This is a genomic window from Deltaproteobacteria bacterium, assembly GCA_016875395.1.
GTDB lineage: Bacteria > Myxococcota_A > UBA9160 > UBA9160 > UBA6930 > VGRF01.
In genome coordinates, this window is record VGRF01000004.1 from 166,856 (window position 1) to 222,750 (window position 55,895).

At 69.9% G+C, this 55,895-nt stretch carries 56 protein-coding genes, 1 tRNA gene and 1 pseudogene (2 of these 58 running past the window's edge); 29 read left to right on the forward strand and 29 right to left on the reverse strand.

All coding sequences use genetic code 11. The annotated features are described in order from the left end of the window. Positions 1-183: the end of a M48 family metalloprotease gene (locus tag FJ091_05385; GenBank protein ID MBM4382785.1), read on the forward strand. Its footprint begins 1,389 nt before the window's first position; only the last 183 of its 1,572 coding nucleotides appear in the window; the start codon falls outside the window, past its left edge; the stop codon is at positions 181-183. A 219-nt stretch (positions 184-402) separates the two neighbouring features. Here the strand turns inward: FJ091_05385 and FJ091_05390 are convergent, their stop codons facing one another. The 5 genes from FJ091_05390 to FJ091_05410 form a co-directional block, all read right to left on the reverse strand. Further along, complete coding sequence (locus FJ091_05390; protein MBM4382786.1) at positions 403-1,269, reverse strand: tetratricopeptide repeat protein; 867 nt, start codon at positions 1,267-1,269, stop codon at positions 403-405. A 75-nt stretch (positions 1,270-1,344) separates the two neighbouring features. After that, on the reverse strand, positions 1,345-2,058 hold the full coding sequence (locus FJ091_05395) for an SDR family NAD(P)-dependent oxidoreductase (GenBank protein MBM4382787.1): 714 nt from the start codon (positions 2,056-2,058) through the stop codon (positions 1,345-1,347). After that, positions 2,055-3,227: an amidohydrolase family protein gene (locus tag FJ091_05400; GenBank protein ID MBM4382788.1), complete on the reverse strand. Its 1,173-nt coding sequence runs from the start codon at positions 3,225-3,227 to the stop codon at positions 2,055-2,057. Before FJ091_05400 ends, FJ091_05395 begins: the two co-directional genes overlap by 4 nt. Before the next feature lie 77 nt (positions 3,228-3,304). Continuing rightward, positions 3,305-3,742, reverse strand: a complete 438-nt coding sequence (locus FJ091_05405; GenBank protein ID MBM4382789.1) for an OB-fold domain-containing protein — start codon at positions 3,740-3,742, stop codon at positions 3,305-3,307. Further along, positions 3,739-4,914 (reverse strand): acetyl-CoA acetyltransferase, encoded by a 1,176-nt coding sequence (locus FJ091_05410; GenBank protein ID MBM4382790.1) that lies wholly within the window; start codon positions 4,912-4,914, stop codon positions 3,739-3,741. The genes FJ091_05405 and FJ091_05410 overlap by 4 nt, the downstream gene beginning before the upstream one ends. Before the next feature lie 129 nt (positions 4,915-5,043). Here FJ091_05410 and FJ091_05415 point away from each other — a divergent pair, with 129 nt between their 5' ends. Next, positions 5,044-6,843 (forward strand): NAD(P)/FAD-dependent oxidoreductase, encoded by a 1,800-nt coding sequence (locus FJ091_05415; protein MBM4382791.1) that lies wholly within the window; start codon positions 5,044-5,046, stop codon positions 6,841-6,843. A 24-nt stretch (positions 6,844-6,867) separates the two neighbouring features. On the opposite strand, the gene FJ091_05420 is transcribed toward FJ091_05415, so the two are convergent. Both FJ091_05420 and FJ091_05425 read right to left on the reverse strand, forming a co-directional pair. After that, the gene (locus FJ091_05420) at positions 6,868-7,275 is read right to left on the reverse strand and encodes an OB-fold domain-containing protein (protein ID MBM4382792.1); all 408 of its coding nucleotides are present in this window, start codon (positions 7,273-7,275) and stop codon (positions 6,868-6,870) included. A gap of 18 nt (positions 7,276-7,293) precedes the next feature. Beyond that, positions 7,294-8,445: a thiolase family protein gene (locus tag FJ091_05425; protein MBM4382793.1), complete on the reverse strand. Its 1,152-nt coding sequence runs from the start codon at positions 8,443-8,445 to the stop codon at positions 7,294-7,296. 99 nt (positions 8,446-8,544) lie between these two features. Between FJ091_05425 and FJ091_05430 the strand changes: the two genes are divergently transcribed. Together FJ091_05430 and FJ091_05435 are read left to right on the forward strand one after the other, a co-directional pair. After that, a complete protein-coding gene (locus FJ091_05430; GenBank protein MBM4382794.1) occupies positions 8,545-9,843 on the forward strand; it encodes a cytochrome P450 in 1,299 nt (432 codons plus the stop codon). A gap of 7 nt (positions 9,844-9,850) precedes the next feature. Continuing rightward, on the forward strand, positions 9,851-11,071 hold the full coding sequence (locus FJ091_05435; GenBank protein MBM4382795.1) for a cytochrome P450: 1,221 nt from the start codon (positions 9,851-9,853) through the stop codon (positions 11,069-11,071). A gap of 754 nt (positions 11,072-11,825) precedes the next feature. On the opposite strand, the gene FJ091_05440 is transcribed toward FJ091_05435, so the two are convergent. Further along, positions 11,826-11,924 (reverse strand) — tRNA-Sec (locus FJ091_05440). 307 nt (positions 11,925-12,231) lie between these two features. Between FJ091_05440 and FJ091_05445 the strand changes: the two genes are divergently transcribed. Both FJ091_05445 and FJ091_05450 read left to right on the forward strand, forming a co-directional pair. Beyond that, complete coding sequence (locus tag FJ091_05445; protein ID MBM4382796.1) at positions 12,232-12,561, forward strand: HPF/RaiA family ribosome-associated protein; 330 nt, start codon at positions 12,232-12,234, stop codon at positions 12,559-12,561. 221 nt (positions 12,562-12,782) lie between these two features. After that, complete coding sequence (locus FJ091_05450; GenBank protein MBM4382797.1) at positions 12,783-13,124, forward strand: zinc ribbon domain-containing protein; 342 nt, start codon at positions 12,783-12,785, stop codon at positions 13,122-13,124. Between the two features lie 91 nt (positions 13,125-13,215). On the opposite strand, the gene FJ091_05455 is transcribed toward FJ091_05450, so the two are convergent. After that, positions 13,216-13,503, reverse strand: a complete 288-nt coding sequence (locus tag FJ091_05455; protein ID MBM4382798.1) for a DUF1971 domain-containing protein — start codon at positions 13,501-13,503, stop codon at positions 13,216-13,218. On the opposite strand from FJ091_05455, the gene FJ091_05460 reads away from it, so the two are divergent. Then, positions 13,458-13,760, forward strand: coding sequence for a hypothetical protein (locus FJ091_05460; GenBank protein MBM4382799.1), 303 nt, complete (start codon positions 13,458-13,460; stop codon positions 13,758-13,760). The two genes, FJ091_05455 and FJ091_05460, sit on opposite strands and share 46 nt — an antisense overlap. A gap of 7 nt (positions 13,761-13,767) precedes the next feature. On the opposite strand, the gene FJ091_05465 is transcribed toward FJ091_05460, so the two are convergent. Next, positions 13,768-13,974, reverse strand: a complete 207-nt coding sequence (locus FJ091_05465; protein MBM4382800.1) for a hypothetical protein — start codon at positions 13,972-13,974, stop codon at positions 13,768-13,770. 148 nt (positions 13,975-14,122) lie between these two features. Between FJ091_05465 and FJ091_05470 the strand changes: the two genes are divergently transcribed. Next, complete coding sequence (locus FJ091_05470; protein MBM4382801.1) at positions 14,123-15,274, forward strand: serine hydrolase; 1,152 nt, start codon at positions 14,123-14,125, stop codon at positions 15,272-15,274. After that, positions 15,271-15,576: a hypothetical protein gene (locus tag FJ091_05475; protein ID MBM4382802.1), complete on the forward strand. Its 306-nt coding sequence runs from the start codon at positions 15,271-15,273 to the stop codon at positions 15,574-15,576. Before FJ091_05470 ends, FJ091_05475 begins: the two co-directional genes overlap by 4 nt. Before the next feature lie 10 nt (positions 15,577-15,586). Here FJ091_05475 and FJ091_05480 read toward each other — a convergent pair whose 3' ends face one another. From FJ091_05480 to FJ091_05495, 4 genes are read right to left on the reverse strand one after another with little or no spacing between them, the layout of a single operon-like run. Then, entirely contained in the window at positions 15,587-16,786 is a 1,200-nt protein-coding gene (locus FJ091_05480; GenBank protein MBM4382803.1) for an efflux RND transporter periplasmic adaptor subunit, read from the reverse strand. A gap of 3 nt (positions 16,787-16,789) precedes the next feature. Beyond that, a complete protein-coding gene (locus FJ091_05485) occupies positions 16,790-17,968 on the reverse strand; it encodes an ABC transporter permease (protein ID MBM4382804.1) in 1,179 nt (392 codons plus the stop codon). A gap of 16 nt (positions 17,969-17,984) precedes the next feature. Continuing rightward, a complete protein-coding gene (locus FJ091_05490; protein ID MBM4382805.1) occupies positions 17,985-19,145 on the reverse strand; it encodes an ABC transporter permease in 1,161 nt (386 codons plus the stop codon). Position 19,146: 1 nt separating this feature from the next. Further along, entirely contained in the window at positions 19,147-19,851 is a 705-nt protein-coding gene (locus FJ091_05495; GenBank protein MBM4382806.1) for an ABC transporter ATP-binding protein, read from the reverse strand. Positions 19,852-19,986: 135 nt separating this feature from the next. Between FJ091_05495 and FJ091_05500 the strand changes: the two genes are divergently transcribed. Next, positions 19,987-20,649: a DedA family protein gene (locus tag FJ091_05500; GenBank protein ID MBM4382807.1), complete on the forward strand. Its 663-nt coding sequence runs from the start codon at positions 19,987-19,989 to the stop codon at positions 20,647-20,649. Between the two features lie 3 nt (positions 20,650-20,652). On the opposite strand, the gene FJ091_05505 is transcribed toward FJ091_05500, so the two are convergent. Continuing rightward, positions 20,653-21,465, reverse strand: coding sequence for a substrate-binding domain-containing protein (locus FJ091_05505; protein ID MBM4382808.1), 813 nt, complete (start codon positions 21,463-21,465; stop codon positions 20,653-20,655). A 137-nt stretch (positions 21,466-21,602) separates the two neighbouring features. Between FJ091_05505 and FJ091_05510 the strand changes: the two genes are divergently transcribed. Further along, positions 21,603-22,583: a DUF2889 domain-containing protein gene (locus tag FJ091_05510; protein ID MBM4382809.1), complete on the forward strand. Its 981-nt coding sequence runs from the start codon at positions 21,603-21,605 to the stop codon at positions 22,581-22,583. Positions 22,584-22,595: 12 nt separating this feature from the next. Then, positions 22,596-23,885, forward strand: coding sequence for an amidohydrolase family protein (locus tag FJ091_05515; protein MBM4382810.1), 1,290 nt, complete (start codon positions 22,596-22,598; stop codon positions 23,883-23,885). Here FJ091_05515 and FJ091_05520 read toward each other — a convergent pair. Together FJ091_05520 and FJ091_05525 are read right to left on the reverse strand one after the other, a co-directional pair. After that, a complete protein-coding gene (locus FJ091_05520) occupies positions 23,882-25,096 on the reverse strand; it encodes an MFS transporter (GenBank protein MBM4382811.1) in 1,215 nt (404 codons plus the stop codon). The genes FJ091_05515 and FJ091_05520 overlap by 4 nt on opposite strands. A gap of 57 nt (positions 25,097-25,153) precedes the next feature. After that, a complete protein-coding gene (locus FJ091_05525; protein MBM4382812.1) occupies positions 25,154-26,095 on the reverse strand; it encodes an alpha/beta hydrolase fold domain-containing protein in 942 nt (313 codons plus the stop codon). 77 nt (positions 26,096-26,172) lie between these two features. Here FJ091_05525 and FJ091_05530 point away from each other — a divergent pair, with 77 nt between their 5' ends. The 3 genes from FJ091_05530 to FJ091_05540 all read left to right on the forward strand — a co-directional run bounded on the left by FJ091_05530 (position 26,173) and on the right by FJ091_05540 (position 29,865). After that, a complete protein-coding gene (locus FJ091_05530; GenBank protein MBM4382813.1) occupies positions 26,173-26,607 on the forward strand; it encodes a hypothetical protein in 435 nt (144 codons plus the stop codon). 379 nt (positions 26,608-26,986) lie between these two features. Continuing rightward, positions 26,987-28,624, forward strand: coding sequence for a thiamine pyrophosphate-binding protein (locus tag FJ091_05535; GenBank protein MBM4382814.1), 1,638 nt, complete (start codon positions 26,987-26,989; stop codon positions 28,622-28,624). A gap of 26 nt (positions 28,625-28,650) precedes the next feature. Continuing rightward, entirely contained in the window at positions 28,651-29,865 is a 1,215-nt protein-coding gene (locus FJ091_05540) for a CoA transferase (GenBank protein MBM4382815.1), read from the forward strand. A gap of 10 nt (positions 29,866-29,875) precedes the next feature. On the opposite strand, the gene FJ091_05545 is transcribed toward FJ091_05540, so the two are convergent. Further along, on the reverse strand, positions 29,876-30,715 hold the full coding sequence (locus FJ091_05545) for a hypothetical protein (protein ID MBM4382816.1): 840 nt from the start codon (positions 30,713-30,715) through the stop codon (positions 29,876-29,878). 23 nt (positions 30,716-30,738) lie between these two features. Here FJ091_05545 and FJ091_05550 point away from each other — a divergent pair, with 23 nt between their 5' ends. Next, on the forward strand, positions 30,739-32,625 hold the full coding sequence (locus FJ091_05550) for a gamma-glutamyltransferase (protein ID MBM4382817.1): 1,887 nt from the start codon (positions 30,739-30,741) through the stop codon (positions 32,623-32,625). 93 nt (positions 32,626-32,718) lie between these two features. Here FJ091_05550 and FJ091_05555 read toward each other — a convergent pair whose 3' ends face one another. From FJ091_05555 to FJ091_05585, 7 genes and pseudogenes are all read right to left on the reverse strand, one after another. Continuing rightward, positions 32,719-33,399, reverse strand: coding sequence for a response regulator (locus tag FJ091_05555; GenBank protein MBM4382818.1), 681 nt, complete (start codon positions 33,397-33,399; stop codon positions 32,719-32,721). Positions 33,400-33,646: 247 nt separating this feature from the next. Then, positions 33,647-34,429, reverse strand: a pseudogene (locus FJ091_05560) (hypothetical protein). Positions 34,430-34,450: 21 nt separating this feature from the next. Continuing rightward, positions 34,451-35,314 (reverse strand): hypothetical protein, encoded by an 864-nt coding sequence (locus FJ091_05565; protein MBM4382819.1) that lies wholly within the window; start codon positions 35,312-35,314, stop codon positions 34,451-34,453. A gap of 54 nt (positions 35,315-35,368) precedes the next feature. After that, positions 35,369-36,700, reverse strand: a complete 1,332-nt coding sequence (locus tag FJ091_05570; GenBank protein MBM4382820.1) for an amidohydrolase family protein — start codon at positions 36,698-36,700, stop codon at positions 35,369-35,371. Positions 36,701-36,850: 150 nt separating this feature from the next. Beyond that, positions 36,851-37,411 (reverse strand): response regulator, encoded by a 561-nt coding sequence (locus FJ091_05575; GenBank protein MBM4382821.1) that lies wholly within the window; start codon positions 37,409-37,411, stop codon positions 36,851-36,853. A 135-nt stretch (positions 37,412-37,546) separates the two neighbouring features. Beyond that, on the reverse strand, positions 37,547-38,569 hold the full coding sequence (locus tag FJ091_05580; GenBank protein ID MBM4382822.1) for a phosphotransferase family protein: 1,023 nt from the start codon (positions 38,567-38,569) through the stop codon (positions 37,547-37,549). 72 nt (positions 38,570-38,641) lie between these two features. Beyond that, on the reverse strand, positions 38,642-39,601 hold the full coding sequence (locus FJ091_05585; protein MBM4382823.1) for an LLM class F420-dependent oxidoreductase: 960 nt from the start codon (positions 39,599-39,601) through the stop codon (positions 38,642-38,644). A gap of 439 nt (positions 39,602-40,040) precedes the next feature. Here FJ091_05585 and FJ091_05590 point away from each other — a divergent pair, with 439 nt between their 5' ends. From FJ091_05590 to FJ091_05620, 7 genes are all read left to right on the forward strand, one after another. Then, complete coding sequence (locus FJ091_05590) at positions 40,041-41,114, forward strand: MBL fold metallo-hydrolase (protein ID MBM4382824.1); 1,074 nt, start codon at positions 40,041-40,043, stop codon at positions 41,112-41,114. 10 nt (positions 41,115-41,124) lie between these two features. Continuing rightward, positions 41,125-42,255 carry a hypothetical protein gene (locus tag FJ091_05595; GenBank protein MBM4382825.1) on the forward strand — a complete coding sequence of 377 codons (1,131 nt, stop codon included), beginning with the start codon at positions 41,125-41,127 and terminating at the stop codon, positions 42,253-42,255. A 67-nt stretch (positions 42,256-42,322) separates the two neighbouring features. After that, positions 42,323-43,990, forward strand: coding sequence for an OB-fold domain-containing protein (locus FJ091_05600; protein ID MBM4382826.1), 1,668 nt, complete (start codon positions 42,323-42,325; stop codon positions 43,988-43,990). Positions 43,991-44,028: 38 nt separating this feature from the next. Beyond that, positions 44,029-44,790, forward strand: a complete 762-nt coding sequence (locus tag FJ091_05605) for an SDR family oxidoreductase (protein ID MBM4382827.1) — start codon at positions 44,029-44,031, stop codon at positions 44,788-44,790. A gap of 76 nt (positions 44,791-44,866) precedes the next feature. Then, on the forward strand, positions 44,867-45,925 hold the full coding sequence (locus FJ091_05610; GenBank protein MBM4382828.1) for a phosphotransferase family protein: 1,059 nt from the start codon (positions 44,867-44,869) through the stop codon (positions 45,923-45,925). After that, positions 45,925-46,401, forward strand: coding sequence for a nuclear transport factor 2 family protein (locus FJ091_05615; protein ID MBM4382829.1), 477 nt, complete (start codon positions 45,925-45,927; stop codon positions 46,399-46,401). Before FJ091_05610 ends, FJ091_05615 begins: the two co-directional genes overlap by 1 nt. 9 nt (positions 46,402-46,410) lie before the next feature. Further along, positions 46,411-46,851 carry a hypothetical protein gene (locus FJ091_05620; GenBank protein MBM4382830.1) on the forward strand — a complete coding sequence of 147 codons (441 nt, stop codon included), beginning with the start codon at positions 46,411-46,413 and terminating at the stop codon, positions 46,849-46,851. 25 nt (positions 46,852-46,876) lie between these two features. Here FJ091_05620 and FJ091_05625 read toward each other — a convergent pair whose 3' ends face one another. Further along, on the reverse strand, positions 46,877-48,190 hold the full coding sequence (locus FJ091_05625; GenBank protein ID MBM4382831.1) for an MFS transporter: 1,314 nt from the start codon (positions 48,188-48,190) through the stop codon (positions 46,877-46,879). 99 nt (positions 48,191-48,289) lie between these two features. Here FJ091_05625 and FJ091_05630 point away from each other — a divergent pair, with 99 nt between their 5' ends. Further along, positions 48,290-49,036 carry a hypothetical protein gene (locus tag FJ091_05630; GenBank protein ID MBM4382832.1) on the forward strand — a complete coding sequence of 249 codons (747 nt, stop codon included), beginning with the start codon at positions 48,290-48,292 and terminating at the stop codon, positions 49,034-49,036. An 18-nt stretch (positions 49,037-49,054) separates the two neighbouring features. Then, positions 49,055-49,489: a hypothetical protein gene (locus FJ091_05635; GenBank protein MBM4382833.1), complete on the forward strand. Its 435-nt coding sequence runs from the start codon at positions 49,055-49,057 to the stop codon at positions 49,487-49,489. Between the two features lies 1 nt (position 49,490). On the opposite strand, the gene FJ091_05640 is transcribed toward FJ091_05635, so the two are convergent. The 3 genes from FJ091_05640 to FJ091_05650 form a co-directional block, all read right to left on the reverse strand. After that, on the reverse strand, positions 49,491-50,486 hold the full coding sequence (locus FJ091_05640; protein MBM4382834.1) for an aldo/keto reductase: 996 nt from the start codon (positions 50,484-50,486) through the stop codon (positions 49,491-49,493). Continuing rightward, positions 50,483-51,916: an acetyl-CoA carboxylase carboxyltransferase subunit gene (locus FJ091_05645; protein MBM4382835.1), complete on the reverse strand. Its 1,434-nt coding sequence runs from the start codon at positions 51,914-51,916 to the stop codon at positions 50,483-50,485. The genes FJ091_05640 and FJ091_05645 overlap by 4 nt, the downstream gene beginning before the upstream one ends. Before the next feature lie 116 nt (positions 51,917-52,032). Then, complete coding sequence (locus tag FJ091_05650; protein ID MBM4382836.1) at positions 52,033-53,667, reverse strand: PilZ domain-containing protein; 1,635 nt, start codon at positions 53,665-53,667, stop codon at positions 52,033-52,035. A gap of 92 nt (positions 53,668-53,759) precedes the next feature. On the opposite strand from FJ091_05650, the gene FJ091_05655 reads away from it, so the two are divergent. The 4 genes from FJ091_05655 to FJ091_05670 form a co-directional block, all read left to right on the forward strand. Then, positions 53,760-54,338, forward strand: coding sequence for a hypothetical protein (locus tag FJ091_05655; protein ID MBM4382837.1), 579 nt, complete (start codon positions 53,760-53,762; stop codon positions 54,336-54,338). After that, positions 54,326-55,351 carry a hypothetical protein gene (locus FJ091_05660; protein ID MBM4382838.1) on the forward strand — a complete coding sequence of 342 codons (1,026 nt, stop codon included), beginning with the start codon at positions 54,326-54,328 and terminating at the stop codon, positions 55,349-55,351. Before FJ091_05655 ends, FJ091_05660 begins: the two co-directional genes overlap by 13 nt. A gap of 80 nt (positions 55,352-55,431) precedes the next feature. Continuing rightward, a complete protein-coding gene (locus FJ091_05665; GenBank protein ID MBM4382839.1) occupies positions 55,432-55,722 on the forward strand; it encodes a hypothetical protein in 291 nt (96 codons plus the stop codon). Between the two features lie 146 nt (positions 55,723-55,868). Then, positions 55,869-55,895 carry the 5' end (the start) of a UrcA family protein gene (locus tag FJ091_05670; GenBank protein MBM4382840.1) on the forward strand. It continues 300 nt past the right edge of the window, so the window shows 27 of its 327 coding nt (coding positions 1-27); the start codon lies at positions 55,869-55,871; its stop codon lies beyond the right edge, outside the window.

A 55,895-nucleotide genomic window follows, 5' to 3' on the forward strand; every position in this document is an offset into this window, starting at 1 on the left:
CGCTGGATCGACCCGAGCGGCGCCGAGGTCGCGCGCAACGCCGAGCTGAAGCGACGCGGCCGCAAGCTCGTGCGCGCGGACTTCGCGCCGGCCGGCGGCCTGACGAAGCCGGGGATCTGGCAGGTCGAGATCTGGTTTGCGGGAGAGCGCGGCGAACGCACGACGTTCCGCGTCGTGCCGTAGCGGTCTCACGTCCAAGTGCGGATCGATGCACACCCAGGTCGCTGACGCGCCGAGGTCACGCCGGATCGACCTCGCAGACGAACGCTCCTCCCAGGCAGGTCGGCCGAGGCCGCAAGCGAAGCGCGCAGCTTTCGCCGGAGTCCCCGGAGGCGAAAGCGAAGTGAACGAGGAGGAGAGCTGGCGTACTCGGTGCCGCGACACACCTCGCACGCTGCACAGCTAGCCGTCCACCTCGCCTACCCGCTCCCGCGCCAGATCGGCCCAGCTTCCGGTCGGCACGAGCTGCAGGTACGCGCGCCACTGTTCGCGGCCGAGGCGACGCAGGCCGAGGCGGTCGTAGAGCAGCGCGAGGTTGAGGCGCGCATCGGGGAAGCTCGCGTCGACGCGCACGGCGGCCTTGTAGTGATGCAGCGCGGTCTCGCGGCGGCCCTCGTCGTCGAGCAGGTTCGCGAGGTTGAAGTTCGCTTCGAGGTGATCTGCGTCGGCTGCGAGCGCGCCCTCGTAGCAGCGCTTCGCCTCGGCGCGCTCGCTGCGCTGGAAGTGCACCGTGCCGAGGTTGCACCACGCGTCGGCGAAGTCCGGCGAGAGATCGAGCGCGTGGCGATACGCGGTGAGCGCCTCCGCACTCTTGCCCGCCTGCGCATCGAGCATGCAGCCGCGCTCGAACCACTCGAAGGCGGTGAGCGGCCGCGGCTCCTCGCCGGCAGGCGTGATCGCTGCGACTTCGGGCGCGACGTGCTGCGCGTCGAAGTCGAGCAGCAGCTGGCCGTCGGCCTCGACGAGCGCATCGCCGTCGCGCGCGACGACGCGGCGCGCGTTGTCGCCCCACATGCGCAGCGCTGCGACGGGCTCGCGCAGCTCGGGCATGCGCTCCTGGAGCCGCGCAAGCGTCGTGCGAATGCGCCGCACCGACACGCCGCGCGCGACGAGGCCGGCGATCGCGCGCAGCCGCACGAGATCCTCGAACGCGAACGACTGCGCCTGCGCCGCGCGCGCAGACACGAGCTCCGTGCGGCTCCAAGCGCGGAGCCGCGACGGCGAGACGCGCAGAATGCGCGACGCGTCGCTCAGCGAATACAAGCTCACCCCCGCGCGCATGATCGGCGACGACGGAGAGCAGCGTCAAGCGAGGAAGCACCCCGGTCGGAGAAAAATCCCCGCCTACCAGCTCTCGCCGAACGGCCGCACCACCACATCGAACGCCCACGCAGAGCGCTCTTGGTGCGCGAGGCTCCACGCGACGTCGGCGAGCGCGCTCGGCTTCGCGAAGAAGTCGTCGGGCTTGCCGGCGAAGCGCTCGCGCGTCCACGGCAAGTCGATCACCGCGTCGATCGCGAGATACGCGACGTGCACGCCGCGCGGCCCGAGGCTGCGCGCGAGCGACTCGGCGAGGATGCGCTGCGCGGCCTTCGTCGGCGCGAAGCCCGCGAAGTGCGCCTTGCCGCGATACGCCGCGGTGTTGCCCGTCGCGATGATCGCGCCCTCGCCCGCTTCGATCATCGCGGGAGCGAGCGCGCGCGCGAGGTGCATCAACGCCATCACGTTCACTTCGAAGTTGCGGCGCAGGTGCGCGGGATCGACTTGGAGGAAGTCGCCGAAGGCGCCGCCGACGGCGTTGTGGATGAGCACGTTCACCACGCCGAGCTCACTGCGAACGCGCTCGAGCGTTTCGGCGAGCGCGGCCTCGTCCGTGACGTCGCACGCGTACGCGCGCGCGCCCTGCACGTCGCGCTCGAGCTCGCGCAGGCGCGCCTCGCTCCGCGCGAGCATCGCGACGCGATAGCCGCCCGCGGCGAAGCGGCGCACGAGCGCGCTGCCGGTGCCGGGGCCGACGCCGGTGACGAGGCAGACGCGTTCGGACGTGGCGGCGCTCACAGCAGCGCCTCGCCCATGCGCGCGAAGGCGGCGTCGATCGTGCCGCCCAGGAAGCGCGCCTGCTTGTTGGGGGCGAGCTCGGCGAGCGCGTCGCGATAGTGCGCGACCGGGTCCGCGATCCCCTCGAAGTGCGGGAAATCGCTCGAGAAGACGAGCATCTCGTCCGGCAGCTCGCTCATGATCTTCAGCAGCGGCGAGTCGTTGCCTCCGGTGAGCGGCGTCGCCTTCACGTTGCGCGCGAGGTACTCGCTCGGTTTGAGGGGCAGCTTCCACGGCCCGACGAACAGCTGCGCCACGGGCGAGATGCGGTCGTCGATCTCGCGGTGCAGGAACGGGAGCCAGCCCGTGCCGACCTCGGCGAGCAGCAGCGTGAGCTTCGGGAAGCGCTCGAACACGCCCGAGTAGATCAGCGCGTCGAGCAGCGTGGTGGGCGCGACGTGGCGGTGCGCGCCGCCGAGCATCCGTAACAAGGTGAGATCGCCGTTCTGGTTGGCCCAGCCGGGATCGAAGCTCATGCGCTCGAAGCCGGTGTGCAGCATCGGCGCCATCGCGAGATCGCTCGCCGCGGCCCACACGCGATACCAGCTCGGGTGGCTCGGCGGGACGCCGTTCACCGGATACGCGGGCACGAGAAAGATGCGGCTCCCGCGCGCGCGCATGCGCGTCAGCTCCGCGACGACGAAGTCGAGATCGTGGTACTCGAGCGCGGTGACGGGCTTGAGTCGCCCCGCGCCCTCAGCGCACGTGTCCGCGAGCCAGGTGTTGCACGTGCGAATCACTTCTTGGCGCAGCGGGACGTGATCGATCTGCAGGTTGTAGGAGATGCCCGCGAGGCAGATCACGTGCTGCTGCGCGATGCCATGCCCGTCGAGCCATTTCACGCGCGCGGCGGCGTTCGCGACCTGGAACTGGCTCTTGCCCGCGAACTCCGCGCGGCGCTCGGCCTCGGCCTTCTCGTCGCCGAACAGCGTGAGCAGCCCCGGCGGCAGCAACTCGCGCACGGGCGGACGCTTCCCATCGGGCACGCCCAGTAACAAGTCGCCGACGATCGCGTCGATCGCGAGCAGCCCGGGGTTCAGCTTCGGCAGCTTCTTCGCAAGCTCGGGGTACGGCGCGAGCCAGTCGTCGCCCGGCTCGAAGTGCGAATCGACGTCGATGATCGCGGTCATGCGGGGCTCCCTCGACGCGCGAGCTTCCGCCGGCGCGCGCAGCGACGCCATGGGGCTCCGCTCCGCGCCGGCCCGGGTCAGCGCCGCCAGTGAATCAGCGCGAACGGCCTCTCCACGTCCTCGTGCTGCTCGAACACGGCGCGCACCTTCGCGCCGATCGCGACCGGCGCGGTCGCGTCACCGAGCAGGTTCCCGACGAGGCGCACATGGTTCGCATGCGGCAGCTCGACGAGCGCGACGACGTAAGGCCCCTGCTCTTTCAGCGCGGGATGCACGGGATGCCACACGCGCTCGTAGCTGTAGATCACCCCTTCGGGCGCAACCTCCTTCCAGCCCACGTCGAACGAGCGGCAGTGGTGGCAGATCCACTCCGGGCCCCACTGGAACTTCGCGCACGCGTTGCAGCACTGAAGCACGAGCTTGCCCGCGCGCGCTCCCTCGTAGAACGGCTTGTCCAGTCCATCCGGCTGCGGCGCGGGCTGCGGGAGACCGGGCGCGAGGTAGTACGCGCTCATCGCGTCGCCTCCGAACCGAAGATCACGCTGCTCACGGGCGTGACCATCGGCCCCGCCGTCATCAGGCTCACGTCGACGCGCGGCACTTGATTGCGCGACTGCCCGCGCACCTGGCGGATCGCCTCGATGGTCAGGCCGAGTCCGTGCATGTAGCACTCGGCGAGATTCCCTCCCGACGTGTTGAGCGGGAGCTTGCCGCCGGGCGCGCTGAAGTTTTCGAGCGTGAAGAACTCGTTCACTTCCTCCGGTGCGCAGAAGCCGTGCTCGACGATGCTCATCAGCACGCCGCCCGTGAAGTTCTCGTAGCTCTGGAGCACGTCGACGTCCGCCGGCTTCACCTGCGCCATCTCGTAGAGCCGCGGCGCGAGCGTCTTGAAGCCGCTGCTCGCGTAGTCGGGCGTGTTGTGCGCCGCGGCGTCGGCGCGGAACTGCGAGCCTTCCGCCGCGCCGAGCACGTACACCTGCTTGTGCGGAAAGTCCTTCGCGCGCTCCGCGGGCACGAGCAGGATCGCGGCCGCGCCGTCGTTCTCGAGGCAGCAGTCGTAGAGGTGGAATGGCTCGACGATCCAGCGCGAGGCGTCGTACTTCTCGGCCGTGAGCGGCTTGCCGTACATCACCGCGCGCGGGTTGTTCTGCGCGTGCTGATACGCCGCGAGTGAGATCGCGCGCAGCGCCTCCTGCCGCACGCCGTGCTCGTGCATGAAGCGCACGGCCTTCATCGCGAACATCTGTGCGGGGGACATCAGGCCGTACGGGATCGTGTGCGCGTACGGCCCCGAGATCGCGGGCATGCGCGCGCCTTGGCCGAAGCGCCCGAACTGTCCTTGCGCGAGTCCGCGGAACGCGACCACGCAGTCCGCGAGGCCCGTCGCGATCGCCGCTGCGCCGTTTGCGACCGCCGCCGCCGCGCCGCCGCCGCCGCCGCCCCACTGCATGTTCGAGAACGTGAGCGACTTGCAGCCGAGCGCGGCCGCGAGCCGGGAAGGATCGTTGCGATCGTTCGAGTACGAGGCGAAGCCGTCGATGCTCGTGGGATCGACTCCCGCATCCGCGCACGCGGCGAGGATCGCCTTCAGCGTGAGCACGAACTCGGAGTCGGGCGATTCGCCCCGCTTGTAGTACTGGCTCTCGCCGATGCCGACGACCGCGACCTTGCCGCGCAGGCTGCGCATGTTGCGTCCTTGCTCGAATCCGTGAGGTGTTACGCCAACTCGCGCGCGGATGCCGCGACGACTCGCCCACGCCGCTCAGCCGCGCGACAATCCGGTATCAAGAACTCCTCAGATCAGAGGCCTGACGCGATGACGATCCCGACCGCCGCCGAGCTCGGCTTCGACCCCGACGCGCTCCGCGAGAAGTACCGCGTCGAGCGCGACAAGCGCCTCCAGCCCCAGGGCAACGCGCAGTACCTCGAGGTCACCGGCGAGTTCTCGCACTACATCGACGATCCCTACGTCGCCGAGCCCATCGCGCGTGCGCCGCTCGCGGACGACGTGGACGTCGTCATCGTCGGCGCCGGCTTCGGCGGCCTGCTGTGCGGCGCGCGACTCCGCGAAGCCGGCGTGAAGCGCATCCGCCTGATCGAGAAGGCGGGAGACGTCGGCGGCACTTGGTATTGGAACCGCTACCCGGGCGCCGCCTGCGACACCGAGGCGTACGTCTATCTCCCGCTCTGCGAGGAGCTCGGCGTCGTCCCCACGCACAAGTACGCCTTCGCCGACGAGATTCAGGAGCACGCGCGCAAGATCGCGCGCCACTACGACCTGTACGACGCGACGTGCTTCCAGACGGGCGTCACCGGCATGCGCTGGGACGCGGAGGCGCGGCGCTGGCACGTCACGACCGATCGCGGCGACGACGTGCGCGCGCGCTTCGTGATCATGTCGAACGGACCCATCAATCGTCCGAAGCTGCCCGGCATCCCGGGCATCGCGAGTTATCAGGGTCACACGTTCCACACGAGCCGCTGGGACTACGCGTACACCGGCGGTTCGCCCGCGGGCGGTCTACACAAGCTCGCGGACAAGCGCGTCGGGATCATCGGCACCGGCGCGACCGCGGTGCAGTGCATCCCGCATCTCGGCGCTTCCGCGAAGGCGCTCTACGTGTTCCAGCGCACGCCCTCTTCGATCGACGTGCGCGGCAACCGCCCCACGGATCCAACGTGGGCGGCGAGCCTCCAGCCCGGTTGGCAGCGCGAGCGCATGGAGAACTTCAACACGCTCACGTCCGGCGGCGTGATCGAGAAGGATCTCGTGAACGACGGCTGGACCGAGATCATCCGCAACCTCATCTCGATGGCGAAGTTCCGGGGCACGAAAGTCGACTGGAACGAAGTGCCGCAGCTGATGGAGATCGCCGACTTCCAGAAGATGAATCAGATCCGCGCGCGCGTGGACGCGGTGGTGAAGGATCCGAAGACCGCCGCAGCGCTGAAGCCCTGGTACCGGCAGTTCTGCAAGCGCCCGTGCTTTCACGACGAGTACTTGCCCACGTTCAACCGGCCGAACGTGCACCTCGTGGACACCGACGGCTGCGGCGTCGAGCGCATCACCGCGACGGGCGTCGTCGCGAACGGCAGCGAGTACGAGGTGGACTGCATCGTCTTCGCGACCGGCTTCGAAGTGGGCACCGACTACACGCGCCGCTCCGGCTACGACGTGATCGGGCGCGATGGGCAGCTGCTCAGCGCGAAGTGGCAAGGCGGCTTCCGCTCGCTGCACGGATACATGGCGCACGGCTTCCCGAACATGTTCCTCGTCGCGAATTCGCAGTCGGCCGCGACGACGAACTTCCCGCACGCGATGGACGAGGGCGCGCGGCACTTCCGCTACGTGATACAGAAGTGCATCGACGAACGCATCGCGTGCGTCGAGCCGAGCCGCGAGGCCGAGGACGCGTGGGTAGAGCACATCCTCTCGGTCTCGCGATACAACGAGGACTTCCTCGTTTCGTGCACGCCCGGCTACTACAACAACGAGGGCCAGCCGAGCCGCCGCAGCATGCAGAACGGCGCGTACGGCAAGGGCCCGAACCCGTACTTCAAGATCACCAAGGCTTGGCGCGACGCCGGCGACATGGCGGGCATGCTGCGCAGCTGACGCGAGCGAGAGGTCGCGCCGCGATCACGCCGGCTCGAAGACCGGGATCGCTTCGCCCGCGGGCGAGGTCTCGAACGCGACGCGCACGCGCATGCCCGCGCGAACTTGCTCGGGTGTGATGCCGACGAGGTTCGTGTTCATGCGCACGCCTTCCTCGAGATCGACCTGCGCAAGGATCACGGGCAGGCGGCCGCGGTGGCGCGCGTGGTACTCGCGTTGCAGCTGGCCGTGGCTGTAGAGCACGCCGCGGCCCGAGGCGTCGGCCCATGCCAGCCGCGTGCTGCCGCAGTGCTGGCAGCGCTGGCGCACGGGGAACATCCAGCCACCGCACGCATCGCAGCGCTGCAGGCGCAGCTTGCCCGCGCGCGCGCCGTCGAAGAACGGGCGGTTCGTGTCGTCGGCTGCAGGAAGCCAAGCGGGCGCGTCGGACATGTCGCGTTCCCTAATGACTCAGGCCGCGTGCGGCGAGAGCACGAGCGTGGCGTGGTAGTTGAGGACGCCGCCGTTGCCGGAGACGAGGATCAAGTCGTTCGGTGCTTGGCGGTCGCCGCCTTGTCCGCGGCCTTGGATCACAGCCTCGGCGACCGGCGTCATGCCCCACATGTAATACGCGGAGAGCTCACCGCCGCCGGTGTTGGTGGGGAGCTTGCCGCCCGGAGCGAGCTTGCCGTCGGCGACGAACGCGCCGCCCTCCCCCTTCTTGCAGAAGCCGTAGTCCTCGAGCGAGACGAGCACGGTGTACGTGTAACAGTCGTAGATCTGGCACTGCGTGACGTCGCTCAGCTGCGCGCCCGCCATCGCGAGCGCGCGCGGGCCCGACTTCGCAGCGGGCGTCTGGATCATGGCGTCGTTGCCGGTGAGCCCGGCGTCGTTGTTATGGGCCTGCGCGAAGCCGTGCACGTGCACGGGCGGCTGCTTGAGATCGCGCGCGCGCTCGGGCGTCGTGACGATCACCGCGACGCCGCCGTTCGAGACGAGGCAGCAGTCGAGCACGTGAAACGGCTTCACGACCCACGGCGAGGCCTCGTAGCCCGCGAGGTCGAGCGGCTCGCGCTTGCTGGCGCGCGGGTTCATGGCGGCCCACTTGCGCTGGCCGATCGCGACCGCGGCGAGCTGTTCCTGCGTCGTGCCGTAGAGGTCCATGTGCCGGCGCGCCGCGAGCGCGTAGAGCGGCAGCGCGCCGCCGAAGCCATAGAGCGGGAAGAGCGCGCCCATCGCGCTGCGGCGGCCGCCGCCCGCGTAGGCGGCGCCGGTGCGCACGCCCTCCTTCAGCGGGTCGTCGGCGAACACGCAGCACACGTAGTTCGCGAGCCCGTTCGCCACGGCCATCGCGGCGTACTGGATCATCTGTCCCGCGCTCGAGCCGTAGCCCTGCACGAACGTGAGCAGGTTCAGCTCGCGCAGCCCAAGTGTCAGGTGCAGCGGAATGCTCACGCCGTTGGTGACGCCCGCGTTGATCATCAGCCCGTCGAGCTCGGACTTCGGCAGCCCGGCGTCTTCGAGCGCGAGGTAGACCGCCTCTGCCGCGAGATCCTCGGCGTCGCGATAGACGCGGCCCATCTCGGTGATGCCGAGGCCGCAGATGGCGCTCGCGCCCTTCATCGCGTGTTTCATCGAGATCTCCTCGCGTGCCGCTCGCGCAGGGTTCCACAGCGGCAAGGGTCCGCGCGAGGGCGATGGCGCGCGTGATAGCGTCGCTGCATGGCGCAGCTCCATCTCGCGACGCTCGACATCCACACGCGTCAGCTCTACGCGACGCGCGGCTACGCGTGGGAAGAGTGGGAGCACCTGCGCGAGCACGCGCCCGTGTTTTGGTACGAGCGGCCGGAGATCGAGCCGTTCTGGTCGATCGTGCGACATCGCGACGTGCTCGAGATCTCACGCCGCTCCGACATCTTCATCAACGGCCGCCGGCCGCGGCTGAACTCGCGGCACGACGACGAGAACGAGGCGCGCTTCCGCGAGGTTGATCTCGCACGCCGCGGCTGGGACGCGAACGAGGTGCCGGACTTCGTCTTCATGGACGACCCGCGCCACAAGCACTTCCGCTCGGTCGCCGCGCGCAGGTTCACGCCCGCCGCGCTCGCGAAGCTCGAGCCGCACTTCGCGGAGCTGTCGCACCAGTTCGCGCGCGAGCTCGCGGCCGATCTCGCCGAGACGGCGCGCAGCGGCGGGAGCATCGACTTCGTGCGCGGCTTCGCGCAGAAGCTGCCGCTCGCGGCGATCGGCGAGATGCTCGGCCTCCCGCCCGGCGAGTGGCGGCGCATGAAGCAGCTCACGAACGTGATGGTCGGCAGCGCGGAGCCGAGTTACGACCGGCCAGGCGAGACGCGCACCGAGCGCGTCTCGCGCGCCGCGACCGAGATGACCGACGCGATGCTCGAAGTCGTCGCGGACCGGCAGCAGTGCGGACGCGGCGCCGACCTCGCCTCGCAGATCGTGCACGCGCGCGTCGAAGGCGAGCCGATGAACGAGCAGCAGCTGCAGGGCTACCTGTTCCTGATCCTCGCCGCGGGCAACGAGACGACGCAGAATGCGATCAGCGGCGGCGCCTACGCGCTGCTGCAGAACCCCGCGCAGCGCGAGCTGCTGGAGCGAAACCCCGCGCTGCTCGACGGCGCGGTGGAGGAGATCCTGCGCTGGACCTCGCCCGTGCTTCAGTTCGCGCGCACCGCGACGCAGGACTACGCGCTGGACGGGCACGAGATCCGCGCGGGCCAGCGCGTCGGCCTCTGGTACCCGGCCGCGAATCGCGATCCCGCGGTGTTCCCGAACCCGTATCGCTTCGACATCACGCGCGCGCCGAATCGTCACCTCGCGTTCGGCGGCTACGGCGCGCACTTCTGCCTCGGCGCGAACCTCGCGCGCGCTGAGCTGCGCGCGGCACTGCGTGCGCTGTTGCCGCTCCTGCCGCGCATGGAGGCCGCGGGGCCACCCGAGCACGCCGCGAACCTGCACGTACCCGCGATTCACCGCCTGCCGGTGCGCGCGGCGGCCTGAGGAGCCGATGGACGCTGCCGGCATCTTCACGGTTCCCGAGGCATACGCCGACGCCGAGCGATGGCACGCTGTCGCCGCGCGCCTGCGCCGCGACGTACCGGTATGCCGCGTCGAGGCGCCGGACTTCCCGCCGTTCTACGCGCTCACGAAGCACGCCGACATCCTCGAGATCGAGCGTCAACCCGAGCGCTTTCTGAACACCTCGCGCTCGATCCTCGCGCCGCTCTCGCGCCCCGGTCCCGACTCGATGGTGAAAACGCTCGTGAACATCGACGGCGACGAGCACCGCGCGTACCGCGGCATGACCAACGAGTGGTTCAAGCCCGGCAACCTCCGCCGCTCGTTCGAGCCGCGCATCGCCGCGCTTGCGAAGCAGTTCGTGGGCCGCATGGCCGAGCTCGGCGGCACGTGCGACTTCGCGCTCGACATCGCGCGCTACTACCCGCTGCGCGTGATCATGAGCATCCTCGGCGTGCCCGAGGCGGACGAGCCGCTGATGCTCGACCTGACGCAGCGCATCTTCGGCGCCGACGACCCGGACTTCGGCAGCGGGCGATCGAGCGAGGCGTTGGCCGCGACGTTCAACGAGCTCTTCACGTACTTCAACCGCATCACCGCCGAGCGCCGCGCGCGTCCGACAGACGATCTCGCCAGCGCGATCGCCAATGGCAAGCTCCCTGGCGGGAAACCGCTCGGCGACGCCGGCACCGTCGGCTACTACGCCATCGTCGCGACCGCCGGGCACGACACCACAGCGAGCACGCTCGCGGCAGGCTTCGAGGCACTGATCCGCAACCCCGAGCAGCTCGCGCTGCTGCAGCGCGAGCCCGAGCGCATCCCGAACGCCGTCGAGGAGATGATTCGCTGGGTCACGCCGGTGCGGCACTTCCTGCGCCACGCGCAGGAGGACTACACGTTGCGCGGCGTGCGCATCCACAAGGGCGACGTGCTGCTGCTGTCGTACCTGTCCGCGAACCGCGACGAGGAGGTGTTCGCCGACGGCCGGCGTTTCGACGTGACGCGCGCCAACGCGTCCGACCACATCGCCTTCGGCACGGGCGTGCACTTCTGCCTGGGCGCGCTGCTCGCGCGCATGGAGCTCAATCACTTCTTCCGCGAGCTGCTGCCGCGACTCGAGTCGATCGAGCTCACCGGGCCGACTGAGTACACCGCCGCGATCTTCGTGGGCGCGCCGAAGAAGATCCCGATCCGCTACCGGATGCGCTGAGCCCCGGGTGTGCGTGTGGCAGCGGTCGCGCGCGTCCCGTCGCTGTCGCGCGTCGCTAGGCGACCCGGCGGCGGAGCGCGGCCCCCAGCGCGACCACGCAACTGACCTGAGCTGGGTCTCTCGGCCTAGCTGATTCGTATGAGAGTGGCTTCCGACGAAAGGAAGCCCCGCGTGAAGAAGAGCCGGTTTTCGGAAGAGCAAGTGGTGAAGATCCAGCGCGAGGCGGATCGCGCACCGGTGACCCCTCTTTCCCGAAGAGACGATCAGTCTCGAGAGGGCAGCACATAGCTCCTCTCGAAGTCGTTGGGCGGCTGGTCGCCCAGCGCTGAGTACCGTCGGCGCGGGTTGTACCGGGACTCGGTGAAGTCGAGGACGGCCATGCGAGCCTCGGCCTGAGTGCGGAACCTCGAGCGCGCGATCAGCGCGTGCGGGACCACTGCGAACCCTCGCCTCCTTGCAGCGCAGGCCGAACGCGATCGACGTGTACTGCGTGCCCTGGTCCGAGTGACGACTTACGTCTGGGGCGACCGCGCGCAATACGACGTTTTCGAGCTGCTGTGAACCTTGTGAGAGCTGAAGCGCCCTCGAAGACCCGGGTCTTCTGATCTCGCTTCTCCCGTCGAGCGCCGAGCCAGCACGTCCCCTGCATGGCTCATTGCTCGGGACGCACGCGAACGCCCGACGGGCAGGTCACCGTCACCTCGCGGTCAGAGCCCGACATCGCCCGAAGGTTCCCTAGCGAAATCGCACTCTTTGGCGGAAGCGGACGGGAATCGAACCCGCCGAGACCGCGTCGCCGCGGTCTCCACCGGTTTTGAAGACCGGGCGAGGCACCAGCGCTCGAAACGCTTCCAGAAGAGGCACGGTACAGAGAACTCGCTGGATCGCGCCGCGGAGTGCGCGCCGAGTTGCCGCTCGCTTGCCGCGCGATGCGAGCAATTTCTTGCCCGTCGCGCTTGACGATCCTCGCGCGCGGGGCGTAAATCGTTCGTGGGCGCGAACGCTTCGTGCCGATCAAGAATCCAACGCGTACCGCACTCGAGAGCAGGAGGAATCACCCGCCACAAACGAAGCCAATGTCCGCAGATGCGATGGAACTCGGTTCATTCCAAGAATTTCGAGAGGGCTCGCGGCGCAGCCGCGGCCGACGGAGGATCTGGATGAGCGATGCAGTCGTTGCAGTGCACCTCAAGGACATGACGGTGATCGATGCGGTGCGCGAGCTCGTCGAGAGACGCTGTACCGATCTGGCGGATGAGTTCCCCGAGCTGACGCACGTACACGTCACGCTCTCGCCCGACGGCCGCGGGCATCACGCGAGCTTGCACGCGACGGGCAAGCGCACCGAGATCGCGAGCCACGCGCATGCGCCGGAGCCCGGGCACGCCGCGGACCAAGTGCTCGACAAGGTTCGGCACCAGCTGCGGCGCACGCACGACAAGCACATCTACACGCAGCGCCGCCGCGCCCGTCACATCCGCGTGGCGTAGCGCCGCCGCGCGAGGACGCGGAGGCACAAGCAGCGAGGCCGGACGCGAGAGCGCCCGGCCTCGTTCGTTTGGGGGGCGGTGCCAGCACGATTCCTCGGCCCCAATTCGAGCGAGCCGCGATCGCACGCGATCCCGTAGCTCTCGCCGCACAACTGCCCGCGCTGGCAGGCGAATCCCGTTTCCACTACTCACCGCGCCTGCTTCGGGAGCGGAGAAGCGAGATGCCCGTCTACGAGTACCAATGCACGGCCTGCCAGCACGAGTTCGAGCGCGAGCAGCGCATCAGCGAGGCCGCGATCAAGAAGTGCCCGAAGTGCGGCAAGGCGAAGGCGAAGCGTCTGATCTCGCGTACTTCGTTCGTGCTGAAGGGCGGCGGTTGGTACGGCGACCTCTACGCGAGCCAGAAGCCGAGCAGCGAGAGCAAGGACAAGACGGAGACCGCGCCGGCCGCGAAGAGCGACAGCGCCGCGGCGGGCGAAGCGAAGAGCGAGCCGGCGAAGGCGGAGACGAAGAGCGAGGCCAAGCCAGAGAAGAAGAGCAAGGGCAAGAAGGCAGCGGCCTGAGCCGAGGCGTCAAATCTCGACGACCTCGGTCGCGAAGCACGACCGAGGACAAGCTCGCGGCGTTTCCATTCAGCCGCAGGCATGCGCTTGATCAGGTCGTGTCGTCGCGCAGGAACTCCACGAAGAAGCGCACCGGCCCGCGCAGTGCAACCTCGTGCGGATGCTCGGGCGGAATCACGACGCCGCGATCGGGGGTGAGCACGCGCTCGAGGATCGGCTCCGCGAGCGAGCGGAATGACAACTCGCCTTCGAGCACCACCACGCGACCCCACACGCCCGCCCTCGTCGTGTGGTTTCGCAGCAGACCCGCGGGCGTGGTCGCCGCATCCAACTCTGGCGTGCGCTTGTAGACGCGCACGTTCGCGGGGAGCTCTCGCATGCGCGCAGCTTCGCGCGGCGGAGCCAGCTGCGCAGCGCCGCGTCGGCTGGGGCGAAGCGCACTGCTCACTGCCGCGCCGAACGCACAGCGATGCCACGGCGCGCGTCGCAATCGAAGCCGGCGTCCTACCGGGGACGGCGTTTCTCTCGTTCCACTTCCCGAGCACGCACGCGAACCGCGTCGTCGGCCCAGCCGGCGATCCCGAGTCGAAGTGCCCGGAGCACAAGCTGACTGCGGTGCGCATCGCGCCGGCATGAGCGCGACTCACTCGTCGGGCTCGCTGAGACCCGACAGGTCCGGCGCGTGAGTCCACAGGTCGCGGCGCTCGTCGAAGCAGCCGCCTCGCTGAACCGCACACGCGAAGCAAAGGCTGCGCTCCGCGTCGACCGCGTACGTGCGATCGCGCGATGAGTGCACTTCGGCGCCGCATTCGGCGCAGTACCCGAGCTCGCGCGCTTCCGATCGGTGCATCGCCCGCACTCCCGCCCGTGCGCGGATGCATCGCTCGTGCCCGCTGCGCGAGCGTGCGGCGCTCGCTGGGGCGGCGCGCTCCGCGCTGCCCCGCGCTGCAGCAGCCGCGCTGTGCAATCGGCGCATCGCTGTCACACTGCGCAGCCTCATGCGCAGACTCGCCGCGTTTCTCCTCGCACTCGCGCTGGCCGCCGCCGCGCTCGCGCAGCCCCCGCAGCGCTTCCCGCTACCCGCGCAGCGACTCGACGTGCCGTACCCGACGCGCGGCTGGGCGAGGGGCGACCCGAAGAACGCCGACCACATCGCGATCGAAGTCGCGCTCGGCAAGCTGTTCGCGCCAAAGAGCACGAAGGGAATTCCGGACACGCGCGCGGTGCTCGTCGTGCAGGGCGGGCGGCTCGTGGCGGAGCAATACGCGAAGGGGTTCGACGCGCGCACGCGATTCCGCTCGTGGTCGGCGGCCAAGAGCGTCGTCAACGCGTGGGTGGGCATTCTTGTGCGCGACGGTCTCGCCTCGCTCGACGAGCCACTCGACGCGCGCGAGTGGCGCTCGCGCGCGGACGATCCGCGCCGCGCAGTCACGGTGCGCCACGCGCTGCAGATGACGACGGGCCTCGAGAATGCGGACGGCGACGGCGGGCCGACCAGCTTCGGCGCCGACTTGTTGTTCGGGAACGCCTCGGGCGACACCGCCCTCGCCGCCTCTCAGCCCGCGCTCGGCGTGCCGCCGGGCACGCGCTGGGCATACAGCACGGGCACGACGCAGCTGCTCTCGCGCTTCGTCGTCGACCGCGCGGGCGAAGACGTGCGCGCGTTCGTGAAGCGCGAGCTGTACGACCCGCTCGGCATGCACTCCTTCGTAGTCGAGCACGACCGTGCGGGCACGCCGCTCGTCGGCGCGTTCGCGTGGGGCACGGCGCAGGACTGGGCGCGCCTGGGTCTCCTGTATCTGCGCGACGGCGTGTGGGAGACGGGGCGCATCCTGCCGCAGGGCTGGGTCGACTTCACGCGCACGCCGGCGGATGTCCATAACAACGGCACGTACGGCGCGCACTTCTGGATCAATGCGCCGCCGGGGCCAGAGCAGCACGCGCACTTCGGTGCGGGCCTGGACTCGTTCGAGATGAACGGCAACGCCGGCCAGTTCGTGATCCTCGTGCCCTCGCGCGACCTCGTGGTCGTGCGCTTCGGCGAGATGAACGCGACTTCGTGGGACGCGCTGCGCAGTGGGCTGCGCGAGCTGATCGAGGCCTTCGCGCCGCTCGGCGCGCCCGCGCGCAGCGGAGGGCACGGCCATTGAAGTGGGTAATCGGCTTCGTCGTGTGGCTCGTGCTCGTGGCGGTGCTCGCCGTGGGCGTCCCCTACCTGAACAACGTCACCGCCGTGGGCGCGGGCTACGTCGCGAAAGAAGTGTGCTCGTGCATGACCCTCGGCGGGCGCGACTACGCCGCCTGCCGCGCCGACCTGCCCGAGTCCCTCGACTTCGAGCGCGTGCAGTCCGAGCCGCTGCCGGACGGCAAGGGCGTGCGCGCCTGGGTGCCTCTGTTCGCCGAGCGAGTGGCGCTCGCGACGCCCGAGAGCGGGTGCGTGCTGCAGCCCTAAGCCCCGGCTGTTAGTTCGCGACCTCGACCTTCCGCCCCGCTTCGAGCGTTCCCTCAGCGCTCACGACCACCGCCTCGCCGCCGAGCAGGCCCTCGCGCACGACGACCGAGTCGGCGCGCTCACCCCCGAGCGCGACGCGCTGCTGGCGCAGCTTGCTTTCGCTCACGACCCACACGGCGCCGTCCTGTACCGACGCGCGCGGCACCGTGATCACCGCCGCCGGCGGGGCGCCGGGCGCTTCTGGCGCCGCCTCGGGCGCGAGGAACGCGACGCGAACGCTCGAGTCGGGGCGCAGCTTGTCGTCGCGCTCGAGCAGGCGCACCTCCACCTTCAGCGTGCCCTTCTGCCGATTCACCTGGGGATAGAGCTTCACGACCTCGGCGTCGTAGTGGCTGTCGGGGAACGAGTCGGGCGTCACTTCCGCGCGCTGGCCGAGCTTCACGCGCGCGAGGTCGACCTCGTTGACGTCGACCTCGGCCCGCAGGTCCGTGAGATCTGCGATGCGGATCAAGTCGCCCGCGCCGGCGAACCCGCCTGGCACCGCGATCTCTCCCACCTCTTTGAACTTCGCGAGCACCACGCCGTCCCGCGGCGCGCGCAGCGTGGTGTAGTCGAGCGCGATCTCCGCCTCGCGCAGCGCGGCTTCGGCTTGCTGCACTTGCGCCTTCGCGACGCGCAGCTGGCTCTCCTTCACGTCGAGCTGCGACTGCGCCGCGACGTTCTGCTGCGCCAGCGCGCGAATGCGCTTCGCCTCGATCTCAGCGAGCTGCGCGTTCGCGCTCGCGAGCTCGCGCGCCGCGCGGGCGCGCGAGAGCGCCGCCTCGTAGTCGCGCTTGTCGAGCTGCACGAGCGCTTGGCCCTTCGTGACGGCCTGCGACTCCTCGACGAGATACGCGTCGATGCGGCCCGGCACGCGCACGCCGATCGAGATGTACTTCTCGCCCGTGACGACGTAACCCGAGCCGGTGAGCACCACGCCCGCGGCCGGCGCGCTCGCCTCGCCGCCTTCGCTGCGCTCTGCGTACGCGACACTCACGACGGTCGGCGCGCCGAGCGTGAGGCGCCATAGCACCGCTCCGCCGAGCGCGAGCAGCGAGAGCGCGATCGCCCACACGAAGCGCGGAACGCGCCGCTTCTTCGGCGGCGGCGCGCGCCGATCGAGCTTCAGCGAGCTCAGCTCTTCCCGTACGGACCGCGCCTGCTCTGCCATCCCTTATGCCTTTCGGAGCGCTTCGATCGGGCGCAGCTTCGCGGCGCGGCGCGCGGGGAAGTACCCGCCGAGCACGCCGATCGCGAGCGAGAGCGCGAACGCGGCGACGAGGTCGCTCGGGCCGACGCGCAGCTGGATCACGTTGGTCGAGAAGGTCTCTGCCTGCCAGCTGATCCCGCCGAGCGCAGCCGAGATTGCGGCGGCCAGTGCGATCGCGATCGCGCCGCCGAGCGCGAAGCCGAGCGCCGCCGTGATCAGCGACTCAACCAGGAAAGACGTGAGGATCGCGCCGCGCGAAAAGCCGAGCGCGCGCAGCGTGCCGATCTCCGACACGCGCGCCTGCACCGCGGCATACAGCGTGTTCGTCGCGCCGAGCATGGCGCCGAGACCGGCGAATAGCGCGACGAACACGACCAGCACGTAGATCTGCGTCGTGGCCTCCGCTTGCTCCGCGTAGTAGTCGGTCTCGAGCTTGGCCTCGAGCGCATGGCGAGGGTCGTCGCCGATGCGCCGCGCGAGCGCCTCCATGTCGGCGCCGTCCGCGACGCGCAGGCGAAAGCTCGAGAACGGCATCACGCGCTTCGCGTCGTTCGCGAGCTCGCGCGCGTCCACCCACACTTCGCTCTCGAAGGACGATCCGCCGGACTCGAGGATGCCCACGACCTTCCAGCGCTGGCGGCCGAACTCGAGCGCGTCGCCGAGCTGCGCGCCGACGTATCGCCCAGCGACGCCGCGGCCCACCACCGCCTCGCCGCTCGACGGCACGAACATGCGGCCCTCGGCGATCTTCACGCCGTCGTGAACCGAGAGCGCGACGGGCTCGACGCCGCGCACGAGGACGTTCTCGCGACCGCCGCTCTTGGGCGTGAAGAACGGCTGGATCACGAGCTCCGGTGAGAGCCGCGGATCGCCTGCGGGCGTGCGCGCGATGCCGTCGAAGAAGCGGATGTCTTGCAGCGACTGGAGCGTGAGCTGCGAGTTCCCGTCGTTGTCCGAGCCCTTGCGCATCACGATCAGGTTGCGCGGGTCGCCCGAGCTGACGAGGGTGCGCCGGAGACTGCTCGCGAGGCTGAGAATCAGCGACACCGCGATCACGACGAGCGCGATCACGCTCACGGTCAGGCTCGTGCGCAGGCGGCGCGCGAACAGGCTGCGCAGGCTGTACGAGAGGGGCAGCGCCATGGCGGGTCAGGCCTCTTCAGAACACTTCGCGCAGCGTTTGCGCCACGGGCTTGCGCGATGCGCCGAACGCCGGGAACGCGCCGCTGACGATGCCGATGAAGAACGCGATGAACAGCGTCTGCACGAGCACGGCGTTGCTCACGAAGAACGCGTTCATCGGGCCTGCGCCGCCCGCACCAGCGGTGATCGAGCGCAGCGCGTTCGTTGCGCCGATCGAGAGCAACACGCCGGCCGCGCCCGCGAGCGTCGAGAGCAGCGCGGCTTCCACCACGAGCGTCGCGAACAACGTGCGCCAGCGGAAGCCGAGCGCCTTCATGATCGCGAACTCGCCCATGCGCTCGCGCACCGACATGCTCGCGGTGTTCGCGGCGATGAACACGATGCAGAGCGTCACCACGCCCGCGACGATGAGCAGAATCGTCACGTAGCCCTGCGCGCTGCTCATCATGTTCGAGAAGAACGCCTTCTCCGTTTCGGACGCAGTCTCGGCTTCGCTGTTGCGGAACGTCTCGTCGATGCGTGCGATCAGTGGTGTCACGAGGCTCGCGTCGTCGATGCGCGCCCAGATCGTGCCCGTCGTGTCGAACGAGAAGCCCTGCGCGAGCATCGCTTGCTCGAGGTACTCGCGAGAGAGCCACACGAACGGGCCGCGCTCGATCGTGCCCACGATGCGCAGCTGCGCCTCCACGGGTAAGATCGTGCTCTTGAGCGTGATCAGATCGCCGACCTTCCAGCCTTGCTGCTGCATCGTCATCGTGCCGACCAGCGCCGCGTCTCGGTATTTCTCGAAGTCGTCGAGAGCCTGAGGCTCGATCTTCCAGTCTTCGAACACGACCCGCACATGGTCGGCGTCGACGGCGAAGTTCGGGAACTGGACGCCCTTGTCCTCGTCCACCACGCCGCCGAACCATTGGTAGGACGCGACGTCCACCACGCCCGGCATCGCGCGCACCTTGTTCACGTACGAGTACGGCAGCGAGTAGGTGAGGCCCGCCTGGTTGTGCACGGAGATGCGCGTGCCCGTCGACATGCGGTCGAGCATCGAGTCGAGCGCTGCGGGCAGCATGCGCAGCACGCAAACCATGGCGACCGCGAAGGCGATGGCGACGCCAGTGATCGCGCTGCGCAGCTTGTTGCGGCCGAGGTTCTTCCAGACGAGCGGTGCGTACTTCAGCATGTCAGTGCGCGCCTCCTGCGCTTCCGCCCGGTCGCGACTCGAGCAGCACGCCCTTGTCGAGGTGGTGCACCACGTCGACGTACTTCTCCGCGCGCGGGTCGTGGGTGACCATCACGATAGTCTTGCCGAAGTCGCGGCGCAGCGTCCGTAACAACTCGAGCGTGGCCTCGGCGTTCCTCGCGTCGAGGTCGCCGGTCGGCTCGTCGGCCACGATCAGATCCGGATCGGAGACGAACGCGCGCGCGATCGCGACGCGCTGCTGCTCGCCGCCCGAGAGCTGGCGCGGCAGATGGTCCGCGCGATCGGCGAGGCCGACCACGCGTAGTGCGGTCAGCGCACGCTCGCGCCGCTCCGACTTCGAGAGGTGCGTGAGGAGCAGCGGCAGCTCGACGTTCTCGACCGCGCTCAGCACGGGGATCAGGTTGAAGAACTGGAACACGAAGCCGACGTGCGCGGCACGGAATCTCGCGAGCTCGTCCTCGTCGAGCGCGTCGAGGCTCTGGCCCGCGACGCTGATGCTGCCGCTACTCGGCCGATCGAGGCCGGCGACGAGATTGAGCAGCGTCGACTTGCCCGATCCCGACGGCCCCATCAGGGCGATGAACTGCCCGCGCGGGATCTCGAGGCTCACCTTCTCGAGCGCATGCACTTCGTCCGCGGCGCGCTTGTAGAGGCGTGAAACGTTCGACACTTCGATCACGAGCAACTCCTGCGGTGCGCCGCGAGCCCCACTCTAGGCGCGCTCGCGGGCGCGCGCTTGATCGCCGTTGCCGCACGCTAGCTCGCCCGTCAGGCTGTGCCGCTCACTTCGCGCGCCGGCGCGGCCGATACGAGGCCCCTCATGCTCGAGCTTATCCGAAGCCTCGTCGACTTCATCCTGCACATCGACAAGCACCTCGTGAAGCTCGCCGCCGAACTCGGCGCGTGGCTCTACGTGGTGCTCTTCGGAATCGTCTTCTGCGAGACGGGCCTCGTGATCCTGCCGCTCTTGCCCGGCGACTCACTGCTCTTCGCGACCGGCGCCCTGATCGCCGCGCCCGGCTCGCCGCTCGATCTCGGCTTCACGCTCGCCCTCCTGATCGCGGCGGCGATCCTCGGCGACGCCGTGAACTACGCGATCGGCGCGTACGTGGGCCCGCAGGTCTTCACCGAGCGCTCGCGGCTGCTCAACCCGAAGTACGTGCTGCGCACCGAAGCCTTCTACGCGAAGTACGGCAAGAAGACGATCTTCCTCGCGCGCTTCGTGCCGATCGTGCGCACGTTTGCGCCGTTCCTGGCCGGCATCGGCCGCATGCCCTACCGCGAGTTCGCCGTCTACAACGTGACCGGCGCCATCGCGTGGGTCTCGCTCTGCACGCTTGCGGGCTACTTCTTCGGCCGCATCCCGTTCGTGCAGCGCTACTTCAGCAGCGTGATTCTCGCGATCGTCGTCGTCTCGGTGCTGCCGATCGTGTTCGAGTTGGTGAAGGCGAAACTGGAAGAGCGGCGCAGCGCGGCGGCGTAACCCTCAGCGCACCATGTACGGGAACTTCTCCGCGATCTTGAACTTCGGGATCAGCGTTCTGCCCTGCGTCCCGGTGAGCCAGTCCGCCAGCTTCTTGGCGGGCGCGTAGCGCGCGGTCTTGTGCTTGAGGTCGTTCACCACGAGCACGCCGAAACCGTTCTGCAGCTGCACGCCGCCGTCCACGAGCTCGATCAGGCCGTAGTGGTTCTTCTCGCGCAGCCAGGTGGGCTTGTCGACGAGCACGTACGCGCGCTTCTCGCCGGCGAGCGCGAGCGTCTTCGCCATCGACGCGTTCGCGCTGAAGTACCACGTCCCGGCGCCCACGTCCGGCACGCGCCCGGCTTGGTTCCAGAGCCGTTTCTCGAGCGCGACCGTTCCAGAGCCATCGCCGCGCGAGACGAACGCTTGCTGCCGTTCCGAGAACGCCTTGAACGCACCGGGTGCGCTGGCGCCGTCGCCGAGCTCGGCGGGATCGTTCCGCGGGCCGGCCACCAGGTACTCGACGTACATCACCTCGCGGCGCTCGGTCGCGTGCCGCTGCGACAGGAAGAAGTCCTCGCCCGCGCGGTCGTCGACGAGCAGCGCATCGGCCTCGCCGCGCTTGCCGAGCTCGAACGCGCGGGTCGCATCGACCGCGAGCACCTGGACCTCGATGCCGGTATCGGCGGTGAACTTCGGCAGCAGGTATGCGAGCAGCCCGGTGTCGACGAGCGCGCTCGTCGTCGCGAGCCGCACGCTCTGTTTCGGCGCGGCATGCGCGGCTCCCGCAAGCGCGAGCGCCAGACCGGCCCCGAGCATCACCCTGAGAAGTCGCATCTCTCCTCCTCTGCGAAAGCGTGGAGCATTAGCAGCCGCGCCTTCGTATTCTGCGCCGCCTCATGCTGCCTTCAGCTGCGCGCGATTCTTTCCAGCCGTCCGGTCATCCCCTGCACACGCGCTCGATTTCGCTCGACGTGTTCCAGCAGACCCCGGACCGCATCCGCGCGACTGGGACGATCCTCGACCTGCGGAAATGCGGTTTCGTGCCGAGCGGGCTCGAGGTCCAGAGCGCGGGCTTCATCCACCTGATGCACTGGCGCTGCACGCTCGACGAGCGCGGCGTGATCGAGGCGCTCGAGATCGAGCAGCCGCACGTGGCGATGGAGCGCAGCGCGGCGACGGGCGGCGAGTGCTGCCGCGATCCTGCACCGCGGCTGCAGGCGCTCGTGGGCGGCGCGATCGACGCGGGCTTCACGAAGCGGCTCGCGGGCGTGTTCGGCGGGCCGCTCGGCTGCTCGCATCTGCTCACCCTCGGCCAGGCGCTCGGCGCGTTCGTGCCGCGCGTGCTCGCGAGCCCGCAGCGGCGCGCGGGTGAGCGCGAGCCCGGCGAGCGCGTCGCAAAACAGAACCTGATGCTCGACGGCTTCGAGCGCGCGGGCACGCTCGAGCTCGCGATTCAGGCGAGCGAGTTCTGGCTCGCGCCGCAGCGCAGCGTGCGCGACTTCATCGACCGCGCGGCGCGAGCGCTCGAAGCGCGCGTGATCGGCGAGATCGCGGTCGGCGGCATGCAGCTGAACGCGCTCAGCGCCGCCGCGCGCGAACGCACGCCGGCGACCGGAGTGAGCGCGCAGTGGGAGTGCCGCGATGCGGTGGCGAGCAAGCTCGCGGGCGACTCCGCGCTGCGCGGGATGGCGGGGCGCGTGCGCGCGCTTGCCGGCGAGCTCGGCCCCGGTGACGACGGCGCGCTCATGACGCAGGCGCTGCTCAACTTCGCGCCCGCGCTGATCCAGTGCATGGCCGCGCTCACGCATCGCATGCCGCTGATGTACGAGCGCGCGAGGACCGGCGCGGGCCTCACGGCCGAAGAGAGCTCGTTCACGAGCAGCGGGGGCCAGCTCGACAGCTGTTACATGTGGCGAAGCGGCGGCGCCGCGAGTCGCCTCCGCCGCCTCTGAGGAGGACACCGCATGCGCGCGCTCGCCCTCGCGCTCTGCTTCGTTGCCGCTGCGGCCCTCGCACAGGAGACGAAGCCTGCGCCTCCGCAGCGCGTCGCTGTGCGCGCAGCTCGCCTGATCGACGGCTCCGGCGCGCCGCCGATTCGCGACGCGGTGGTGCTGATCGCGGACCAACGGATCACCGCCGTCGGCCGAAGCCTCGCGATTCCCGATGGCACGCGCGTGATCGACCTCGGCGGCGCGACGCTGCTGCCAGGGCTGATCGACTGCCACACCCACATCGCGGGCGGCGACCCTGGCGACTACTACGAGCAGCTGTTCCGCCGCAGCCCGATCGACGCCGCCGTGACTGCGCACGTGTTCGCGCGCCGCACGCTGGAGGCGGGATTCACGAGCGTGCGCGAGGTCGGCGCGGAGGAGCTCGTCGACGTCGCCTTGAAGCGCGCGATCGAGCGCGGCGAGGTCGTGGGCCCGCGCATGCAAGTCGCGACGCTCGCGATCGGCGCGACGGGCGGTCACGCGGACCTGACGGGCTTCTCGCCTTACCTGCGCTTCGAGAACTTGAGCGGGATCGCGGACGGCGTCGACGGCGTGCGCAAGGCCGTGCGGCAGCGCGCGAAGTGGGGCGCGGACGTGATCAAAGTCGTCGCGACCGCCGGCGTGCTCTCCGAGGAAGAGTCCGTGGGCGCGCCGCAATACACGCAAGCGGAGCTCGACGCGCTGGTCGACGAGGCGTCGACGTGGGGCCTGCGGGTGGCGGCGCACGCGCATGGCGCCGAGGGCATCAAGCGCGCGGTGCGCGCCGGCGTCGCTTCGATCGAGCACGGCTCGCTGCTCGACGACGAGGGCATTCGGCTGATGAAGCAGCGTGGCACCGTGCTCGTCGCCGACGTCTACAACGACGACTACATCCTCGCCGAGTTCGCGCGGCTCGGATACCCGCAGAAGATCATCAACAAAGAACGCCTCATCGGTCGCACGCAGCGCGAGAGCTTCCAGCGCGCGGTGCGCGCCGGCGTGAAGGTGGCGTTCGGCAGCGATGCCGGCGTCTATCCGCACGGCTGGAACGGCAAGCAGTTCGCGCACATGGTGCGCTGGGGCCTCTCGCCGCTCGAAGCGATCACCGCCGCCACGTCGCGGGCTGCCGAGCTGCTCGGCTGGGAAGATCGCGCGGGCCGCGTGGCGCCGGGTCTCTACGCCGACCTGATCGCAGTCGCGGGCGACCCGCTGACGGACGTGACCGAGCTCGAGCGGGTGACCTGGGTGATGAAGGGCGGCGTGGTCGTGAAGGACGCGCGCTAGGCGCTGCCGCGCTTCGGCCCGAGAAAGAAGAGCAGCACGGCAGCGACGGTTGTTAGGGCGGCGAAGGTGGCGAAGGCGGGCTCGAAGCGGCCGGTGGCGGCGAAGACGGACATCGGGAACTGCACGCCGGACATGGTGAACGGGAGCATGAAGAGGCCCATCGCTCCCATCACGCTGCCGAAGCTCTCGGGGGCGAAGCGATCGCCGATCGTGGCAGTCCAGAGTGCGGTGAGACCCTGCGCGACGCCGGTGACGATCGCCATCGGCATGAGCCAGCTCGTGGGCGGCGTGGTGGCGAGCAGCGCGCAGCACGCGATCAGCGGCGCGAACGCGCTCCAGATCAGTGCTTTGCGCGAGAAGCGGTCGGCGAGGCGACCGAACGCGAGGTTGGCGCCGATGCCGACGACGGCGCTCGCGAACAACAAGTTGCCGACGAAAGCGTTGGTCAGCTCGCGCGTTTGCGTGGCGTACGGTGGGTAGGCGTTGCCGAGGCTCACGAGCGCGCCGAACGCGAGGCCGAAGGCGAGCGTCAGCACCCAGAAGTTGCGGTCGCGCAGGTAGCTGCGGTCGGCCGGCGCCGCCGGAACGCCCGGCGCGTGCGTAGGCGCTGCGGACTTCGCCTCGCGCACGAGCGCGAGCACGAGCGGCAGCGTCGCGGCGAACGCGAGTCCGCACGCCGCGACGGCGCCGCGCCAACCCCACGCGCCGATCGCGAGCGGAATCAGCTTCGGGCCGAGCAGCGCGCCGATCGATGGGCCCACCGCGTTGATGCCGAGGGCGGTGCCCGGCTGATCGGGGAACCAGTCGACCACGAGCTTCGAGCACGGCATCGGCCCGAGGCCGACCGCGCCGGCAGCGACGAGCAGCGAGAAGCCGATGCCGGCCACGGCCAGCGAGTCCGCGACGTAGATCAGCGCGCAGCCGAGCGCGGAGACGACGGCGCCGCCGAGCATGATCACGCGCGGCCCGATGCGGTCGACGAGCGGCCCGAGCGCGAGACCTGCGAACGCCTGCGCGGGGAGGAACAGCACGAAGCCGAGCGAGACCGTGGCGATGCTCGCCTCGAACTCCGCGGCGACGGGCACCTGCATGAAGCCGAACGCCACGAGCGTCGCGCCGACGCTGACGGCCTGCACCGCGAGCGCGCCGGCGAGCGCGAGCCAGCGCGCGGCGCCGGCGGAAGTCGTTGCGGACGCGGCGGCTTCGCTCACGGGCGCTCCTCGGTCTCGCGCGAGTAGCGCACTTGCCTCCGCGATTGCTCGCGCGCGTCAGCGCAGCGCGGCGGCGAGCCACTCCTCGATGTCGCGATTCGCGCGCTTCGCGATCGCCGTGCCCGCGGCGAGCCCGTCGAAGCCGTGCGGCGCGCCGGGGTAGACGTGCAGCTCGGTCGCCACGCCCGCGCGCCGCAGCCGCGCGGCGTAGTCGATGTCCTCGTCCGAGAACCCGTCGAGCGCGCCCACCGAGATGAACGTGCGCGGGAGGCGCGAGAGATCGCTCGCGCGCGCAGGCGCCGCGTATGCCGGCACCGCAGCGTCGCCCAGCTCGCCGAGGTAGCTGCGCCAGCCGTAGCGATTCGCGCTGGGCGGCCACACCGGGTCGATCCACTGCGACGACGCGGTGATCATGCGGTCGTCGAGCATGGGGTAGATCAGCGCCTGGAACGCGAGCGCGATCTCGCCGCGATCGCGCGCGAGCAGCGCAAGCCCGGCCGCGAGGCCGCCGCCCGCGCTCGCGCCGCCGATGCCGAGCCGCCGCGGGTCGACGCCGAGCGCCGCGGCGTTGTCCCGCACCCAGCGCAGCCCGACATAACAATCCTCGAGCGGCTCCGGGTAGCGCGACTCGGGCGCGAGCCGGTAATCGACCGACACGCCCACGCAGCTCAGCGACTGGCACCAGCGGTCGAAGCGCAGATCGTCCTGCTTGTTATTGCCGAGGATCAGGCCGCCGCCGTGGATCCAGTACACGCACGGCAGCGCGCCGCTCGCGCCCTTCGGGCGATGTACGCGCACGCTCACCCCGGCGCGGCCAGGGATCGCGTGGTCGCTGCGCTCCACCTGATCCGAGAGCGGCAGCGGCGGCGCCGCCGCGAAGCCCGCGCGAATCGCGGGCAGCGTCGCGTCGGAGAGGATGCCGAGATCGAAGGGAATCGCGGTGAGCGCGGCGGCGACCTCGGGATCGAGCAGCGCGCGAACGTCGAGCGGAGTGGACATGCGGAGCCTCGCGGTGAAGGGAGGCGCGCACGTTACGCGCATGGCCGTGCGCGGCGCTCGCGTGATAGAACGCGCGCATGCCGACCCCGACGCGCAGGCAGCTCCTCGACTGGGCCACGAACTACGTCGCGCTGTGGAACGCGGGCGACAAGGCCGCGTGGGCCGCGAACTGGCGCGCCGTCGCGCCCGGCGAGTTCCGCATGCTCGACCCGGTCGGCACGCCCGAGAAGCGCGGCTTCGAGCAGTGCGCCCTGAACGCCTTCGATCTCTTCCAACCGCACGTGCGCTTCCGCGTCATCCCGGGCACGCAGCACGTGTGCGGCAACGAAGTCGCGTGGCTGCTCGAGAACTCGTTCGTGAACGAGCCCACACGCGCGCCGCACCTCTCGATCGAGACGTATCGCTTCGAGGAGAACGGCGACATCGTGATCCGCACCTACTACCGCGTCCCGTCCCACGACGACGGCCACGCGGGCGAGTTGTTCAAGACGTACTTGCCCGCCGGCCAGTAACAACTCGCTCCCGGTCAACCGACGCGCATCTGCACACGCGCAGCGCGCGGGAGGCGCGCCTCAACGGCGCGCCGATCCGCGCCCGCCCCAAGCAATCTCGACTTCACCGTCGAGCAAGGAGCAGCCGCGGCGGGGCCGGGGGCGGCGGAGGCGAAATCAAGCGCAGCTCGGCCGCGATCACCGTGCAGCGGGACACCTCGGCGCATCGTGTTCGCCGCGACCGCTGGTGCGCCCCCCCCAGAGCGGCCGCCAGCGAGCCATTCGCCGCAGCCGCCCCCGGCCCCGCCGCGGCTGCGGACACGCGCCTCCTCGGTCATCTGCCCCCCGGCATGAGCCCGCACTCACCGTGGTACGGTGCCGAAGGACGAGGAGAATCGAGATGGCGGAGATCAATGGCGGCGTCATCGCCGCGCGGCAGCTGAAGAAGTCCGGCATCGACACGATGTTCGGTGTCGTCGCAGGGCCGATGATCGAGTTGTTCGGCGGCGGCGCGCAGGAGAACCTCAAAGTCGTCGGCTGCCGCCACGAGATCAACGGCGGCTTCATGGCCTCGAGCTGGGGCTGGCAGAAGAAGGAGCCCGGCGTGCTCGTGGTCGGCTCCGGGCCCGCGATGACGAACACGATCACGCCGCTCTACGTCGCGACCGAGAGCGCGATGCCGCTCGTGGTGCTCGGCGGCTCGGCATTCGGCGGCACGCTCGGGCTCGGCGCGTTCCAGGAGCTGAACCAGGTCGCGGCGGCGAAGCCCGTGTGCAAGTGGACCGGACAGGTCGACGCGACAGAGCGCATCGGCGAGTGGATCCATCTCGCGCTCGCGAAGGCGCTCGAAGGGCGACCGGGCGGCGTGTACCTCGACTTCCCCGGTCACCTCGTCTCGCGCAAGGTCGCGGAGGAGACCGTGCGTTATTACGGCGCGCCCGAAGTGACGCGCCCGCATCCCGACCCGAACGCGATCGCGCGCGCGGCGGACCTGCTCGAATCCGCGGAGCGGCCGCTCGTGCTCGTCGGCAAGGGAGCGGCGTGGGCCGACGCGCGCGACGCGATCACGAAGCTGGTCGACCTCGGCATCCCGTACATCACCTCCCCCATGGCTCGCGGCACGCTGCCCGACGATCACCCGAACTTCGCGAACGCCGCGCGCTCGCACGCGATGAAGAACGCCGACGTCGTGCTGATGATCGGCGGGCGCTTCAACTGGATCTTCGGCCTCGGCCGCCGTTTCGCGAAGGGCGCGAAGATCGTGCAGATCGACCTCGCGCCGGAGGAGATGACGTCCGGCGCCGATGTCGCGCTCGGCATCGTGGCCGACGCCGCGGTCGCGACGGAGCAGCTCGCGAACGCGGTGTCGAAGCGCAAGCTGCGCAGCACCGGCGGCGCGTGGCTCAGCTCGCTGCGCGCGGAGCGCGAGCGCAACGAGGCCGGCGCGGCGAAGGCGATTCACGACGCCTCGATCCCGATCAACCCGTACCGACTCGTTCAGGAGGTCGCCGCCGCATTGCCGCGCGACGCGATCGTCACCGAAGAGGGCGAGATGATCATGGGCGTGTGCCGCGCGATGCTGCCCAGCTACGAGAACCGCGGGCGCCTGAACGCCGGCACCACGGGCTGCATGGGCGTCGGCGCGCCGTACGCGATCGGCGCGAAGCTCGCGTGCCCGAACAAACCCAGCGTGGCGGTGCTCGGCGACTACGCCTTCGGCGCCGCCGCGATGAGCGTCGAGACTGCGGTGCGCGTGGGCGCCGCGCCGGTGCTCGTGGTCGCCAACAACGAGGGCATCGCGGGCCACATGCTGCAGGACGCGTTCATGCCGCCGGGCGCGCCGCGCATCGCGTCGCTCTTGCCTGCGCGCTACGAGCTGATGGCCGAGATGGTCGGCGCGCACGCGGAGTACGTGGAGCGCCCCGAGCAGATCCGCCCCGCGCTCGATCGGGCGCTCGCCGCCGACAAGCTCTCGATCGTGCACGTGCGCATCGACCCGAAGGCCGCGCGGCTCGGCGGGACGAACTACTTGCAATAACAACCCCGCGCTTCGGAGGTCTCGCCATGCCCATGCCGCTCGAAGGCATCCGCGTACTCGACTGGACGATTTGGCAGCAGGGTCCGATCTGCACCTCGATGCTCGCCGACATGGGGGCCGATGTGATCAAGATCGAGCAGACCGGAGTGGGCGATCCCGGCCGATACCTGTTCGCCGCGGGCGGCGCGTCTGCTGCGGATCGTCCGAACTGGTACTTCGAGTCGCACAACCGTAACAAGCGCGCGATCACCCTCGACTTCTCGCAGCAGGCGGGGCGCGACGTGCTCTACGAGCTCGTGAAGAAGTCCGACGTGTTCGTGCAGAACTTCCGGCACGGCGTCGCGGCGCGGCTCGGCGTCGACTACGCGACGCTGTCGCAGCACAACCCGCGCCTCGTCTACGGCAGCGCGACGGGCTACGGCCCGCACGGCGACGAGACCGCGGAGCCGTCGTTCGACCATCTCGGCCTCGCGCGCAGCGGCATCATGAACGCCGCCGGCGAGCCCGACATGCCGCCGCTCGGCATCGCCGGCGGCATCGCGGACCAGATGGGCGGCGTGATGCTCGCGTGGGGAATCATGAACGCGCTGTTCGCGCGCGAGCGCCACGGCGTGGGCCAAGAGGTGAACGGCTCGCACCTCGGCTCGATGCTGTTCCTGCAAGGCCTCAGCTTGTCGATGAAGCTGATGGCGGGCGTCGCGTTCCCGCGCACGTTCCGCGCGCGCGCCGGGAACCCGCTCTGGAATCACTACCGGTGCGGCGACGGCAAGTGGATCGCGCTCGCGATGCTGCAGAGCGACCGCTACTGGCCCGACGTCGCGCGCGTGATCGGTCGCCCCGAGCTCGCGACCGACGAGCGCTTCAAGAACCTCACGGTGCGCGCGATGAACAGCGCGGAGTGCGTCGCGATCCTCGACGCCGCCTTCGCGACGAAGCCGCGCGACGAGTGGCTGCGCCTCCTCAAGGAAGACGGCGGGGACTACATCTACACGATCGTGAACACCGTCGACGATCTGCCGAACGATCCTCAAGTGCTCGCGAACGGCTACGTCACCGAGCTCGATCATCCGCAATACGGCAAGACGAAGGCGGTGGGCATTCCCGTCGAGCTGACGAAGACGCCGGGCAGCGTGCGCACCGCCGCGCCCGAGCTCGGGCAGAACACGGAAGAGATCCTGATGGATCTGTGTGGCTACGACTGGGAGAAGATCAGCGCGCTGCGCGATGCGAAGGTGATTTGAGCGCGAGTTGCTAACTGCGCTCGGGTTCGACCAGCCAAGCCGGGAACATCTTCCACAAGGTGGTTCGGGCGTGGAAGTTCGCGTTCCGATACGCCCTCTCAGCAACATCGCGCGAGGCGGGTCCGAGACTCTCGAGCAGCGATTCGGGCGCACTCATCGATCCGCCAGTCTCGGGGAGAACCGTCCACCAGCGCGGCTCGCGATTGTCGCGCCAGCGGGAGTCGCGCTGAATCCTCAACCACTCGTCTGTGGGCCGGGGGCGAGACCGGATCGCGATGCCGCGATCTCCCTTCGCGGTGACCAGGTGATCGCCCGGCCGAATCGGTGGAGCGGCGACGCGCGCCCGTGCGACCCGACCGCGCTGCTCATCGACTCTCGCTGGGATCACGTGCTCGCGCAGAAACGCGACGCGACTCGCGAGTGAATCTGCGTTCTTGCGCGTCGCCTTCGCTTCGACTGGAAAGACGCCAGCGGTCTTCGCGCGTCCGCGGCCGCTGCGCACCGCAGCGACCCACTCGTCCATCAACTCGCAGTAGCCGTCGAGTGCATCGATGCCGTTCGGTGCGTTGTCGGTCACGAGGTACGCCGTGGGCAGATCACCCACTACGACCCAGAGAGACTCGTCCACGGCTGGATCCGCGGGCCAGATGCGAACGAGGAAGACCGCGACGACGCCTGGAATCGTGAACCCGAGATGTTCCTCGCGGACTCCGCGACACCACGGCTGCCACGAGACGTACTGGTGCGCTTCCTCGTAGGCCTCACGCAGGAACGCGGAATCGTCCTCTTCCTCGACCCCGAACAGCATCGATGAGGCGAGAATGAGCAGGCTCTCGTCGACTTCGTTCACGGCGTCTCCGGAGGTTCTTCAGGATGGCACGAGCAACGCGTTCTCTGGTGGCTGCGCTGCTGGCATTGGCGTTCGCCGTGCAGCCTGCGCTCGCGCGCACCAACAAGCCCCCGCTGCACGGTCACCACTGGGTCGCGGTCACGGGCAAGCCGCTCGCCGCGGTCGCAGGCGCGAAGACGTTCGAGCGCGGCGGCAACGCGGTGGACGCGGCGTGCGCGATGCTCGCGGCGACCGCGACGATGTGGGACGTGCTCTCGTGGGGCGGCGAGACGCAGGCGCTGATCTTCGATCCGCGCACGCAGCGCGTGATCGGCGTGAATGCGCACGGCGTCGCCGGCAGCGACGCGACCGTGGCGCACTTTCGCAAGCAGGGCCTCGCCTACCCGCCGGCGACGGGCGGAGAAGCAGCCGTCACGCCAGGCACGCCGGGCGGCCTGCTCATCATGCTCGCGGAGTACGGGAGGCTCTCACTCGCCGAGGTGTTATGGCCCGCGCTCGAGCTCGCGCGCGGCTACCCGATCGACGCCGAGACCGCGAACGCGCTGGAACGAGACCGCGCGCTACTCGCGTCGTGGCCCGACTCGAAGCGCGTGCTGCTCCCGCACCTCGATCCGAGCGACGCGTCTAAGCGCGCCGCGCCCGCAGCGGGCGAGATCTTCCGCCAGCCCGAGCTCGCGGCGACGCTCGAGAAGCTGATCGCGGCGGAGCGAGATGCGCTCGCCGCCGGGAAGTCGCGACGCGACGCGATCCTCGCCGCGTACGGGCGCTTCTATCGCGGCGACATCGCGCGCGAGCTGGTCGCCGCGGCGCGCGCGCAGGGCGCGCTCTTCACGGAGCAAGACCTCGCGCGCTGGAGCGTGCGCATCGAAGAGCCGGTGCGCACGACGTACCGCGGCGTCGACGTGTACAAGCTCACCACTTGGACGCAGGGCCCCGCGATGCTGCAGGCGCTGAACCTGCTCGAGCAGAAGGACCTGCGCGCGCTCGGCCACAACTCGCCCGACTACCTGCACGCGATCTATCAGGCGATGAACCTCGCCTTCGCCGACCGCGACTTTTATTACGGCGATCCGTACCACGGACCCGCGGAGCCGATCGCGGGCCTGCTCTCGAAGGACTATGCAAAGCGGCGCTTCGGCGAGATCGACTGGGCCCGCAACGATCCCGACGTGAAGCCCGGCGACCCCTACCCGTTCCAAGGTGCGAAAAACCCGTTCGCGCGATTGCTTCGCTCGTGGCCGCCGAGGCCTGCGCGCGAGGCGGACGGCGCGCACGGCAACCCGGCCGACCGCGCCTCGTTGCGCGCCGCGCGCGAGCGCGCGTTCATGGCGGGCACGACCTCGATTCAGGCCGCCGACGCCGAGGGCTGGGTCGTGTCGGTGACGCCGAGCGGTGCGTGGATTCCGGCGGTGATCGCAGGCCGCACAGGCATCGGGCTGTCGCAGCGCATGCAGGCGTTCGTGCTCGATCCCGCGATGAATCCATACAACGTGCTCGCAACGGGCAAGCTCCCTCGCGTCACGCTCACGCCGACGCTCGCACTGAAGGACGGCAAGCCGTGGCTCGCGTTTTCGGTGCAAGGCGGCGACACGCAGGATCAGAACCTGCTGCAGTTCTTCCTGAACGTGGTCGAGTTCGGCATGACGCCGCAGCAAGCGGCGGAGGCGCCGAACCTGGTCTCGTTCCAGATGTTCAGCTCGTTCGGCGAGCACGTCTCGGAGCCGGGCCGCCTCGTGCTGCGTGCGGACACTCCCGTCGCGACGCTCGAGGCGATGCGCGCGCGCGGTTATCAGGTGGAGACCGAGGCGAAAACCTCGGGCCCGATCACCGCAATTCTCGTCGACGCGGAGCACGGCACGCTGTGGGGCGCGGCGAGCGATTTCGGAGAGGACACCGGAATCGCGTGGTGACGACGAGGTGGGTGCGCGATCACCGAGCCGAGGATCTGCGCTCGGCTCCAAAGCGCTCGCAGCTCCGCCTCGCCTCGTCGCGTGCGCGCTCGCTCAGCGCGCCGGCGCCGCGCGCGCGGCATCGACGAGCTCGTCGAGCTTCGAGACGAGCGCTTCGGGCGCGAACGGCTTCTCGAGGAACGCGACGCCCGGTGGAATCTCGCGGCGCTCGCGCGCGAGGTGATCGAGGTGGCCGGAGAAGAGCACGGCTGGAAGGCGCGGCGCGCGACGGCGAATTCTCCCTAACAGCTCGATGCCGTCCATGCCGCGCAGCACGACATCGGACGCGACGACGTCGATGTCGGTCGCGCGCGTGAGCGCCTCCTCTCCGCTCTCGCACCCGACGACGGAGTAGCCCGAATCCGCGAGCCAGCGCGTGAGGCCGAGTCGCAGCACGGCTTGATCCTCGACCAGCAGCACGCGCGCCCGCATCGGCGGCGCCTCGGACTCGGGCTTCGCCGCGAGATCCTTCCCCGCCGCGACCCCTCCGACCTCGGGCCAGTAGATGTCGAAGCGCGCGCCGCGCCCCGGCTCGCTCGTGACGCGGATGTGTCCGCCCGTCTCGCGCACGATGCCGTAGACCACCGACAGGCCGAGCCCGGTGTTGCCGCGCTCCAGCTTGGTCGTGAAGAACGGCTCGAAGATTTTCTCGCGCGTCTCCTCGTCCATGCCGGGACCCGTGTCCGAGATCGTGAGCACGATCAACGTGTCGCCCGTCAGGGAGTCCGGCAGCACCGCGTTGGCGCGCGGAATGCGCCACCTCGATGCGCAGTGAGCCGCTGCCGGACATCGCTTCCTTGGCGTTCAGCGCGAGATTCAGCAGCACCTGGCTCAGCTGCTTCGCGCCCACGGGCGCACGGTGCACTTGGTCCGGCACGTTCCACGAAAGCGGAACGTGCTCGGTCATCAGGTGGCGCAGCGTCACCAGGTTCTGGCGCACGATCGCCGACACGTCGCAGGGATCTTCCTTCTCTCGCATGGGGCGAGAGAACGTGAGCAGGCGCGAGGTGAGATCCGCCGCCGCGCTCGTCGTGTTGTGAATCTGATCGAGGTCCGCGCGCTGCGGCGCGCCGCTGGGAATCGACCTCTCGAGCAGCTCGGTGTGAATGCGGATCGCCATCAGCTGGTTGTTGAACTCGTGCGCGAACGCACCGGCGAGACGACCGAGGGCGTCCATGCGCTGCGCCGTGCGCAGCTCGTTCTCGAGGCGCAGACGCTCGGAGCGCTCGTGGGCGAGCTCGGCGCGGACCTGGGAGAGGCGCTGGGCGTCTTCTTCGACCCGAGCGCGCTCCATGGCGAACGCGCGGCTCGAAAAGAAGACGACGGAGAGCGTGCCGGCGCAATAGAAGACCGACATGCCCCCGCCGTGCGCAAAGAGGGGGACCGTCGAGGCGAGTGCGACGAACGCGGTGTAGGCACGAAAGATCGCTGGGTCCGCGATCACCATGAGCGACGACACCGCGATCATGAACGCCGAAGCCGCGTAGAACGGCTCGCCCGGATGACCCAGGAACAGCCAATAGAGGTGCGCAGTGGCGATGAACGAGGCCGTGAAGTGCAGGTCGCGCTGCCTGATGCGCGGGTACGTGTGAGCCAGTGCGCCAGCGATCGCGAAGGCCGCTCCGACGATCACCCACAGCGCGATCGGATCACCCGGGCCGCCGGGCCCGACGAGCCACCAGAGCGGGTGCACGACGCCCGCGATCACGAAGGCGGTGCCTAGGTGATCTTGAGGGTTGAACCGCAGCGAGAGTTTGCGAGCCATCTTTCGACGGCTCGCACCCTATCACGGGACGGCGGCCCCCAACGTCGCCAACGGTTCCGCGGGCACGTCCGAGTCGAGCCAGCCGATCTCGGCGGGAATGGGAATTCCCCGTCGCAGCTCCGCGAGGACTTCGCTCGGAGTGCAACCGAGGCGGCGGAGGTCGGGGACTTGCTGGAACACGCCGAACGCGACGATCGGAAGCAGCAAGCGCGACAAGCGAAGTCCGGTCGGGGACAACGCGGCGCGCAGAAACGCCACGTGCAAGACCTCATCCGCCCAAATCTCGCGGATCAGCGCATCGAGCCGATCGCGACGGCTCGGAGCGAATCCGCAGCTCGGAAGAGCCTCTCGCAAGCGCCAGAACAGCGTCGCTCCGACGCACTCGCCCGCGAGCACGATCGCCCAGCGCACGGTGGCCTGGACCCTCTCGATGACCGCTACGAACATCCGCGTCGGAAGCGCCGGCCTCGCGGACTCGTACGAGGCGCCGGCGGTGCGACACAGCTCCGCGAGGATTCGGCAGTGGTAGCTCTCCTGCATCAGCACGCGGAGCATGAGATCCGGTGACTCGAAGCCGGGGAAGGACCCGCGGGCCTGAAAGCGGGACAGCTCGATCTCGACGCCGTAGCTCTCGCCCTCGTTCGCCTTCGTCGCAGCGAGCAGCCACTCGGACCGCTTCTGGGCGTCGCCGCTCACGTGCTCGCCCACCTCGCTGGGAGCCCACGCTTCGAGCGCCACCATCCTCTTTTCGCGCTCGGACAGGCGCCTCTCGGCGAGCTGGACTTCACCGTCCGTGGCACGCAGATGCTCTGCGTAGTCCGACAAGTACCGAGAGCGCTCCTCGGCGGACAGCGGCTTGAACGGATTCACGAAACCTCGAGACACGGGGGCCTCCTAAGCCGACAGCGCCAGCGGCGGCGCGAGGCGCTGCGCGAGCCGTTAGCCGTAGAACGCGAGCGCGTTCTCGCCTAACAAGCGCGCGGCATAGGCGTCGTCGCCGCCGGCAGCGCGCCTCGCGAGCGCGACGCAGTCCTTCAGCGTCGCGTCCCAGTGCCCGTAATCGATCGCGAGCCCGCACACGCGCTCACCGGCTTCGCCGAGCGCGGCGCGCAGATAAGAGGGCGCGGGGTCGTCAGGCTCGTACGTGAAAAAGAGCTGCCGGCGCGCGAGCGCTGCGAGCGGATCGCCGCGCAGGTTCGGGTGCTCGTTGCGGAAGGCTGCCACCTCGGCGGGCGAGGCGTCCTCGCCGCGGCGCGGCGAGAAGATCGCGAGCAGCTGCCGCGCCTTGCGCACGAAACCGCGCTGCCCGCGCGCGTCCCGCTCGCGCGCGAACTCGAGCAGGAACTCCGCGACGCTCGGCTCGACGCTCGGGTCGAAGTCGCGAACGCGCTTCTCCCAGTGCTCGTGCAGGTTGTGCAGCAGGTCGGGCAGCCAGCCCACGCCCGCTTCGAGGAAGCCGACGCGGAGCTTCGGATGCGCGTCGAGCGTGCCGTCGAAGAGCAGGCGCGCGAGGGCCATCTGCTGCATCGAGCGATTCGCGAAGACGTGGACGAGCGTGAAGCTGTCGAGCTGATCCGAGCTGCCGCCCGCGAGATACATGCCTGGCGCGGCGTGGATGCCCAGCGCGACATCGAGCCGCTCCGCCTCCGCGAGCAGCGGCGCGAAGTCCGCGTGCGAGAGGTGCTTCGGCACGCGGATGCGCGGGAACGCCTCCGGCGCATCGGGATGCGGTGCGGGCAGGCTCGGCGGAAGCGCGACGCCGACGAAGCCCTTCTCGAGCACGCAGCGCCGCAGCTCGGCGATCGCTTCGGCGGGATCCTGCAGCGCGACGTGCGCGACGGGATGCAGGCGCGCTGCGTACGGCGCGCAGTCGTCCGCGATGTAGTCGTTGTAGGCGCGGCACAGCGCGCTCGCGAGCTCGGCGTCCCCTAATGAGTTGAAGGCCAGCGCGACCGAGCCATAGATGACTTGGTGGTCGACACCCTCGCGATCCATGTGCTCGAGGCGAACGCGGTTGAAGAGCCCGCCGTGCGTCGTCTCTTCGTGATACGGGCGGAACGTTCCCTTCGCGTAGCCCTCGGGCTGCAGGAACGTGCGCCACACGAGCTCGCCCGTGCGCATGTCGCGATCGCGCAGCTCGAAGCGCTGCTCGCCATAGCGATCCCGCACGAAGCGCAGCCGCTCGCGCTGCGGAGCGTCGAGGTAGTCGAACAGAACCGGCGGGTTCTCACACTTGTGGCTGTCGGCGTCGACGACGAGCGGTCGCGGCATGCAGGGGCCCTCTCAGGCCGCTGCATCGGGCGACTCAGTTGCGCGCTTGAGATGCGAAATTGCTCATGTCGCAAGCGTTCTTGCAGATCGGGTGCGCGCGAGACGCGCCTTCGAAAGCGAAGGCGGGGAGTCGGCCGCCCGCCGCGAGCGCTAGCGCTTGGCCGGCTGGCGCAGCATCTGCTGCACGGCCTGGCGCGTCACCTGGAGGATGCGCGCGGCGCGCGTGCGATTGCCCTTCGAGATCGCGAGGGCCTGCCGGATCGCCTCGTCCCACACGCCGTTGACGAGATCCTTGAGCGGCATCTGGCCGACGGCTTCCTGAACGACAGGGGCGAGCTCCGGGGGCTCCTCCGCCGCCGCGCAGATGGCTTCCCAGATTCGCTCGAGCGAGGTCGGCTTCTGCAAGAACTGCCGCACGCCGAGCTTGGCGAGCCGGAAGGATTCCTCGGGCGTCGCGGCGCCAGACATCGCCACGCGAATCGGCGCCGGCGCAATCACCGCGGCCTGCTCGAGCACGCGGAACGCATCGCCGTCCGGCAGCATCACGTCGAGCACGACCACGTCGGGGCGCCCGCGCAACTGCGCCAGTGCCTCGCTCACGCTCCCCGCGGTGACGACCCGCATGTCGCGGCTGCGCAGGAAGCTCGCGATCGAGGTCCTCAGCGTCGCGTCGTCTTCGACAACGAGAGCGGTTCGGAACTTGCGGGCCACGCGTGCCTCCGAGTGGGTTCCACCATGGCACGCGCCGAGGCGCGCTGCCATCGCAAATTTGGCCGCTCGGCGCGCGAGCAGATTCCGCCCAGTCCGTCGAAACGCGACCTGCATCCCACTGCTTTGGGTCGCGGCTCAGCCCAACAGCTCCGCTGCGTGCTCGAGCAGCGGCGCGATCGAGAGCGCGGTGGTCTCCCAGAGTGGATCGTGGCGCTTGCCGCGGCGGTGCAGCGCGAGGTTGAAGCCGCTGATGATCGCGAACTTGTACGCCGCGAGTGCTCGGAACCAGCCGAGGTCGGGAAGCTCTTCGCCCCACGCGTCCTGATAGATCGCGACGAGCTCGTCCCCGCTCGGGAAGCCGCCGCTCGGAATCGGGCCGCCCCGCGTCTGGTCCCACGCCGCCTTCGTGTTGAACGTCGCGACCCAGCCGACGTCGTTGAGCGTCGCGCCGACGCCCGTGAGCTCCCAGTCGATCACCGCGAGCAGCTTGCCCTCGAACGAGAAGAACAAGTTCGCGACTTGGAAATCGCCGTGGAAGACGCCGACGGGCGCGTCGCTCGGGAGCGCGGCGAGCAAGCGCGAGCGCACGCGCTCCTGCAGAGCGAAGCGGCCGGGCTCCGCGACTTTCGGCATGAAGCGATCCCAGCGCTCGACGTCGTCCGCGAACGGAATCGGCGCACCGAGATACGCGCACTTCTCGCGCCACGGGATGCGGTGGACGCCCGCGAGCGCGCGCATCGCCTGCTCGGCGCAGCCGCGCAGCACCGCGGGCGCGAGCTTCGAGCCCCAGTCGCCAGGACCGAGCCGCAGCACGTCGCCGCTCAGCTTCGGCACGACGAAGTAAGGGCGTTCGAACCACGCGAGCTCCGCGCCCTCGCCTCCGCTCCACTGGACGGAGCAATGCGGGACATCCGTGCCGTCGAGCGCGTTCAGCACGCACACCTGGCGCAGCACGTCCGCCGTGCCCTGCCACTTCACGCCGGGCGGCGGAATGCGCAGGAACCACGACTCGCGCGCGCCGCGGCTCTCGACCGTGAAGCCGTACGCGAAGCCCGCGTGGCCGGGCATCTTGTGCACCTCGCGGATGCGCGCGGCTTCGTCGGAGTACTTCGCGCGCGCGAAGGGAATCAGCCTGCGTTCGAGCTCGTCGAGTTCCATGCGGGGAGCATACGTCGCTCGCGCGCGGCCCTCGCCGCGACTGCGCTCACTCCGCGCGGCGAGACTCCCCGGTCAGCGGGGAGCGAGATCCCGCGCGGCCTGGCGCGGATCGATGCCCGCCTCGATCAGGCCGATGATCGGCGTGTCGACGCCCGCTTCGTGGTAGGCGGCGATGCGCTCGCGGCAGTACTCGGGCGGGCCGTGGATGTAGAAGCGGTCGACGATCTCGTCCGTGATCGCGGCGCGCGCGCCCTTGAAGTCGCCGCTCGCCATGCGATCCCAGCTCGCCTTGAGCAGGTGCGCGTTGCCGAGCCACTCCTGCTGCGCGCGGTAGGACGGCGCAGAGAGATATGCGGCGAGCGAGAAGCGCGCGATGCGGCGCACGGCCTCGGCGTCGGTGGTGGGGCACACGAAGATGCGCGCAGCGATCTGCTTGTGCGCGCCGAACTGGCGCACGAGCGGCGCGCAGCGCGCGGCTTCTTCGGGCGTGACGAAGTTCAGGATCGCGCCGTCGCCCTCGCGACCCGCGAGCGTGAGCATCTGCGGGCGCAGCGCCGCCACCAGCACGGGCGGCACGTGCGCGAGCTTGCGGCGCAGCGCAAAGCCGCGCACCGCGAACGTGTCGTACTCGCCGTCGCTCTTCTCGCCCGCGAGCGCGCGCTTCAGGAAGCGCAGCGTGTCGCGCGTCTGGTGATACGGGCGCTCGAATTTCTGCGCGTTCTGCATCGCCACGATCCAAGGCGACGAGCTGCCGATTCCCATCACGAAGCGGCCCGGCGCCGCCTCCGCCAGCGCCGCCGCGCTCATCGCCATCAGGGCGGGACCCCGCGTTTGCACCGGGAAGCACGCGCAGCCGAGCCGCAACGAAGGTGCCCACTGCGAGGCGAGCGCGAGCGGCGTGAAGCCGTCCACGTCCTGCGCCTCGCTCGACCACGCGTCCGTGTAGCCAAGATCCGCCAGCTCGCGGACGAAGTCCGCCTGCTGCGAAAGCGGAAGCCCCTCGAGCGGAATCGTCATCGCGAGTCTGCGCATGCCACGCACGTTCGCCCCTCATCCGCAGCAAGTCCGCACGAATCACCAGACCCACGCCGCGCGAAAGACGAATCAGCGAACAAGTGGCGTGATCAGCACCACGTTCGGGTGAGAGAAAAACGCGCGGGAGGCGCGCCTCAACGGCGCGCCGGTCCGCGCCCTGCTCTCAAGAACGAGTGCGTCCAATCCGAGCAAGAGCAGCCGCGGCGGGGGCGGGGCCTGCGGAGGCCGAATCAAGCGCAGCTCGGCCGCGCTCACCGCGCCGCGCTGAGGCGAGAGGCAACGCGTTCTGCTCCCGATCAGCGATACGCCACCCGCAAGCGGCCGCCAGCGAGCCATCGGCCGCAGCAGGCCCCGCCCCCGCTGCGGCTGCGGAGCCCGCACACCACCCCTCCCTAACAGCAGCACGCGCCAGCTCGCTGTCATACCGTCGCGCGACATGTCGAAACCGCGCCGCCAAGAGCAAGAGTCCGCCCAACGCGAGATCACCGAAGTCGCCCCGAACGTGCTGCGTATGCAGCTGCCGATCCGCATGCCCGGCCTCGGCCACGTGAACATGTACGCGCTGCTCGACGAGCGCGGCTGCGCGGTGGTCGATCCCGGTGTGCCCGGCCCTGATAACTGGCGCGCGCTGAAGGACCGCCTCAAGCAGGCCGGCCTCGAGCCGCGCCACATCCACACCGTGGTGGTGACGCACTCGCACCCCGACCACTTCGGCGGCGCGACGCGCATCGCGCGCGAGTCGAACGCGCAGATCGTCGCGCACGACGCGTTCCGCTTCGGCGTGCTCGAGAGCGAAGAAGAGGACACGGACGTCTCGGTCGAGGACCTCGCTGCGCACGGCGAGAACGACGAGGCGCACCGCCAGCTCGTGCAGGGCTGGAGCCACGGCACGACGCCGTGGGGCGGACGCCGGCCGCGCCCGCCGTGGCTGATGCGCATCAAGTGGCGCCTGTTCCACGCGGTCGGCCGCTCGTTCATCCCGCAGATCTCGAAGCCGGTGAAGGCCGGCGACGTGCTGCGCCTCGCGAAGCGCGAGTTCTTCGTCACGCACACGCCGGGCCACACCGAGGATCACATCTGCCTGCACGATCCGGAGACGGGCACGTTCCTCTCGGGCGATCACGTGCTGCCGTCGATCACGCCGCACATCTCCGGCCTCACGCTCTCGCAGGACCCACTCGACCGCTTCTTCGATTCACTCGACCAGGTCGCCGCGATCGCAGACGTGAAGCTGGCGCTGCCTGCACACGGCCATCCGTTCGACGATCTCGCGGGCCGCTGCCTCGCGATCAAGCAGCATCACTTCGAGCGCCTCGAAGCCGTGAAGCAGATCGGTCGCGACCTCGGGCCGTCCACCGTGAACGCGTACATGAAGCGGCTGTTCAAGGAGCGCAGTTGGGGCGAGATGGCGGAGAGCGAGACGTTCGCGCACCTCGAACATCTCTGGCACCGCAAGGAAGCCGCGCGGCGGCGGGACTCGGACGGCTTCCTGATCTACGAAACCGGCTGAGTCTCGCGCGATGCTCACGAAGCTCGACGACTACCCCGTTCACCAAACGCCCGAGCCGCTCGCGCACCGCGCGGCGAGCGACGTGAACGCTTACGACCGTTACTGGTTCAACGGCGTCGATGCGGGCGGCGAGTTCTACTTCGGCGCGGCGCTCGGCCTGTATCCGCACCATCACGTGATGGACGCGCACTTCTCGTTCCTCGGCCCGGACGGCGTGCAGCACTCGCTGCATGCGTCGCGCCTCGCGCCGAAGGAGCCGACACATACGAGTGTCGGGCCGATCTCGCTCACCGTGCTCGAGCCGATGCGACGCCTGCGCTTCGCGGCCGCCGAGAACGAGCACGGCATCGCGTGCGATCTCGAGTTCGTGTCGCGCGCGCCGGCGCTCGAAGAGCCGCGCGCGCGCATGAAGGCGTTCGACTCGACGCGCAATCTCGTCGACATGACGCGCTTCACGCAGTTCGGGACCTGGCAAGGCTGGGTGCGCGCGGCAGGCGCGACGACACGCATCGATCCCGCGACGACCTACGCCACGCGCGACCGCAGCTGGGGCGTGCGCAGCGTGGGCGCGAACGCGCCGGCGCGCCCGACGGCGCCGCCCGCGTTCGGCTGGCTGTGGGCGCCCGTGCACTTCGGCGATGAGTGCGCGCTGGTCGGCTACTTCCAGAACCCGGACGGAACGCGCTGGGGCTCCTCCGCGATGCGCGTCGCGACGAACGCCTCGCCCGCGCTCTACGCCGACGCGCACGAGCCGGGGCTCACGCACTTCGCGCCCACCGGCGACACGCTCGAGTTCGTGCCGCGGACGCGCTGGGTGAAGCGCGGCGTGTTCACGGGCAAGACGGTCAGCGGAGAAAGCCTGGCGCTCGAAGTCGAAACGATGCGTCGCTTCAACATGAACGGCCTCGGCTACGCGCATCCGAAGTGGGGCCACGGAATCTGGCAGGGCGAGCTGAAGGTCGAGGCCGAGGTGTGGAAGGAGATCGACCTCGCGCCGGGCAACCCCTTCCACAACCACATCCACAACCTCGTGACCGCGAAGCTCGGCGAGAAGCGCGGCGTCGGTGTGCTCGAGCAGATCCTGTTCGGCCCGCTCTCGCGTTACGGCTTCGAGGGCTTCCTCGACGGCTCTCCCGCGTGACTTCGTTCGCCTCCGATGACACGGGCTGCCTGCGCGCTTCGCTTGCGGCCCGCCAAGTCCAGTGAGCATTGCGACGACACCGTTCCGCGTGCTCCCGCAGGTCACGCCCGAGAACGAGCACTACTGGCGCGGCGGCGCGCGCGGCGAGCTGTGCTTCCTGCGCTGCATCGCGTGCGCGCAGCTCGTGCATCCGCCCGCGCCGAGCTGCCCCGAGTGCCTCTCGCGCGAGCTCGCGCCGCACGCGGTCTCCGGCCGCGCGCGGCTCGCGACGTACACGGTGAACCATCACCCGTGGGTGCCCGGCTTCCCTCCGCCCTACGTGATCGCGATCGTCGAGATCGAGGAGCAGCCGAGCCTGCGCGTCACGACGAATCTCGTGAACTGCGCGGAGAGCGAGATCGCGATCGGCATGCCGTTGCGCGTCGTGTTCGAGGAGCGCGACGGCGGCGTGTTCATCCCGCTCTTTGAGCGTGATTCCGCGCCCCGCGCGGCGGCGCCCGGTGCGACTGCGCCGGCGAAGAGAGCGCGCTCGCGCCCTGCCCCGAGCGCCCGCGGTGAACGCGACGTCGCGATCACCGGCATCGGCCAGAGCGACGTGGGCCGGCGACTGAACCGCGATCCGCTCGGCCTGACCGTGGACGCATGCATCGCCGCGATCGCCGACGCGGGCCTCACGCGCGCCGACATCGACGGCCTCGCCACGTATCCCGGCATGATGGGCGGCGCGGGTTTTGCGGGCTTCAGCGGCGCCGGCGTCACCGAGGTGCAGGAAGCGCTGCGCCTCGAGCTCGACTGGTATCACGGCGGCAGCGAGACCTCCGGGCAGCTCGGCAGCGTGATCACCGCCTGCGCCGCCGTCGCCGCGGGCTACGCGAACCACGTGCTGTGCTTCCGCACGGTGTGGGAGAGCACGGCGCAGGGCGGTGGCCCGCGCCAAGGCGTCGGCGGCAGCGGCGTCAGCCATCGCGCGGGCGGGTTCATGCAGTGGGTGCTGCCGTACGGCGCGGCCTCCGCAGCGAACTGGATCGCGCTGTTCGCGCGCCGCCACATGCACGAGTTCGGCACCACGCGCGAGCAGCTCGCGCAGATCGCGCTCAACGCGCGCAAGAACGCGGCGCTGAACCCGAAGGCGATCTACCGCGAGCCGCTCACGCTGGGCGACTACCTCGGCGCGCGGCTGATCTCGACGCCGTTCTGCCTCTACGACTGCGACGTGCCGGTCGACGGCTCGACCGCGTTCGTGATCTCGCGCGCCGAGCGCGCGCGAGATCTCCGCAAGCCCCCGATCCACGTCGAAGCGATCGGCGCGGCGCTGCATGGGCGGCCCTCGTGGGACCAGTTCGACGAGCTCACCACGATGGCGCTGCGCGACGCGGGCCAGCAGCTCTGGACGCGCACGGACCTAACACCTCGCGACGTCGACATCGCGCAGCTCTACGACGGCTTCAGCTTCATCGCGCTCGCCTGGCTCGAAGCGCTCGGCTTCTGCGCGCGCGGCGAAGGCGGCGCGTTCATCGAAGGCGGCGCGCGCATCGCCCGCGACGGCGAGCTTCCGCTCAACACGAACGGAGGCCAGCTCTCGGGCGGGCGCCTGCACGGCTACGGCTTCCTGCACGAAGCCTGCGTGCAGCTCTGGGGCGAAGGCGGCGCGCGGCAGGTGCGCGATGCGAAGGTGGGTGTCGCCGCGGCGGGCGGCGGGCCGATCGGCGGCTGCCTCTTGATTCGACGGGACTAGAGAATTCGCGGCACCGTCCGCGCACACAGGGAGCACTCATGGAGATCGCAGGACGCAAGGCCATCGTGGTGGGCGGCGCATCGGGCATGGCGCGTGCGACCGCGGAGATGTTCGTCGCCAAGGGCGGCAAGGTCGCGATCGTGGATCGCCCGCAGTCGCAGGGCGCAGACGTCGCGAAGTTGTTAGGCGCGCCGTTCTTCCCGTGCGACGTGACGGACTTCGCGGGCACGGAGAAGGCGCTGCGCGACGCGCACGCGGCGCTCGGCGGCGTGCACTTCTGTCCCAATACGGCGGGCGGCGGCGTCGCGATGCGCACGCTCACGAAGGAAGGCCCACACTCGCTCGACGCGTTCCGCAAAGTGATCGACCTGAACCTGATCGCGAGCTTCAACGTGGCGCGCATCGCCGCGGAGCTGATGAGCAAGAACGAGCCCGACGAGAACGGCGAGCGCGGCGTGATCCTGATGACCGCCTCGATCGCCGCGTTCGAGGGACAGATCGGCCAAGTCGCCTACACCGCCGCGAAGGCCGGCATCGCGGGCATGACCTTTACCATGGCGCGCGACCTCGGTTCGATCGGCGTGCGCGTGATGACGATCGCGCCGAGCCTCTTCAGCACGGGGCTCACCAAGGGCATCCCCGACGCGATGGCCGACAACCTCGTGCGCGACGCCGCCTTTCCTAAGCGCATGGGCCGCCCCGAAGAGTTCGGCAAGATGGCGATCGCGATCTTCGAGAACCCGATGCTGAACGGCTCGACCATCCGCGTCGACGCGGGGCAGCGCTTCGCGCCAAAGTAGTCGGACGCGCACTGGGGACGTACGTGCACATTCGCGCGCACTTGAGACGTACGTGCGCAACTTTGGAGACCGAACGATGAGCGAGCAGGCAGCGAACGAAGTTCCGAGGGGCATCGACGCCGCGCGCGTGAGCGAGTGGTACGCGGCGAACGTCGCGGGCGCGAAGCTCCCGCTCGCGTTCTCGATCATCGCGAGCGGGCACTCGAACCTCACGTATCGCGTGACCGACGCCGCGGGCAATCGCACCGTGCTGCGCCGCCCGCCGCTCGGCGCCGTGCTCGCGACCGCGCACGACATGGCGCGCGAGCACAAGATTCTGTTCGCGCTCGCGCAGACCGACGTGCCGGTCGCCCCCGTGCTCGGGCTCTGCAAGGACGAGACGGTGAACGGCGCACCGTTCTACGTGATGAAGTTCGTGGACGGCGTCGTGCTCGACACGGCCGCCGTCGTGACGGAACACGTGCCGGTCGCGGAGCGCATGCCGCTCGGCTGGGACGTGGTCGAGGTGCTCACGAAGCTGCACCGCGTCGACATCGACGAGGTTGGACTCGGCGACCTCGGCAAGCGCGAGCAATACCTCGATCGCCAGATCCACCGCTGGCGCACGCAGTGGGAGAAGTCGAAGACGCGCGAGCTGCCGGCGATGGAGGAAGTGGGCGACGCGCTCGAGAAGCTGAAGCCGGCGCAGGTGCGCACGGGCATCGTCCACGGCGACTACCGCATCGGGAACATGCTCTCGAAGAGCGGCCGCATTCAGGCCGTGCTCGACTGGGAGTTGTGCGCGCTCGGCGATCCGCTCGCCGACGTGGGCTTCCTGATGAACAACTGGGCGGAGCCCGGCGAAGAGAACTCCCCCACCGCACGCGGCGCCGCGCAGTCGCCCACCGTCACGGGCGGCTTCCCCACGCGCGCGCAGTTGTTGCGTCGCTACGAGGAACTGACCGGCGCGAGCACCGCGGGCGTCGACTACTTCCGCGCGTTCCAGTACTGGCGCCTCGCCGCGATCGTCGAGGGCGTGATGGCGCGATACATCAAGAACGTGATGGGCAAGCAGGCGGACGTCGGCGCGTTCAAGGCGCAGATCGACGGGCTCGCGGCGTCGGCACAGGCGGCGGTGCGCAGGCTCGGCGCCTGATGGCGGCGAAGAAGCGCGCCGCAAAGAAAAAGCCAGCGCGCGCAAAACCGAAGCGCGCGGCGAAGCAGCCCTCGCTCGCAGCCCGTAACAAGGCGCTCGCGCGCCGCTTCGTCGACGCGATCTCGCGCGCCGACGTCGACGCGATCGTCAGCGCCTACGCGGAAGACGGCACGTGCTGGACGTCGGGCACGATGCCGATCTCGGGCACCTTCACGCGCGACCAGGTCGCCGCGGCGTCGCGCGGCGTGCTCACCGTGTTCCCCGAAGGACTGCGCTTCACGATCCACGCGCTCACGGCAGAAGGCGATCGCGTCGCGATCGAGGCCGAGAGCTACGGGAAGCACGTATCGGGGAAGATCTACAATAACAAGTACCACTTCGTGCTGCGCGCCCGAGCCGGCAAGATCGTCGAGTGGCGCGAGTACATGGACACGATGCACGCGAACGACGTGCTGTGCGGGGGCGGCGGCGCGTAACTCTAGGAGGTGAGCGTCATGATCCAGCGCTCTATCCGATTCCTCGCAGTCTTAGCTGCGCTGGTCTCTCCGCTCGCCACATCAGCCCAGGTAATCCTGGACTCTGGTGTTCCCCTGTCCGGGCTCTCGAAGCTCGAATTCGCCGTCCTCGGAGCGCCGTGCGGGGAGGAATGCGAGACGATCAAGAAGAGGGGAATGAGGTTACTCGCCGCACAGGGTATCGAGGTGATTCCCCAAAACTCCGACAGGTCGTCGGCTTCCCCCAAGCTGTTCGTCGTGCTCTTCCCCGAAACTGTGCAGCTCCTCTTGGGGGAGAGAGTCACGTTCGAGAACGGCCATGTTGGGTTCGCGTTCGTGTGGCAACGCCATGACATGCGAAACGACGCGGCGTCAACCGCACAAGCATTGCTGGCCGACTTCGTGGCGTCGTGGTCTGAGGCGAATAGGTGAATCGCGCTGACTCGGTTCGCGCGCGTCAATACGGCGTCGGGGCCTCATCGAGCGCTCGCAGCCGCTCGCGGTGCGGCGTGAGATCGAAGCGCGAGATCAGCACGAACGCGAGCGCGAGCAGCGCCGCCATCGCGTAGAACTGGCCCACGACGCCGAGCTGCGGGGCCACCAGCGCGAACGCGACCGCGCCCAGCGAGCGCGCGAGGTTCGAGAGCGACATGTAGATCGCGAACTGGGAGGCGGCGACGGGCGGCCAGCACACCGCCATCGAGCACGAGATGAAGCTCACGAACACCATCTGCCCGAAAATGCTCGCGATCACGTACAGCGCGATGACGTAGGCCTGACTGCCCCAGAGCGGCTGTGTCGTCGCGAAAACGAGTACGACGGCGAGGTTGAGCGCGATGCCGAGCATGAAGAAGCGCTTCGCGCCGTAGCGATCGATCCCCGGACCGATCGCGAGACCGAGCGCCGCGATCGCGATGCCGAAGCCCCCTTGCATGCTCGCGTAGCCCTCGGCGCTGAAGCCGAGCGTCTGGGTGGCGACCACCGGCAGCACCGAGATGGCGATGCCGTCGCGCAAGCGCACGAAGCACTCGGTGAGCAGCACGACGAGGCCCATCGGCAGTAACAACACGCGGCCGAGGCCGCGGAAGATGCCGGCGAAGGAAGCCGGCGCGCGGATCGCTGCGGGCGACGCCTCACCCGCCGACCAAGGCAGCGCGCGTTCGCCGGGCCGCTCGCGCGTGAGCAGCACGAGCGCGAGCACCAGCGCGACCGCGCCCGCGGCAGTGAGCGCGGCTGCGCCGAGCCCGAAGCGCGCCAGCAGCAGCCCCGAGAGGATGGAGAACGAGGAGAAGCCCGCGGCCTGCCCAAACGCCATGAACGCGTTCGCGCGCCCGCGCTCCTCCTCGGGCAGGAGGTCGATCGCCATGCCGTCGGTGGCGACATCCTGCAGCGCGCTGCACGTGGTGACGAGCACCCCGAGCGCGATCACGAGGGGAAGCTGCGCGAGCGGGTCGGCGACGAGCGCGAGTCCTGCGAACGCGAGCGTGAGCCCCGCCTGCGCGCCGAGCACCCACGGCCGGCGCCGCCCCATCGCGGGAAACGAGAAGCGGTCCATCAGCGGACCGCTGATCAGCTTCAGCCCCCAAGGCAGCCCGATGATTCCCTGATAACTCGCGATCTCCGCGACGCCGAGCCCGCGCTGCGCCAGCCACGCCGGCAGCGCGATCGTGAGCAGCCCGATCGGCACACCCTGCGCGAAGTAGAGCGCCGTGAAGGCGGCGAAGCGCAGCGGGCGCGAGGAGGCGAGCACGAGCGGGCGCATCGGCGGCATCGTGGCACGGCGACCTCTCGCGTGCGCGAGCAATGCGTCCGAGGTTTCTCTTCCCTCGCCGCACGCGCTCGCGCAAGATGTTGAGAGGAGGCCCTCCGCATGACCGCCTTCGACTACGGCGCATCGCCGGACCCGATTCGCGCCGATCTCGCCGACGCCCACCGCAAGGCGTGGGCGCACATCGCGCGGCCCGGCGCGTGGCTCGCGGGCGCGGAGCGCGTCGCGGTCGTTGAGGAGACGCGGCGCGCGCGTTCGTGTGCGCTGTGCGCGCGGCGCAAGGCGGCACTCTCGCCGTACGCCGATGCCGAGCAGCACGCGGCCCGCGCCCCACTCGAGGCGGCGCTGGTCGATGCGATCCATCGCGTGACGACCGACGCGTCTCGGCTCACGAAGAAGTGGTTTGACGGGCTCGCGGCGCAGGGCGTGACGAACGAGCGCTACGTCGAGGCGCTCGGCGTGGCGGTGCTCGCGATTAGCGTCGACGCGTTCCAGCTCGCGATGGGCTTTGCGCTCGAGCCGCTGCCCGCGCCCGAGCGCGGAGACCCGACGCGCGCGCGGCCAGCGGGCCTAACCAGCGGCGAAGCCTGGGTGCCGATGATCGACCCTGCGCAGGCCGGCTCCGCCGAGAGCGACCTCTTCTTCAAGAGAGGCCCGCTGCGCGCGGCCTACGTGATGCGCGCGCTCACGCTCGCGCCGAACGAGGTGCGCGCGTGGATGGAGCTCTCCGCAGCGCAGTACCTCTCGCCCGCGCGCATGACGCGCCTCGACACCGGGCGCGCGATCGATCGCGCGCAAATGGAGCTCGTCGCCGGCCGCGTCTCGGCGCTCAACCACTGCTTCTATTGAACAACCTCGCACGCGCTGATGCTCCGGGCGAGCGTCGAGGCGAATCGAGGTGAAGTCGACCTGCGTGCGATCAGCGAGGGCGCGAAGGACGACTCGGTCGGCGTCGCGCAGGCTGCCGAGCTGACGGCGTTCGCCGAGGCCGCGCTGCGCGGCGACGCCGCTGCGCTCGCGAGCGCGCGCGATGCCCTGCGCGCGAAGGCGGGCAGCGCGCTGGTGGTCGACGCGGCGGGCGTGATCGGGAACTTCGAGCGCATGACGCGCATTGCCGACGGCACGGGTATCCCGCTCGACCCCGCACCGATGCTCGCATCGAGCGACTTCCGCGCCGCGCTCGGCCTCGACGCCTACGCCAGCGCCGCGAACACCGCGCCCGCGCCGTGGTGGCGCCGCGCGATGACACCGCTGCTCGCTCCGGCGGCGAAGAGAGTGATGGCGGGGTTCATGCGGAGGTGAATCACTCCCGATGATTCACCACGCTCCCCGCGCGGAACTGCTGCAGGAACTCGTGCGGGAAGCCGAGCTCGATCTTGCTGGCGTCGTCGAGCCGCTGCTTCACTTCGGGTGATAGGGAGAACTCGAGGCAGCCGAGGTTGTCGTCGAGCTGCGCGCGCGTGCGGGCGCCGACGAGGGGCACGATCACGCCCTGCCCTTGGCGCACCCAGTTGAGCGCTACCTGCGCCGGCGTGCGGCCCAGCTCCTGCGCGACCTTGATCACTTCGCCCGCGATGCCGAGCGCGCGCTCGCTGACGAAGCCGCGCAGCTTCGCGCGGCCCGCTTCGGCGGGGTTGTTGTTGTACTTGCCGGCGAGCACGCCGGAGCCGAGCACGTCCCAGGGCGTGATCGTCAGGTCCATCGCTTTCGCCATTGGGAGCAGCTCGCGCTCGACGGCGCGGTCGAGCAGCGAGTAGCGGATCTGCAGGCCCACGAACGCGCTCCAGCCGCGCAGCTCCGCGAGGGTGTTCGCGCGCGCCACCTCCCACGCGGGCGTGTCGGAGACGCCGACGTACAGCACCTTGCCCTGGCGCACGAGGTCGTCGAGCGCGCGCATCACTTCCTCGATCGGCGTGGTGAAGTCGCGCGCGTGCACCCAGTAGAGATCGATGTAGTCCGTGCGCAGGCGCGAAAGGCTCGCGTGCACCGAGTCCATCATGTTCTTGCGGTTGTTGCCCGCCGCGTTCACGTCGCGCGAGCGCGTCGCGCCCGTGTACTTCGTCGCGAGCACGATGCGCTCGCGGTCGCCCGCGAGGAACTCGCCGAGGAACGTCTCGCTCGTGCCGCCGCTGTAGATGTTCGCGGTGTCGATGAAATTGCCGCCGGCCTCGCGGAAGCCGTCGTAGACGCTGCGGCTCTCGGCCTTGTCCGCGCCCCAGCCTTGAGTGCCGAACGTCATCGCCCCGAGCGCGAGCTCCGACACGCGCAGGCCGCTGTTGCCCATGAGTCGGTACTTCATCGGGAATCTCCTGAGTCGCGCTCTGCGCGCGGGTTGCGGATGCGGCCCTTCGCCAGCTCCAGCGCCTGCAGCAACTTGTTACGGATCTCGCGCGGATCGATCACGTCGTCGGTGCCGAGCGTCGACGCCATGCGCCACGCGCCGGCCTTCTGCTCCGCTTCGACGCGCGCTTGCTCCTCGGCGCTCAGCTTCGCGCTCTGGCCGCCGGGGCCGGCGGGCATCGAGCTCATCGTGAGGTTCGGAAACGAGACCTGCAGCGTCTGATGGTCGAACGGGTTGTGCGCCATCGTGGTCGAGCCGAAGCCGAACGCTTTGCGGAACGTGACGTGGATCTTCGGCACGCGGAGGCGGCGCTCGGCGCGGAACATCTTGCCCGCCCACTTGAGGATGCCCTCGCGCTCCGCCTTCGTTCCCGCCATCACGCCGGGGTTGTCGGCGAGGAAGATCACCGGGACGTTGAAGCGGCCCGCCGTCTCGAGGAAGTCCATCGCCTTGATCGCGGCGGCGCTGTCGACGGAGCCGGAGCGTACCCACGGGTCGTTCGCGACGAGCGCGCAGGACTGCCCGCCGACGAACGCGAAGCCGACGATCAGAGACGCGCCGTAGGCCGGCTGCACCTCGAAGAAGCTGCCGCGGTCGACGACGCGCTCGATGACGCGGTGCATCTTGTACGGCTTGCGATCGCTCGGCGGAATCAGGTCGAGCATGTCGTCGACGAGGCGCGGCCCGGTGTCGGGCCCTTCGCGGTGCGGCGCGGCGCCATGACAATTCGACGGCAGATACGAGAGATATCTGCGCGCGAGCGCGACGGCCTCCGCGTCGTTCTTCGCCACGTTGTGCACGGTGCCGGCGATCTCGGCGCAAACTTTCGGGCCGCCGAGCTGCTCCTTCGTCACGTCCTCGCCGAGCGCGGCCTTCACGAGCGGCGGCCCGCCGGTGAACATCGCGCCGGCCTCACTCATGATCGTGAAGTCGCTGAGCGGCGACGTGAGCGCCCCGTGCCCCGCGCTCGCGCCGAGCACGAGGCACACCATCGGCACGCGCCCTGACAAGTCCGCGAGCGCGAGCAGATCGTTCGGCGCGCGGCCGTGTCCCCCGGTGTCGGTGAGGCGATGGCCGGCGCCGTCGAGCATGAACACGAGCGGCACGCGCTCTTGGTGCGCGAGGTCGACGGCGCGGTAGCGCTTCGCTGCGGAGCCGGGACCGATCGAGCCGCCCAGCACGGTGAAGTCTTCGGCGGCGCCGACGACGCTGCGGCCATCGACCTTGCCGAAGCCGGCGACGAGCGCGTCCGCGGGCGCCCCGGTGCCGCCGGTGAGCCCGCCGAACTCGACGAAGGTGCCCGCGTCGAAGAGCGCGGCGAGGCGCGCGCGCGCGTCGAGCTTCCCGCGCGCGGTCATCAGGCGCGCGACGCGCTCGTCGCCGCCCATGCCGCGCGAGATCGCGCGGCGGCGCTCCAGCTCGTCGAGGATCGGCTGCCAGTCGTCGCGATTGCTCATAGGCGCGCGACGGTAAGCCGGGGGGCGGGCGGGTGGAAGCACTGCTCCTACGCGCTCTCCGCCGTCGCCTCCACCAGCGTGCTCAGCACGACGCGCGCTTTCTCGCCGCGCGCGTGGTGGGTGCGCTCGATCTCCGCGCCGGCTTTGAGCATGCGCTCGAGCGCCCTCCGCGCGGCGAGCGTGGCTTCGGAGAATCGCAAGATCAGCCCGCGCGGGCCTTCATCGCGGGCGACTTCGGCGTCGAGCAGAACCGGCGGCTCGCCGCCGGGCGGTCGCAGCGCGAGCCGCAGCCTCGAGCCGACGCGGACGCGCGGGTGCGGCTCGACGCGCATCCCGCGCAGCGAGAGATCGGTGCCGAACAGCACGTCGTTCGCGACGCCGCTCTTCTCATCGAGCGCGAGCACTTGCTGCGCGTAGCGCACGCGCGCACTGCGGCGCCGATCCTTCAGCGCGGCCGGCGCGCCGAGAGCGCCCGGCGTGCACGGCACCCGTGCGAGCGGGCCGGTCGCTGCGAGCACTCCGAGCAGAGCCGCCAGGCGCTTGCGTTTGCGCGCCGAGAGCGCCTCCCAGCGCACGCCGGCGACACAGTCCTCGCCCGCCGACTCGCTGCGCTCGATCGCTCCCACGAGTGTGAGCGCGCTTCCGCCGCTGTACTTGCTCGGCACGCGCACCACGATCCGCGCCGCCGGCGCGAGCGGCCGCGCGAGCTGCACGCGCGCACCCGTCGCGGACAGCTCGAGCACGAAGGCGCGCACGGGGCGGATGCCGTGCCACACGCGCGCGGGCGCGCCGAACGCGCGGCGCGGGTGCTTGCGACGCTCGCGCTGGCGATACAGCAGCGAGGCGAGCAGCAGGCGCTGCGTCTCCGGGTGTGCGCTGCGGCGCAGCACCCACTCGTAGCCCTGACGTCGAAGCTGCGTGTGAAGGGTTTGCGCATCGGAGTCGCTCACCGCGAGGCCGATCGCGCCGCGCGCGAGCACGGCCTCGTCGAGGGGCACCGCGAGGGCGACGCGCGCGGACACGATCACGAGTCGCGGCGCTTCGGCCCACGCGATCGGCTCCACCTGCGAGCCCCAGCGCAGCCGCAGCACGCTCGCGCCGAGAGACTGCGCGAGCTGCGCGATGCCGCCGAGGTCGCCTTCGTCGATCAGCGCGACATCGGCGCGCACCGCCTGCGGAGCGAGGTCAATCACCTCCTCGCGCGGGGAGGGTTCAGCGAGCGCGATCTCGCCGTGCGTGAACGGCTCCGCGGCTTCTGTGCCTTCACTCGGAGTCGGCGGCGGCGCATCGGGCTCCGGAGTCGCCTCCGCTGCCTCGCTCGACGGAATGGAGCTGGGCGATTCGGCGTTCGCCTCGCTGCATCCCGGATCCTCGGTCACGAACTCGATGCGGTCGGACCAGTCCGCGCTCAGAAACGCCGGCGGCTCGATCCATTCGAGCCCGACGCCCGCGCGAGACGAGGCGACCCGTTTGCGCGCCACGCGCGCCCGCGCCAGCTGCGGCGCAAACGTCACGTCGGCGAACCGAATCGCGACCTCCTCGCCGACCGGAATGCGCGAATTGAGCTGCACGAAGGCGCCGGACGCGGAGGCATCGACCAGGATCCCGCGCACGGTCCGATCGCCGTGAACGACTTCGCAGGGAAGCCGCTGCCGTTCGCGAGGTGCGCTGCGCCGTTCCATCCCCCGTCGAATCGACCTCTCCAGCGGCGCGCTTGATCGCTTGCCCCGTGTGGCGTCCGCTGCGATAAACGCCGTCGCTCGGGGAGGGCGTGGTGCGACAGACCGTTCGTTTCGCCGCGTGCGCGCTCGTGCTCGTCGCGTTGCTCGCCCCGGCACACGCCGAGAGCGCGCGCGATCCGAGCGTGCTTACGCCTGAAGAGATCGAGGCCGAGCTGCAGCGCGAGACGGAGCGCGAGCATCAGCTGTTCGGCCTCGCGCGCGCGCGGGTGTCCTATCCGCAGCTCGCGTCGGTCGGCCTGGGCATGCTGATCGGCAAGCGTTCGCGCGCCTACGACTGCACGATTCAGTGCGAGGTCGACGGCTGGCTCGCGAGCGCCGAGGCGGGCGCGGGCGGGGCCGTGTTCAGCCTCGGGCCCGCGTACCTGATCGGCGAGCTTGGGGACAACAAGTACTTCCTCTCGCGCCGCTACATGGGCTATTCCGTGCGCGGCTCGGTAATGCGCACCTGGGGTGAGACCCCGCGGCGCGCGGATCGCGAGTGGCTGGCGGGGGTCGAGGGCCAGTTCACCGTGGTGAGCCTGAATCTCACCCTCGGCTTCTACCGTCGCATCACGGATCACCGGGAAGGATCGCCTTGGCTCGTGTCGGGGGGCATCGGATGGGGCTTCTGACGCGCGCACTCTGCGCGGCGCTCGCGCTGTCCGTCGCGTCCTCGGCCGGCGCGCTCGAGACGGATCAGTACTACGCGTGGCGCCGCCCGATGGCGGACTCGGGCGACGCGCTCAACGCGAAGATCAACTTCGAGATCCGCACGGCGCTCGCGGAGATCAACGCCAAGGACCACGGGCGCGGCGCGAGCTGCCGCGACGTCGTCGACGCGATTCACGACCGCTACGCGCTCTTCATCTTCCAGACGATCGAGCTGTGGGCGCAGCTAACGGCGGTGCTGTCGCGAGTTCCCGCGACGAAGGAAGAAGAGTTCGACTACCGGAAGAACTGGATCTACGGCGGCCTGCCTTGGTACGACCTCGGTCTGACCGTGCCACCGAGCCCGACGCTCGAGGTCGACGGCATCCGCTTCGGCACGGACAAGATCTCCCACTTCTTCAGCGAGGGGCACTACTACCTCGAGTGGTACGAAGGCGCGCGCGAGCGCGGGCTCTCGCACGACGACGCGCTCCGGTTCGCGATCGACCGCGGCATCACGATCGAGACGACGGTGCTCGGCGGCGTGATCTCGGGCGTGATCTCGCCCGGCGACCTCGAGGCGAACTACGTGGGAGTGCACTGGTACATCGACCTGTGCGAGGGCACGCCGCCGCTCCTGCAGCGCACCGATGCGGGCTGGACGATGCCGGTGCCCTTCGACCTGCGGCCCTTTCTCTCGCCCGAGTGGGACGAGTCGTACTCCCCGAACGTGGTCCTCGACGGGCGCTGGGTGAACGTGAAGCCGGCGATCGTGCGCCACTGCGCGGACCTCGAAGATCCGGTCGTGCAGGCCCGCCGCGCCGCCTACGCCGCGCGCGACACGGAGACCTATACGGAGAAGGTGCTCGCCGAGATGGTTCAGGCGGGGCGGCTGAAGAATCCGCAGGACTACGGCGTCGAGCGTTTGTGCAACGTCGCCGCAGCTCCCCCCGAGACCGCCAGCAACGCCCCGGCAACTCCCGGCGCAGGTCGCTGACGCGCCGGACTAAAGAAACTAGTGGCGCCTGGCCGATGACGAGGCCAAGCTCCGCCCCGCTCAACCGCCCGGGGAGGCCTATGAAACGCGTCCTTGCGATCGCAGCGATGCTCGCCCTCGCGGGCTGCTCGCATTGGTCGCACGGCACGAAGGATCGCCAGGACTGGTACGGCGACTTCCACGAGTGCTCCGAGGGCGCGAGCCAGATCGCCGACTACGCGAACGGCTACGTGCGCGGCGGCGTCGGGATCGAGTTCCGCGTCTACCCGAAGGTGCGCCCCACCCTGTTCCGGCCCTTCGGCAAGCGCATCCGCGAGAACTGCATGGTCGAGCGCGGCTGGACGCGGCGCGAGGCGGACGACGCGAAGTAGCTCGGATGGTTCTGGCTCAGGGCTTCGTCGTCCGTTCCTGCTGAGTGTTTTTCGCTTCAGCAGGTGTGCGCGCCGTCCGAAATGGGCTCCAACCTAAAACCCAGCGCCAACCGCCCGGCGGCAACCGGCGCCCACGGAGCCCCCCAATGAAGAAGCTCGCGCTGTCCTTTGCG

What these genes read in the sequence shown, in the direction of transcription:
- FJ091_05430 (MBM4382794.1), top strand. Translation starts at nt 8,545, where the DNA reads ATGGCGCAGCTCCATCTCGCGACGCTCGACATCCACACGCGTCAGCTC.
- FJ091_05505 (MBM4382808.1), bottom strand. Translation starts at nt 21,465, where the DNA reads ATGCGACTTCTCAGGGTGATGCTCGGGGCCGGTCTGGCGCTCGCGCTT.
- FJ091_05605 (MBM4382827.1), top strand. Translation starts at nt 44,029, where the DNA reads ATGGAGATCGCAGGACGCAAGGCCATCGTGGTGGGCGGCGCATCGGGC.
- FJ091_05590 (MBM4382824.1), top strand. Translation starts at nt 40,041, where the DNA reads ATGTCGAAACCGCGCCGCCAAGAGCAAGAGTCCGCCCAACGCGAGATC.
- FJ091_05665 (MBM4382839.1), top strand. Translation starts at nt 55,432, where the DNA reads ATGAAACGCGTCCTTGCGATCGCAGCGATGCTCGCCCTCGCGGGCTGC.
- FJ091_05640 (MBM4382834.1), bottom strand. Translation starts at nt 50,486, where the DNA reads ATGAAGTACCGACTCATGGGCAACAGCGGCCTGCGCGTGTCGGAGCTC.
- FJ091_05525 (MBM4382812.1), bottom strand. Translation starts at nt 26,095, where the DNA reads ATGTCCACTCCGCTCGACGTTCGCGCGCTGCTCGATCCCGAGGTCGCC.
- FJ091_05410 (MBM4382790.1), bottom strand. Translation starts at nt 4,914, where the DNA reads ATGCGCAGCCTGCGCGGCAAGGTCGCGGTCGTCGGCATCGGCGAGAGC.
- FJ091_05435 (MBM4382795.1), top strand. Translation starts at nt 9,851, where the DNA reads ATGGACGCTGCCGGCATCTTCACGGTTCCCGAGGCATACGCCGACGCC.
- FJ091_05630 (MBM4382832.1), top strand. Translation starts at nt 48,290, where the DNA reads ATGACCGCCTTCGACTACGGCGCATCGCCGGACCCGATTCGCGCCGAT.
- FJ091_05610 (MBM4382828.1), top strand. Translation starts at nt 44,867, where the DNA reads ATGAGCGAGCAGGCAGCGAACGAAGTTCCGAGGGGCATCGACGCCGCG.
- FJ091_05445 (MBM4382796.1), top strand. Translation starts at nt 12,232, where the DNA reads ATGAGCGATGCAGTCGTTGCAGTGCACCTCAAGGACATGACGGTGATC.
- FJ091_05455 (MBM4382798.1), bottom strand. Translation starts at nt 13,503, where the DNA reads ATGCGAGAGCTCCCCGCGAACGTGCGCGTCTACAAGCGCACGCCAGAG.
- FJ091_05490 (MBM4382805.1), bottom strand. Translation starts at nt 19,145, where the DNA reads ATGCTGAAGTACGCACCGCTCGTCTGGAAGAACCTCGGCCGCAACAAG.
- FJ091_05625 (MBM4382831.1), bottom strand. Translation starts at nt 48,190, where the DNA reads ATGCCGCCGATGCGCCCGCTCGTGCTCGCCTCCTCGCGCCCGCTGCGC.
- FJ091_05500 (MBM4382807.1), top strand. Translation starts at nt 19,987, where the DNA reads ATGCTCGAGCTTATCCGAAGCCTCGTCGACTTCATCCTGCACATCGAC.
- FJ091_05415 (MBM4382791.1), top strand. Translation starts at nt 5,044, where the DNA reads ATGACGATCCCGACCGCCGCCGAGCTCGGCTTCGACCCCGACGCGCTC.
- FJ091_05420 (MBM4382792.1), bottom strand. Translation starts at nt 7,275, where the DNA reads ATGTCCGACGCGCCCGCTTGGCTTCCTGCAGCCGACGACACGAACCGC.
- FJ091_05595 (MBM4382825.1), top strand. Translation starts at nt 41,125, where the DNA reads ATGCTCACGAAGCTCGACGACTACCCCGTTCACCAAACGCCCGAGCCG.
- FJ091_05550 (MBM4382817.1), top strand. Translation starts at nt 30,739, where the DNA reads ATGGCACGAGCAACGCGTTCTCTGGTGGCTGCGCTGCTGGCATTGGCG.
- FJ091_05530 (MBM4382813.1), top strand. Translation starts at nt 26,173, where the DNA reads ATGCCGACCCCGACGCGCAGGCAGCTCCTCGACTGGGCCACGAACTAC.
- FJ091_05615 (MBM4382829.1), top strand. Translation starts at nt 45,925, where the DNA reads ATGGCGGCGAAGAAGCGCGCCGCAAAGAAAAAGCCAGCGCGCGCAAAA.
- FJ091_05470 (MBM4382801.1), top strand. Translation starts at nt 14,123, where the DNA reads ATGCGCAGACTCGCCGCGTTTCTCCTCGCACTCGCGCTGGCCGCCGCC.
- FJ091_05535 (MBM4382814.1), top strand. Translation starts at nt 26,987, where the DNA reads ATGGCGGAGATCAATGGCGGCGTCATCGCCGCGCGGCAGCTGAAGAAG.
- FJ091_05465 (MBM4382800.1), bottom strand. Translation starts at nt 13,974, where the DNA reads ATGCACCGATCGGAAGCGCGCGAGCTCGGGTACTGCGCCGAATGCGGC.
- FJ091_05425 (MBM4382793.1), bottom strand. Translation starts at nt 8,445, where the DNA reads ATGAAGGGCGCGAGCGCCATCTGCGGCCTCGGCATCACCGAGATGGGC.
- FJ091_05540 (MBM4382815.1), top strand. Translation starts at nt 28,651, where the DNA reads ATGCCCATGCCGCTCGAAGGCATCCGCGTACTCGACTGGACGATTTGG.
- FJ091_05450 (MBM4382797.1), top strand. Translation starts at nt 12,783, where the DNA reads ATGCCCGTCTACGAGTACCAATGCACGGCCTGCCAGCACGAGTTCGAG.
- FJ091_05580 (MBM4382822.1), bottom strand. Translation starts at nt 38,569, where the DNA reads ATGGAACTCGACGAGCTCGAACGCAGGCTGATTCCCTTCGCGCGCGCG.
- FJ091_05400 (MBM4382788.1), bottom strand. Translation starts at nt 3,227, where the DNA reads ATGACCGCGATCATCGACGTCGATTCGCACTTCGAGCCGGGCGACGAC.
- FJ091_05660 (MBM4382838.1), top strand. Translation starts at nt 54,326, where the DNA reads ATGGGGCTTCTGACGCGCGCACTCTGCGCGGCGCTCGCGCTGTCCGTC.
- FJ091_05515 (MBM4382810.1), top strand. Translation starts at nt 22,596, where the DNA reads ATGCGCGCGCTCGCCCTCGCGCTCTGCTTCGTTGCCGCTGCGGCCCTC.
- FJ091_05480 (MBM4382803.1), bottom strand. Translation starts at nt 16,786, where the DNA reads ATGGCAGAGCAGGCGCGGTCCGTACGGGAAGAGCTGAGCTCGCTGAAG.
- FJ091_05585 (MBM4382823.1), bottom strand. Translation starts at nt 39,601, where the DNA reads ATGCGCAGACTCGCGATGACGATTCCGCTCGAGGGGCTTCCGCTTTCG.
- FJ091_05635 (MBM4382833.1), top strand. Translation starts at nt 49,055, where the DNA reads ATGCTCCGGGCGAGCGTCGAGGCGAATCGAGGTGAAGTCGACCTGCGT.
- FJ091_05570 (MBM4382820.1), bottom strand. Translation starts at nt 36,700, where the DNA reads ATGCCGCGACCGCTCGTCGTCGACGCCGACAGCCACAAGTGTGAGAAC.
- FJ091_05650 (MBM4382836.1), bottom strand. Translation starts at nt 53,667, where the DNA reads ATGGAACGGCGCAGCGCACCTCGCGAACGGCAGCGGCTTCCCTGCGAA.
- FJ091_05485 (MBM4382804.1), bottom strand. Translation starts at nt 17,968, where the DNA reads ATGGCGCTGCCCCTCTCGTACAGCCTGCGCAGCCTGTTCGCGCGCCGC.
- FJ091_05645 (MBM4382835.1), bottom strand. Translation starts at nt 51,916, where the DNA reads ATGGGCGGCGACGAGCGCGTCGCGCGCCTGATGACCGCGCGCGGGAAG.
- FJ091_05405 (MBM4382789.1), bottom strand. Translation starts at nt 3,742, where the DNA reads ATGAGCGCGTACTACCTCGCGCCCGGTCTCCCGCAGCCCGCGCCGCAG.